The sequence below is a fragment of the Marinobacter sp. LQ44 genome (genome assembly GCF_001447155.2).
GTDB lineage: Bacteria > Pseudomonadota > Gammaproteobacteria > Pseudomonadales > Oleiphilaceae > Marinobacter.
In genome coordinates, this window is record NZ_CP014754.1 from 115344 (window position 1) to 173014 (window position 57671).

At 57.6% G+C, this 57671-nt stretch carries 48 protein-coding genes (2 of these 48 cut by a window edge); 38 read left to right on the forward strand and 10 right to left on the reverse strand.

Going from position 1 to position 57671, the window contains the following annotated elements; all coding sequences use genetic code 11:
- A protein-coding gene (locus ASQ50_RS00515) for a general secretion pathway protein GspB (RefSeq protein ID WP_058089685.1) crosses the window boundary here: on the forward strand, positions 1-564 show its 3' portion. It extends 150 nt beyond the left edge of the window; 564 of the gene's 714 nt are visible here — the last part of the coding sequence; its start codon lies off the left edge, out of view; its stop codon occupies positions 562-564.
- The gene (gene dinG / locus ASQ50_RS00520) at positions 564-2744 is read left to right on the forward strand and encodes an ATP-dependent DNA helicase DinG (RefSeq protein WP_058089686.1); all 2181 of its coding nucleotides are present in this window, start codon (positions 564-566) and stop codon (positions 2742-2744) included. The genes ASQ50_RS00515 and dinG overlap by 1 nt, the downstream gene beginning before the upstream one ends.
- A gap of 246 nt (positions 2745-2990) precedes the next feature.
- Here the strand turns inward: dinG and ASQ50_RS00525 are convergent, their stop codons facing one another.
- Positions 2991-5714 (reverse strand): LuxR C-terminal-related transcriptional regulator, encoded by a 2724-nt coding sequence (locus ASQ50_RS00525; RefSeq protein ID WP_058089687.1) that lies wholly within the window; start codon positions 5712-5714, stop codon positions 2991-2993.
- 214 nt (positions 5715-5928) lie between these two features.
- On the opposite strand from ASQ50_RS00525, the gene cysB reads away from it, so the two are divergent.
- The gene (gene cysB, locus ASQ50_RS00530; protein ID WP_058089688.1) at positions 5929-6906 is read left to right on the forward strand and encodes an HTH-type transcriptional regulator CysB; all 978 of its coding nucleotides are present in this window, start codon (positions 5929-5931) and stop codon (positions 6904-6906) included.
- A 69-nt stretch (positions 6907-6975) separates the two neighbouring features.
- On the opposite strand, the gene ASQ50_RS00535 is transcribed toward cysB, so the two are convergent.
- Entirely contained in the window at positions 6976-7701 is a 726-nt protein-coding gene (locus tag ASQ50_RS00535; protein ID WP_058089689.1) for a phosphoadenylyl-sulfate reductase, read from the reverse strand.
- Positions 7702-7948: 247 nt separating this feature from the next.
- On the opposite strand from ASQ50_RS00535, the gene thrH reads away from it, so the two are divergent.
- Positions 7949-8563: a bifunctional phosphoserine phosphatase/homoserine phosphotransferase ThrH gene (gene thrH, locus ASQ50_RS00540; RefSeq protein WP_058089690.1), complete on the forward strand. Its 615-nt coding sequence runs from the start codon at positions 7949-7951 to the stop codon at positions 8561-8563.
- A gap of 45 nt (positions 8564-8608) precedes the next feature.
- Here the strand turns inward: thrH and pabB are convergent, their stop codons facing one another.
- The gene (gene pabB / locus ASQ50_RS00545; protein ID WP_058089691.1) at positions 8609-9970 is read right to left on the reverse strand and encodes an aminodeoxychorismate synthase component I; all 1362 of its coding nucleotides are present in this window, start codon (positions 9968-9970) and stop codon (positions 8609-8611) included.
- Between the two features lie 173 nt (positions 9971-10143).
- On the opposite strand from pabB, the gene ASQ50_RS00550 reads away from it, so the two are divergent.
- Positions 10144-10722, forward strand: a complete 579-nt coding sequence (locus ASQ50_RS00550) for a hypothetical protein (protein ID WP_058089692.1) — start codon at positions 10144-10146, stop codon at positions 10720-10722.
- 170 nt (positions 10723-10892) lie between these two features.
- On the forward strand, positions 10893-11705 hold the full coding sequence (locus ASQ50_RS00555) for a DUF6160 family protein (RefSeq protein ID WP_058089693.1): 813 nt from the start codon (positions 10893-10895) through the stop codon (positions 11703-11705).
- Positions 11706-11842: 137 nt separating this feature from the next.
- Here the strand turns inward: ASQ50_RS00555 and ASQ50_RS00560 are convergent, their stop codons facing one another.
- The gene (locus ASQ50_RS00560; RefSeq protein ID WP_058089694.1) at positions 11843-12457 is read right to left on the reverse strand and encodes a hypothetical protein; all 615 of its coding nucleotides are present in this window, start codon (positions 12455-12457) and stop codon (positions 11843-11845) included.
- A 237-nt stretch (positions 12458-12694) separates the two neighbouring features.
- On the opposite strand from ASQ50_RS00560, the gene ASQ50_RS00565 reads away from it, so the two are divergent.
- From ASQ50_RS00565 to ASQ50_RS00610, 10 genes are all read left to right on the forward strand, one after another.
- The gene (locus tag ASQ50_RS00565) at positions 12695-13720 is read left to right on the forward strand and encodes a DUF58 domain-containing protein (RefSeq protein ID WP_058089883.1); all 1026 of its coding nucleotides are present in this window, start codon (positions 12695-12697) and stop codon (positions 13718-13720) included.
- Positions 13717-15807, forward strand: a complete 2091-nt coding sequence (locus ASQ50_RS00570) for a DUF3488 and DUF4129 domain-containing transglutaminase family protein (protein WP_058089695.1) — start codon at positions 13717-13719, stop codon at positions 15805-15807. The genes ASQ50_RS00565 and ASQ50_RS00570 overlap by 4 nt, the downstream gene beginning before the upstream one ends.
- Positions 15800-16831, forward strand: a complete 1032-nt coding sequence (gene holB, locus ASQ50_RS00575) for a DNA polymerase III subunit delta' (protein ID WP_058089696.1) — start codon at positions 15800-15802, stop codon at positions 16829-16831. The genes ASQ50_RS00570 and holB overlap by 8 nt, the downstream gene beginning before the upstream one ends.
- 106 nt (positions 16832-16937) lie before the next feature.
- Positions 16938-17288 carry a PilZ domain-containing protein gene (locus ASQ50_RS00580; protein WP_058089697.1) on the forward strand — a complete coding sequence of 117 codons (351 nt, stop codon included), beginning with the start codon at positions 16938-16940 and terminating at the stop codon, positions 17286-17288.
- A gap of 12 nt (positions 17289-17300) precedes the next feature.
- The gene (locus ASQ50_RS00585) at positions 17301-18221 is read left to right on the forward strand and encodes an alpha/beta fold hydrolase (RefSeq protein WP_058089698.1); all 921 of its coding nucleotides are present in this window, start codon (positions 17301-17303) and stop codon (positions 18219-18221) included.
- Positions 18214-19125 (forward strand): DUF4892 domain-containing protein, encoded by a 912-nt coding sequence (locus tag ASQ50_RS00590; RefSeq protein ID WP_058089699.1) that lies wholly within the window; start codon positions 18214-18216, stop codon positions 19123-19125. The genes ASQ50_RS00585 and ASQ50_RS00590 overlap by 8 nt, the downstream gene beginning before the upstream one ends.
- Positions 19126-19129: 4 nt before the next feature.
- Positions 19130-20356 (forward strand): patatin-like phospholipase family protein, encoded by a 1227-nt coding sequence (locus ASQ50_RS00595; protein WP_058089700.1) that lies wholly within the window; start codon positions 19130-19132, stop codon positions 20354-20356.
- Positions 20357-20434: 78 nt separating this feature from the next.
- Complete coding sequence (gene prmB / locus ASQ50_RS00600; protein WP_058089701.1) at positions 20435-21340, forward strand: 50S ribosomal protein L3 N(5)-glutamine methyltransferase; 906 nt, start codon at positions 20435-20437, stop codon at positions 21338-21340.
- A gap of 36 nt (positions 21341-21376) precedes the next feature.
- Positions 21377-22471, forward strand: a complete 1095-nt coding sequence (gene aroC / locus ASQ50_RS00605; protein ID WP_058089702.1) for a chorismate synthase — start codon at positions 21377-21379, stop codon at positions 22469-22471.
- Between the two features lie 30 nt (positions 22472-22501).
- A complete protein-coding gene (locus ASQ50_RS00610; RefSeq protein ID WP_227513305.1) occupies positions 22502-23647 on the forward strand; it encodes an MFS transporter in 1146 nt (381 codons plus the stop codon).
- On the opposite strand, the gene ASQ50_RS00615 is transcribed toward ASQ50_RS00610, so the two are convergent.
- On the reverse strand, positions 23648-24523 hold the full coding sequence (locus ASQ50_RS00615) for a LysR family transcriptional regulator (protein ID WP_058089704.1): 876 nt from the start codon (positions 24521-24523) through the stop codon (positions 23648-23650).
- A gap of 517 nt (positions 24524-25040) precedes the next feature.
- Between ASQ50_RS00615 and leuC the strand changes: the two genes are divergently transcribed.
- The 20 genes from leuC (at position 25041) to cobA (ending at position 49839) form a co-directional block, all read left to right on the forward strand.
- Positions 25041-26459, forward strand: a complete 1419-nt coding sequence (gene leuC / locus ASQ50_RS00625; RefSeq protein WP_058089706.1) for a 3-isopropylmalate dehydratase large subunit — start codon at positions 25041-25043, stop codon at positions 26457-26459.
- 17 nt (positions 26460-26476) lie between these two features.
- On the forward strand, positions 26477-27124 hold the full coding sequence (leuD, locus tag ASQ50_RS00630; RefSeq protein ID WP_058089707.1) for a 3-isopropylmalate dehydratase small subunit: 648 nt from the start codon (positions 26477-26479) through the stop codon (positions 27122-27124).
- Between the two features lie 17 nt (positions 27125-27141).
- Complete coding sequence (gene leuB / locus ASQ50_RS00635; protein ID WP_058089708.1) at positions 27142-28215, forward strand: 3-isopropylmalate dehydrogenase; 1074 nt, start codon at positions 27142-27144, stop codon at positions 28213-28215.
- A gap of 126 nt (positions 28216-28341) precedes the next feature.
- Entirely contained in the window at positions 28342-29457 is a 1116-nt protein-coding gene (asd, locus tag ASQ50_RS00640) for an aspartate-semialdehyde dehydrogenase (RefSeq protein ID WP_058089709.1), read from the forward strand.
- A 313-nt stretch (positions 29458-29770) separates the two neighbouring features.
- Positions 29771-32839 carry a FimV/HubP family polar landmark protein gene (locus ASQ50_RS00645; protein ID WP_058089710.1) on the forward strand — a complete coding sequence of 1023 codons (3069 nt, stop codon included), beginning with the start codon at positions 29771-29773 and terminating at the stop codon, positions 32837-32839.
- Between the two features lie 88 nt (positions 32840-32927).
- Positions 32928-33836, forward strand: coding sequence for a tRNA pseudouridine(38-40) synthase TruA (truA, locus tag ASQ50_RS00650; protein WP_058089711.1), 909 nt, complete (start codon positions 32928-32930; stop codon positions 33834-33836).
- On the forward strand, positions 33833-34462 hold the full coding sequence (locus ASQ50_RS00655; protein ID WP_058089712.1) for a phosphoribosylanthranilate isomerase: 630 nt from the start codon (positions 33833-33835) through the stop codon (positions 34460-34462). Before truA ends, ASQ50_RS00655 begins: the two co-directional genes overlap by 4 nt.
- Positions 34455-35663 carry a tryptophan synthase subunit beta gene (trpB, locus tag ASQ50_RS00660; protein WP_197463805.1) on the forward strand — a complete coding sequence of 403 codons (1209 nt, stop codon included), beginning with the start codon at positions 34455-34457 and terminating at the stop codon, positions 35661-35663. The genes ASQ50_RS00655 and trpB overlap by 8 nt, the downstream gene beginning before the upstream one ends.
- Before the next feature lie 17 nt (positions 35664-35680).
- Positions 35681-36493: a tryptophan synthase subunit alpha gene (trpA, locus tag ASQ50_RS00665; RefSeq protein ID WP_058089714.1), complete on the forward strand. Its 813-nt coding sequence runs from the start codon at positions 35681-35683 to the stop codon at positions 36491-36493.
- A 38-nt stretch (positions 36494-36531) separates the two neighbouring features.
- Complete coding sequence (accD, locus tag ASQ50_RS00670; protein WP_058089715.1) at positions 36532-37461, forward strand: acetyl-CoA carboxylase, carboxyltransferase subunit beta; 930 nt, start codon at positions 36532-36534, stop codon at positions 37459-37461.
- Complete coding sequence (gene folC, locus ASQ50_RS00675; protein WP_058089716.1) at positions 37442-38740, forward strand: bifunctional tetrahydrofolate synthase/dihydrofolate synthase; 1299 nt, start codon at positions 37442-37444, stop codon at positions 38738-38740. The genes accD and folC overlap by 20 nt, the downstream gene beginning before the upstream one ends.
- 92 nt (positions 38741-38832) lie before the next feature.
- The gene (locus tag ASQ50_RS00680) at positions 38833-39513 is read left to right on the forward strand and encodes an SPOR domain-containing protein (RefSeq protein WP_058089717.1); all 681 of its coding nucleotides are present in this window, start codon (positions 38833-38835) and stop codon (positions 39511-39513) included.
- 92 nt (positions 39514-39605) lie between these two features.
- Complete coding sequence (locus tag ASQ50_RS00685; RefSeq protein ID WP_058089718.1) at positions 39606-40175, forward strand: CvpA family protein; 570 nt, start codon at positions 39606-39608, stop codon at positions 40173-40175.
- 34 nt (positions 40176-40209) lie between these two features.
- On the forward strand, positions 40210-41733 hold the full coding sequence (purF, locus tag ASQ50_RS00690) for an amidophosphoribosyltransferase (protein ID WP_058089719.1): 1524 nt from the start codon (positions 40210-40212) through the stop codon (positions 41731-41733).
- 29 nt (positions 41734-41762) lie between these two features.
- The gene (locus tag ASQ50_RS00695; RefSeq protein WP_058089720.1) at positions 41763-42986 is read left to right on the forward strand and encodes an O-succinylhomoserine sulfhydrylase; all 1224 of its coding nucleotides are present in this window, start codon (positions 41763-41765) and stop codon (positions 42984-42986) included.
- 23 nt (positions 42987-43009) lie between these two features.
- A complete protein-coding gene (locus tag ASQ50_RS00700) occupies positions 43010-45595 on the forward strand; it encodes a DNA translocase FtsK (protein WP_058089721.1) in 2586 nt (861 codons plus the stop codon).
- Positions 45596-45647: 52 nt separating this feature from the next.
- A complete protein-coding gene (gene lolA / locus ASQ50_RS00705; RefSeq protein ID WP_264754038.1) occupies positions 45648-46262 on the forward strand; it encodes an outer membrane lipoprotein chaperone LolA in 615 nt (204 codons plus the stop codon).
- Complete coding sequence (locus ASQ50_RS00710) at positions 46262-47596, forward strand: replication-associated recombination protein A (protein ID WP_058089723.1); 1335 nt, start codon at positions 46262-46264, stop codon at positions 47594-47596. The genes lolA and ASQ50_RS00710 overlap by 1 nt, the downstream gene beginning before the upstream one ends.
- A gap of 120 nt (positions 47597-47716) precedes the next feature.
- A complete protein-coding gene (gene serS / locus ASQ50_RS00715; protein WP_058089724.1) occupies positions 47717-48991 on the forward strand; it encodes a serine--tRNA ligase in 1275 nt (424 codons plus the stop codon).
- Positions 48988-49839 carry a uroporphyrinogen-III C-methyltransferase gene (gene cobA, locus ASQ50_RS00720; RefSeq protein WP_058089725.1) on the forward strand — a complete coding sequence of 284 codons (852 nt, stop codon included), beginning with the start codon at positions 48988-48990 and terminating at the stop codon, positions 49837-49839. Before serS ends, cobA begins: the two co-directional genes overlap by 4 nt.
- An 84-nt stretch (positions 49840-49923) precedes the next feature.
- Here cobA and ASQ50_RS00725 read toward each other — a convergent pair whose 3' ends face one another.
- Positions 49924-50997: a 3-deoxy-7-phosphoheptulonate synthase gene (locus ASQ50_RS00725; protein WP_058089726.1), complete on the reverse strand. Its 1074-nt coding sequence runs from the start codon at positions 50995-50997 to the stop codon at positions 49924-49926.
- Positions 50998-51264: 267 nt separating this feature from the next.
- Between ASQ50_RS00725 and ASQ50_RS00730 the strand changes: the two genes are divergently transcribed.
- Both ASQ50_RS00730 and ASQ50_RS00735 read left to right on the forward strand, forming a co-directional pair.
- Positions 51265-53001, forward strand: a complete 1737-nt coding sequence (locus ASQ50_RS00730) for a DUF1631 family protein (protein ID WP_227513232.1) — start codon at positions 51265-51267, stop codon at positions 52999-53001.
- A 9-nt stretch (positions 53002-53010) separates the two neighbouring features.
- Complete coding sequence (locus ASQ50_RS00735) at positions 53011-53415, forward strand: PilZ domain-containing protein (RefSeq protein WP_058089728.1); 405 nt, start codon at positions 53011-53013, stop codon at positions 53413-53415.
- A gap of 54 nt (positions 53416-53469) precedes the next feature.
- Here the strand turns inward: ASQ50_RS00735 and ASQ50_RS00740 are convergent, their stop codons facing one another.
- The 4 genes from ASQ50_RS00740 to ASQ50_RS00755 all read right to left on the reverse strand — a co-directional run.
- A complete protein-coding gene (locus tag ASQ50_RS00740) occupies positions 53470-54255 on the reverse strand; it encodes an enoyl-ACP reductase (protein WP_058089729.1) in 786 nt (261 codons plus the stop codon).
- A gap of 68 nt (positions 54256-54323) precedes the next feature.
- Positions 54324-55922: an ABC transporter ATP-binding protein gene (locus ASQ50_RS00745; RefSeq protein WP_058089730.1), complete on the reverse strand. Its 1599-nt coding sequence runs from the start codon at positions 55920-55922 to the stop codon at positions 54324-54326.
- Position 55923: 1 nt separating this feature from the next.
- A complete protein-coding gene (locus ASQ50_RS00750; RefSeq protein WP_058089731.1) occupies positions 55924-56946 on the reverse strand; it encodes an ABC transporter permease in 1023 nt (340 codons plus the stop codon).
- A gap of 2 nt (positions 56947-56948) precedes the next feature.
- On the reverse strand, positions 56949-57671 hold the 3' portion of the coding sequence (locus tag ASQ50_RS00755) for a microcin C ABC transporter permease YejB (protein ID WP_058089732.1). The gene runs 363 nt beyond the window's last position; 723 of the gene's 1086 nt are visible here — the last part of the coding sequence; its start codon lies off the right edge, out of view; it ends in the stop codon at positions 56949-56951.

Below are 57671 nucleotides of genomic sequence, written 5' to 3' on the forward strand. Positions count from 1 at the left end.
AATGCTGCGCTGATGGCCTACCTGTTCTGGCCAGCGCAGCCTTCGGTGGAGCCGCCAGCGGCAGACACACTGACAGGGGCTCGGGGAACACCACCACCCGCAGAACCGGATGCTGTGGTAACCCAGCAGCACGAGGTGGCCCCGGAAACTGTGCAGGTGGAGGCTACGCCGGAGGTTGAGCCAGCCCGGGGAGCGGTTACAGCGCTTGAGACGGCAGACGAGCCGCTGGTTGAATCCGGCAACGAAGCTCCGCTGGTGATCGTTCCAGATCAGTCCGTTCGGGAAAGGGTGTTGACGCCAGCGGACTCTCAGGGCAGAGTGCCGCACCTGGTAGAACTACCGCTGTCGTTTCAAAAGAGCGTTCCTGATTTGACCTTCAATAGCCATATCTATTCGTCCGACCCCATGGCCAGCCGGGTAATGATCAATAACCAGTATCTTCGCCCCGGAGACACCTTTGCCAGCCTGGTGGTTGAACGTATTACCGAAGATGGCGTGATTCTCAGCAAATCTGGCCAGCGTTTTCGGGTGGGCACGGTACGAGACTGGGTGAGCCCCCGATAATGGCGCTGACCGACGACGTCAAACACCAGATCCAGCAGGCCTATCGTGATGTGTTGGCCGGCAAGGACATACGTGCCCGGTATGGCCAGCGGCTGATGATCGCGGAGATTGCCCGTTACATGGGTGAAATCACCGACAACGACGGCCAGCGCACCTCACCGCCGGCGGCTTGCGTAGTGGAAGCAGGAACCGGTACCGGCAAAACCCTGGCGTACCTGATTTCGGCGATACCCGTGGCCAAGGCCCTGGGTAAGACGCTGGTGATCTCCACGGCAACCGTGGCCCTGCAGGATCAGATTGTCCTGAAAGACCTGCCGGATCTTCGTAAACACAGCAAGCTGGATTTCAGCTGGACCCTTGCCAAGGGGCGGGGCCGCTATCTGTGCATGTCCCGCCTGGAAGCCCGGTTACACGACGAAGGGCACGGCGACAGCGATACCATGCCGCTGTTCCTTCTTGATCAGCCTATGGACGACGAGGCAGCAAGCCGAATCACCTTTGAGAAGATGCTTGCCACCTACGGTTCCCGTGAATGGGACGGCGACCGTGACCACTGGCCCGAGCAAATTCCTGATGACATCTGGCGCCAGGTGACCACCGACCACCGCCAGTGCACCAATCGCCATTGTGCCTACTTCGACAGTTGCGCGTTTTTCGATGCCCGCAAAGACCTGGATGACGCCGATGTGGTGGTGGCCAACCACGACCTGGTGCTGGCCGATCTTGCCCTCGGCGGCGGAGCCATCTTGCCGGAACCGGAGAACGCCCTGTTCATTTTTGACGAGGCGCATCACCTTCCGGATAAAGCACTGAACCATTTTGCCGCGTCGGTGCCGTTAAACTCCACACGGCAATGGCTGAAACAGTTGTCCCAGGCTCTGGTAAAGATGCAGCCCTGGTTGCCAGGCGGCTCCCAGGCGGCCAAGGCGGTTGAGAGAATCAGCACTTCTGGCCGTGATCTGGATCTTGCCCTTGGCAGGGTTTACGAAGAGGTTGAACAGAACACCGGTTGGGAATTCAACGATGAACGGCGCAGCGCCCAGTGGCGTTACCCGGATGGTGAACTGCCGGAGGCGGTTGCAGAGTTGGCGGCGGAGACCCGGATTGTTACCGCCGGCCTGGTTCGGCACCTGGGTAACCTGGTGGATGAACTGCAAAGTGCCTTCGATGAGCGAAAAGACCCGGAGCTGGACCGGGACACCGCCGATTCCTGGTATCCGGTGATTGGCGCTTTCCATAGCCGGGCTGAGGAACAGTTACGCCTGTGGGCGGCCTGGTGTGAATCCGGGCCAGCTGTTCCGCAAAACGAAGAGCAGGCGGAAGCCGCGCCGGTGGTGCGCAAAGGTCCACCGTCTGCCCGCTGGGCCGTGCGCCAACGTTGGGACCATGCGGAAGATATTACCCTGTTCAGCTCACCGGTGCTGGCGGACAACCTGTTGTATTCCCGCCTGTGGTCGCGGGTCTATGGCGCCGTTCTGACCAGTGCCACACTGACGGCCCTGGGCCGTTTCGACCGTTTGCGTTCCCGGGCGGGATTGCCAGAGGCCAGCCGTTATCTGGTGGTGCCCAGTTCCTTCCGTTATGGCGAGATGGCCACGGTGGAAGTGCCGGCTATGGCTGCCATGCCAACCGATGATGGCTTTGCCGAGGCGCTGATCAAGCGGCTACCAGATCTCTGGGCCGGTGAGAAGGCCACCCTGGTTCTGTTTACATCCCGCCGGCAAATGCAGCAGGTGAGGGATGCCCTGGCACCGGATTATCCCGAGTTGATTCTTACTCAGGATGACATGGCCAAGAACGAGGTGTTGAAAACGCACTGCTCTCGTGTTGATGAAGGGCGGCCCAGTGTGCTGTTCGGAGTGGCCAGCTTTGCCGAGGGTATCGACCTGCCCGGAAAGTACCTGCACCACGTGGTGATCACCCGCCTGCCGTTCTCAGTGCCGGACGACCCGATCGAGGCGAGTCTGGCGGAGTGGGTAACCCAGCGCGGTGGCAACCCGTTTATGGAAATCACCGTGCCGGATGCCTCCGTCAAGCTGGTTCAGGCGGTGGGGCGGCTGTTGCGCACCGAGCAGGATACCGGGAGGGTAACCATTCTGGACCGGCGTATAGTGGCACGCCGATACGGACAGTTGCTGCTGGACGCACTGCCGCCGTTCCGGCGAATCATCGAGCATTAATTCGGGTCTTGCCCATAAAAAAAGAGCCAGCCCGAAAGGGGATGGCTCTTATCGAAAGGGGTTCAAACGAACCCGGGCGTCGAAACAACGCGGAACAAGAAGTCTGAAGGCCTGAAGTTCAGAATTCTCGGTAAGGCGTTAACCTCACCATGGTTGAATAATAGGGCTTAACGGGGCGTAAATGGATCGTCCAAAGGGCGTAGTGAAGAGGCTTAATTCTCGAAAAGTGTGACGCACATCACACGTTTATTCGCGGAGCACTTTCAGTTCCCGTGCCCGGGCCAGGGCTTCGGTGCGCCGGCTAACGCCGAGCTTGCCGTACAGGTTCCGGATATGGGCTTTGACGGTGGCGGGCGCCACCGCCATCCTGGTGGCGATGTCCTTGTTGGCCAGCCCCTGATTTATCAGCAGCAGTACTTCCTGTTCTCTCTGGCTCAGGGGTTCGGCCAGCCCGTCAGTTGTTTCAGAGGGCTGGTCCGATTGGGGCTTGGATAGGGCAATGTCGGCGTTTCCGGATAGCTGGTCTTTCAGCATGGTCAGCAGTTCACGGTTCCAGCGCCCGGGCGTTCGTAGTCGGGGGCAGTCCAGCAGCATGGCCCGGATGCTGGGGCTTTCTTCCGCAAACAGCTTCAAAAAAACCGCGTTTTCGGCCCGATCCAGCGCCCGCTCCAGCATGACGGCGGCTTCCTCAGTGCGATCTTCCTGCGCAAGGGCATCGGCATACACTAACAGGATCTCCACCAGATGTCGGTTATGGGCGTTGCGTTCTGCCACCGGAACCAGTGCCGATAAGGTTTCCTGCGCTTTCTGGTAATCCTTGAGGGCTACCTGCACCCGGGCCAGCGCGATCTGGTTCTGTTCCCGGTTCAGGGGGTTGGTGGCTGGTGTTTCCAGGGCCGCCTTCAGGGTGGTCATGGCTTTATCAGCGAGGCCCAGCGCAAGGTAACAACGGGCCAGAAGGGCCGAAGCGGCAGGTGGATCAAACAGGATGTGGTCACGGCGCTTGCTGCCAACGGCGACAGCGTCTCCCAGCAATTCGATGGCTTCTTCGAGTTCACCTTGGCTGAACGCAAGGTGGCCGCGTACGTACTGGATGACAACATGTTGTCCGGGCTCCGTACCTTTCTCCACATGTTCGAGCAGCGGAGACAGGTAACTGGCGGCCAACTCCGGCTCATTGCGTTCACGGTAGATTTCGGTCAGCGCGCTGTTCTGCCAGCAGGATATCAGCCGTGGCTGGCTTGGGTCTGCAAAATGTTCATCTACCCAGTTGCGTACGCGGGTGGTGGTTTTCAGGGCCAGTTCCGTGTCACCTCGGTTGTACTGTATCCAAGCTAACAGGCCGCCGGAGGATAAAGCCGTGCTGGCTTTTCGTTCTATCTGGCCGTAATGCACGGCAGACTCCAGCGCTTCCTCGGCGTCGTTAAGCTCACCCTTCCCGAAGTAATCGAGACCGAGACCGTAATAGGTGACGGATTTCAGTGGTATCTGGATCTGGTCGATGTCCTTGAGTACCTGGCGGGTGAGGTCTGACGCATTCTTTTCGTCATTCCTGCTACGGGCAAGGTAAGAACGCACCAGAGATATTTCGCTATGGATGGCCAGTGCGCCCTCGGCATCCGGGTGGGAATCGGCAACCCGTCGGTCGAGCAGGTCTTCAACTTCTGTCAGCAGGGGTTCCAGGCCCTCAACACGGTTGGCGAAGAACAACCCCCAGATCCTGAGCATCTGCAGTTGTGGGCTGTCAGCCAGTTGCCTTGGCGGTATGGTGTCCAGCCAGGCCAGTACCGGCAGGTGATAACCACCGTGAATCAGGTTGTTACCATGCTCGGCGAGCACTCGTGCCAGGCGGTCGGTGTCATTCTGGCTGACGATCTGGGCAATACCTTCCTGCACCTGGCCGTGGCTGAGCAACCAGTCAATGGTGCGTGACTGCAGTTCTATCGCCCGTTGTGGATCAATCGATTCTATCCGTTGGAGCAGGGCCTCGCGAAACAGGTCGTGGTAGCGGAACCACTGGTTGTGTTTGTCCAGGGGGATCAAGAACAGGTTTAGGGAAAGCAGGCGAGCAAGGATGTCCTGGCTGTCATCCCGCTGGCGAACGGCATTGCACAGGGAGCTGGACAGGCGCGGGCAGTAGGCGGTGTCGAGCAGAAATTCGGTTAGCTCGTCCGGGAGTTGGTGCAGCACTTCGGTAAGAACATAATCACTGATCAGCGCACCATCTGGTGTGCCAATACGCTTTTGGCCGGAGTGGCTGGATTCCAGGGCTTCGGTCTTACCCGCCAGGGCAGAGAGCTGCATGGCGGCAACCCAGCCCTCGGTGCGCCGGCAAATGGTGCGGATCTCCTGTTCAGACAGGTTCATTGCCATGGTGTCCTGGAAGAAGGCTCTGCATTCGTCTTCCGAAAACGCCATCAGTCCCGGATGAATATCCTGAACCTGCCGCCTGACTCGCCATCGCGCCAAAGGCAGAGGGGGTTCTGTGCGGGAAGCAATGGTTACCAGGACCCCCGGGGGCAGGTAGTCCATGCACCAGGCCAACTGGCGGTGGATGCCGTCGTTGCTGATCACATGGTAATCGTCCAGGACCAGGTGCCAGGGATTGCGGTCTTCGGCCAGGGCATTGACCAGCCCGGTAATGGCGGCGGTCAGGTTGTCGCCCTGCTGCCGGGACAGCTGCTTTTCGCAATCTTCAAGCCCCATCAGCCCGGCGTGCTTGAAGGCGCCAATCACATACTGCCAGAACTGCACCGGCTGGTCGTCATGCTCGTCCAGTGACAGCCAGGCGGTACTGGCACTGTTGCGGGCGCACCATTGGCTGGCCAGGGTGGTCTTGCCAAAGCCGGCGGGCGCCACGATCAGGTTCAGCCTTTTACCTTGCTCCGGTTCCAACAGGGCGTCCAGCCGGTGCCTGCGCACAGCTCTGGAATCGGGTGTTGGCCTTAGAAATTTGGTGGTCAGTAGCATGGCTTCCCGGGGTCAGGGCATGGTCGTTACCGGATTGTGTGCTTTGTCGCACACAAGTCAAGAGCTGCGGTGACGCAAAGCGTTGGTGGGGCAGCGAATCCTGGTAATTGGTCTACACTGAATACAGATTAAATTGTATATCCAAAAAGAATGAAAAAATAAATTCTTATGCGTATTATCGAGTAAAAGACTCATCCAGGGAGCGACAGACTCAATGAAATTACAGCAGCTGCGTTATATCTGGGAAGTGGCGCACCACGATCTGAACGTCTCCGCCACCGCCCAGAGCCTTTTCACTTCCCAGCCGGGTATCTCAAAACAGATTCGGTTGCTGGAAGATGAGCTGGGGCTGGAGGTGTTTGCCCGCAGCGGTAAGCATCTGACCCGTATCACTCCCGGTGGCGAGATTATCATCCGGGAAGCCGGTGAGATACTGCGCCGGGTGGAGGGCATCAAAAAGATTGCCCAGGAGTTTAGCAATCAGCGCAAGGGCGACCTGAGCATTGCCACCACCCACACTCAGGCCCGCTACGCCTTGCCACCTGTGATCAGTGGTTTCATTGAAGAATATCCGGATGTTTCTCTGCACATGCATCAGGGCACGCCGATGCAGATTTCCGAGATGGCGGCCAATGGCGCCGTGGATTTTGCCATCGCCACTGAGGGCATGGATCTGTTCAATGATCTGATCATGATGCCTTGCTACAAATGGAATCGCTGCGTAATCGTGCCCAAGGATCATCCGCTGGCAAAAGGGCAGGAGCTGACCCTGGAAGAGCTGGCGGAGTATTCCCTGGTGACCTACGTCTTTGGTTTTACCGGCCGGTCCAAGTTGGATGAGGCCTTCCAGTCCCGTGGCCTGACACCAAAAGTGGTGTTTACCGCTGCCGATGCCGACGTGATAAAAACCTACGTAAGGCTGGGGCTCGGGGTCGGGATTATCGCCAGCATGGCGTTTGATCCAAAAGTGGATACCGATCTGGTATCGCTGGATGCCAGCAAACTGTTCCGGCCTTCCGTCACCCGAATCGGGTTTCGAAAAGGGACCTTCCTACGTGGTTACATGTACGATTTCATGCACAGGTTTGCGCCACACCTGACCAAAGACATGATCGATAACGTGGTTGCGCATCAGGGCAGTCGCACAGAAATCCAGGAATTGTTCAAGGATATTGAACTGCCGGTTTATTGAGGTTCTGAATAACAAAAAAGCCCGCCGTCCGTGATGACGTGCGGGCTTTTTTGCGAGTGTGAAATGAGGTTAGCCTGATTTGCCGATCAGGTTGCCCGCATGCAGGCCACATTCCTTATGGGTAGCCTCTTCCCACCACCAGCGGCCTTCCCGCTCGTGCTGGCCCGGCAGAACCGGCCTGGTGCACGGCTGGCAGCCGATGCTGACGAAGCCTTTTTCGTGCAGTGTGTTGTAGGGCGCCTCAGACATCCGGATGTAATCCCAGACCTCTTTCGAGCTCCAGTTCGCCAGCGGGTTGAATTTCACCAGAGTCTTGTTGTCGCTGGAGAAAGCTGAATCAACCTGAACGACCGGTACGTCGTTTCGGGTACCGGGGCTCTGATCCCTGCGTTGCCCGGTAATCCAGGCATCAACGGTCGCCAGTTTCTTGCGCAGAGGATTGACCTTGCGAATGCCGCAACATTCGGAATGGCCATCTTCGTAGAAGCTGAACAGTCCTTTGCGGTTCACCATGTCCTGAACTTCACCGGCATCCGGGAACAGCACTTCAATTTCGATGCCGTAATGGGTTCGCACCCGTTCGATGAAGTCGTAGGTTTCCGGGTGCAGGCGCCCAGTGTCCAGGGTAAACACTTGCAGGTTATCGGTTAGCTTGTGGGCCATTTCGATCAGCACCACATCTTCGGCGCCGCTGAATGAAATGGCGATGTTGTCATAGCGTGCCAGCGCCGCCTTGAGGATAGCCCGGGGGCTTTGGCCTTCGAGCTCGGCGCGGAGAGATTCAATATCAGTCATGTTGCTCCAGGGGGCTTTTTCCACTGTGCGATCAACGGGGTGATCAAACGCGTGATCCAATTTATATTAAAGGCTACCACCAAATGCCTCATAGCCTGAAGGAATGAGCATCTATATCTTTATACCTTGCTAACAGCGACGAAGTGGGGGATTCACGATGCATTCCTGCCAGGATTTTCATATCATACGCCCCAGGCAGCCCGGTCCTTAGTGGTCCGGCCCATTATCACTTTTTCAGGAGACCGTTGTGGAACTCGCATGTCTTGACCTTGAGGGCGTACTGATCCCGGAAATCTGGATCGCATTTGCAGAAAAAACCGGCATAGAGGAGCTCAAGGCAACCACTCGGGATATTCCTGACTACGATGTGCTGATGAAGCAGCGCCTGCGCATCCTGGATGAGCACGGCTATGGGCTGCCGGAGATTCAGGAAGTGATCAGCACTCTGGACCCACTGCCCGGCGCCCGTGAATTCCTCGATTGGCTGCGTGAGCGGTTTCAGGTGGTGATCCTGTCGGATACCTTCTATGAATTCGCCATGCCCCTGATGAAAAAGCTGGGATATCCGGCACTGCTGTGCCACAAGCTCGAAGTGGCGGAGAATGGTCAAATCACCAACTACCTGCTGCGCCAGCGTGATCCCAAACGCCAGTCAGTTCGCGCTTTCCAGTTGCTGAATTATCGGGTGATCGCTGCTGGTGATTCCTACAATGACACCACCATGCTAGGCCAGGCAGAAGCCGGCATTCTGTTCCATGCACCGCAGAATGTCATTGACGAGTTCCCGCAGTTCCCTGCAGTGCACAATTTCGATGATCTGCGGCAGGAATTCCTGAAGGCCAGCGCTGTTCATACGGCCTGATTTTTAGACGCTCTGACCCGCGCTACCGTTAGCTGGTAACTCGGGTCAGGGTTTCAGTTCCTCCAAGAAGTGCATCAACGGTTGTACTTTGGCCAGGGTTTCCTGGTATTCAGCTTCCGCCTCAGAGTCGGCCACGATGCCACCTCCGCCCCAGCACCTCACGGTTCCATCGGGTTCGCAGAGCAGGGTGCGAATTGCAATACTGCTGTCCAGATGGCCATCAAGACCGTAATAGAACACTGAGCCGCAGTAGGGGCCTCGCCAGTGCGGCTCCAGTTCGGCAATGATTTCCATGGCCCGGATTTTAGGAGCGCCGGTAATGGAACCTCCCGGGAACGCATCAAATAATGCCTGTAACGGGCTGATGCCAGGTTTCAGTGTGGCTCGAATGTGGCTAACCAGGTGATGCACGTTGCGGTAGGACTCAAGGGCAAACAGCTCATCAACACTGACCGAGCCGGGCAGGGCATGAACGCTAAGGTCGTTACGAAGCAAGTCCACAATCATCAGATTCTCGGCCCGGTCTTTCTCGGAGGCCAGTAGCTCCCTGGCCAGGGCTTCATCCTGTTCAGGGTTCTCGCCCCTGGCACGGGTGCCCTTGATGGGGCTGGTTTCGATGACGCCATCGCGGATAGCGAGGAATCGTTCCGGTGATACCGAAACCACGGTATGACCCCGGAAGCGCAGAAAAGCCGCATAAGGCGTCGGGTTGGCGTGGCTGAGCGCGCTGAAGGCGGCCCAGGGGCTGCCCTGATATTGTCCCTCAAACGATTGGGACAGATTGGCCTGGTAGCAGTCACCGGACTGAATATAGTGCCTTACCCGATTAACCCTCTGCCGAAAATGTTCAGGTGTTTGCGTTGGGCTGAAATGGCCGGTTATCAACCAGGGCTGAGGATCTTCGGTTACAGGCTGTTCAAGCCAATCGGCCAGCTTTTTTTCCACAGAAGCGGGCAGTTGGGGATGGACCCATAGATAGCACTCGCCGCTTTCCAGGTTTTCACTGGCCATCCACAGGTAAAGCCCGGCGAAAAACAACGGGTAGCGGAGGTCACTGGCCAGTCTGTTTAGCCTTGGCTCCCTGGCGTAGCCGAACTCGTAGGCAACGCTGCCAATCCAGCCGCCCGCGAGCGGGCAGGGTACCTCGGCATCGGTGATTCCGGGTTGCCGGTAGGTGTCTGCCAGTGCCTCCAGTTCACCGGCCAGGGCGGGCGTGTTGACTCGTTTGTTTGGGGTGCTGTCGATGACGGCCTGCTCCACGGCAAGACAGCTGAAACCCCGGGCGTCACCTCGGCCCCCCGATGACGCCTGGCTGCCGAGAAAAACAAAGTCCGGTTGCTGCGAGGCATGGGCGCAGAGCTGATTGTACTGTTGCCGGGTTACGGGCTGGCAGAGAGGAAAGGCCAAGATACCTCCGTTAAAAATTGGAAGAATGATACACGATGCACAAAACGGCCGTTGTCGGATCAGGACAGGCGCTGATCTAATGGTTATACGGAGCCGATTAGCCCGGAGCGTATTTTACCGGGTTTTGCCGCCCGTGAACTGAAAATCCATAAAACAAGAACGGAAGTTGTCCTATGTCTCGCTTCAGAAAGCACGCACTTGCCGCCACGATCAGTCTTTTTGCCCTGGGTGCGACCTACTCGCTGGCGGAGGGGTTGCCGCAAGGTGGTCCCTTGTCTGACGGAAAAATTTCGGAGGATGAGTTGGGTGTGGTTATTCTCAGCGCGCAGCAGCAGCTGATTCGGTTGTCAGAGGCGGCGACAGAAGAATACCAGTCAGCCATATTGGAACCTGGTGCAAATACGCCGAAAGCCTGGATGTTGATGAAGGATGGTGAAACCGTAAAACGGATCAATATTGATGCCCACGCGGCTGGCATGCCTGCGGCCGCTCAAGTAAAGATGTATCGGGCCGCCATCAAGTCGATCGCTCAGAGAGGACAGATAAACGCAGCAGCCATCCTCTACACGGGTAGGGTTAGTGAAGAGAACGATACCGAAGTTCTTGTCATAGAGCATGAGCACCGTTTAGGAGTGTCATCAAACAAGGTAATTGGTTACGAAATTCGCAACGGAGCGATTTCCTGGGCCGAGCCAGTTTCCCAGGAGAAGCCGTTTGAGTGGTTCTACCAAAGTAAAGGTGGGCAGTCCTGAGCAAAATGCGAACTCATCGATACTTGTTTCTAAATGTAATTGTAACGTAAAGGACTGTGAATGGAGTCACGGACTAGGACTGTAAAACAATCTTAAATGGACCTGTGGAGTAAAGGACTTCACTTAAAAAACTCACACAAGAATAAAATGAGTTTCACAAGGAGATAATAATGAAAGGCCTGAAGAAAATTGCTCTGGCAACTGCCGTTGCCGCTATGCCGTTCGCTGCTCACGCTGACCTGAAAGCCCTTGACGATACCGCAATGGGTAACGTTACTGGCCAGGCTGGTGTGACCATTGAACTGGAAACCAAAGTCAGCATCGGTCAGTTCGTGTATACCGATGAAGGTAGCTTCACTGTGAACGATATCGTTCTGGGTGGTTCTGGTGTTGCTGGCGGTCCTGGCTCCGATCTGTTGGACGATCTGTACATTGACATCGATGTAGAGGCTGATGGTGATGCAGTCATCTCTGTTCACTCCATCTCCGGTGCCCCGATCGACTGGGGTATGACTGCCAGCTCCATGGAACTGGTAGCCGCTGATGGCAGCGAGAGTACTACACTGGTTTCTAATCTGAGTGGCTACGGTGCGCTGGGTCAGCTGGACATCCGTGTTGATACCGCGACCGATACCCTGAATCTGGACGTTGCATTCAACGTGCAGCAGATGGACTTCGATGTTGAATTCCTCGGTGTTGGTATCCGTGACATGGCTATCATGGGTGGCAACTTCTTTGAAGAAGTTGCGGCTAATGGCCAGCCAGTCAGCGCAGCCGGCCTTTTCGCCGTTGCTAACGTAGATGTTTACAAAGGCGATGGTCTTGGTGCATCCACTATGACTGACGTCTTGCGTATCGACATCAACGACATCACCATGGACATGTCCATCGGTGCGATCGAGATTGGTGGCGCGTCCATCGGTTCCATCGCCATGGATAACCTGACCATCTCCGACACTCGTCTGGCTGTTTACGGTCACTAATCCGACCTGAACACCTGAGTAGGTGATGAGCGCCCCGCATTGCGGGGCGTTTTTAGTTAGTCAGAAAAAATCTGGCCAAAATAAAGCGGCGACCCGAAGACGGTCGCCGTTTTATTTTTAAAGATGAGGGCTCTGAATCAGCGGTCTGGCACCTGAATGGACAGATCGAATCCGCCGCCGGGTCTTGGGGTTAGCTGGATTGGCCCCTCGTTGATGCCGTGGGGAATATCAATGCGATCAATGCCCGGAGGATTGCCGATGCTGAAGTTCAGGTTCTGCCCGTCAAAACCAATTCCCAGCTGGTCGTTAAGAAACGTCTGGGTGAAAGGTTCATCCGGTATTTGTGGCTGCTGACCGAAAATCAGCTGTGGAATCGTCTCGGCAAAATTGGCCGGGGGTTGTGCACGGGCCAATTCCTCGGTTGGCAGCAGGAGAGCTCTGCGCAGGAACTCCTCCTCGGCGCTGCTCAATGCGTCTGATTTACCATCTTCCATATAGCGCTGGAGCGCTTCGCGGTAGGCTTCTTCCTCGGCTTCACTCAATACCGGTTCGCCGGGTGAGATGGTCAGCGCTCTGATGATGCGCTGGCGATCCGCTTCGGTCTTTTGCTGGTCTCTGGGCACGACAATGACAGCGGAGTCCTGAACATAGGTTTCCACCATTTCATCCGATGTCATCGTCTGAACGCCGGCCATGGCCGGAGCGGAGAGCGAGACAGCGATGGCCGTTGCAAGCAGTGTTGGGCGTGTCATGGCATAGCCTCTTGCGTTACCGGATCAGTTCAGAGGCGCGGCTGAGACTACAATATTCAGTCAATACGCTTCCTTATCGGAGTATTCGGTTTGTCTGACAGTTTTTCAACCGAAAAGTGCCTGGTCTGTGATCAGAATCCGCAGTTGGACAGTAAAGCTTTATGGGTGGCCGGATAATGTGGTTTGATGCGTGCCGGTAACGGGTGAACTTTTGAGGAAGAATGCGGCCTGATGGGCATGATAACGCGAAAACTCCGGCAACGATGGCAGCACTGGATTAACCGCAGGGTTCCCCGTGCAGACAGCCAGACATTCAGTCAGAAAAACATTTTCATCCTGCCAACCGGTGCCGGGGTGGTCTTTGGTGTTCTGCTGCTGATCATGCTGATCACCGGTATCAATTACCAGAACAGCCTCATTTACCTGTTGACGTTCATTCTCGGGGCCCTGTTCGTGGGCGCCATGCATCAGACCCATCGCAATCTCTCGGGGCTGACGCTCGCGCTTATTCAGCCCGGTGAAGGCGAGGCCGGGGATGATATTCCGTTTCGATTCCGGGTTACCGCTGGCAAGGATAGCGGACTTGCCATTGCGTTGTCGGTTGTGGATTCGAAGCTCGAAGGTGTCCATGTGCCGGCCGGCCAGGCCCGGGACGTTATGTTGCCCATTCCGTCGGCTCACCGTGGTTACCTGCGGCCAGACAAGGTTCGGATTGAAACCCGTTTTCCATTCGGATTGCTCAAGGCCTGGTCCTGGTTGCGCCCAAGCTCAGCCGGTATTGCCTATCCTCGACCATTGACGGCTCCGGAAGTGGTCAGCCAGGTAGATGACGGCAGCGAGGCCCGTTCCTCGGCGCCAGTGGCTGGTCAGGACAATGCCGACCTTCGGCCCTGGCGTGAGGGCGATCTCAGCCAACGGGTCATGTGGAAACGGTTTGCCCGCTCCGGCCAGATGGTGGTTGCCGATTGGGAAGGGGAGCAAGGTAGCCCCCACTGGCTGGATTTCAACGCTTTCCCGGGCGCGGATACGGAACTCCGGCTCAGCTACCTGGCCTGGCTGGTGGCCGACCGGCTACAGAAAGGCGCAAAGTTTGGATTGAACCTGCCTGGGGAGGTGATTGAACCGGACACCGGACCCATCCACGCAGACCGGTGCCTGCGGGCGCTGGCGGTATGGGGCGAGAAACCGCCCAGAGAGCAGGATTCACTGCCATTTGGCACTCGCAAGAGGTTGGACGGTGCGGCGGCAGGAGGTGCCGTATGAGGCGCCTGGCTAATGCGCTCCTCGGCAGAAACCGCAACTCTGAGGTGCCTGCGGATGCCATTCCTGGCACGGCATTGCTCTGGCTGATTGGCAGTTTCGCGTTGTTATTGTTGCCCCAGTGGAACCGATTACCCTGGTGGCTGATTGCCGCCTGCGTGGTGCTGGCCGGTTGGCGCTGGCTGGCCCAGAGCGGCCGGGTGCGATTGCCAGGGCGCTGGTTGCGGACGGGTATTATGCTGGTGTTGATCGGCGTGTATATGGGGACTGTTCAGGGCCGCTTTACCGTTGACACTGCTGCGTCGTTCTTCGTGTTGGCTGTGGGGCTCAAATGGCTGGAAACCCGCTCTGCCCGGGATTTCTATGTGCTGTTTTTTATTCTGGTGTACCTGGCGGCGGTAAATTTCCTGTTCCAGCAGGACATCCTGTGGGCTCTGCTGACATTTGCAGCCATTGCCTGCCTGCTGGTGGGCTTGCAGATTCTCAACGCTCCGGATTTACCCGGTTCATTGAAGGCGGGTTGGAAGCGGCTGGGCCTGTTGATGCTCAAGACTCTGCCGGTGGTTGTCCTGTTGTTTGTCTTCTTTCCCCGTATGGCTCCGCTGTGGAGCGTGCCTCTGGTTTCCGGTGAGGCTCGCAGCGGTATCTCTGACACCATGCGCCCCGGCGATATTTCCAATCTGGCCCAGAGCAGTGAGCGAGCATTCCGCGTAAGTTTTGGTGGTTCAATACCGGAGTACAGGGATCGCTATTGGCGAGGACTGATTCTCGATTACCTGGATCGCGAGACATGGCGGCAGCGGGACCGGGAGCCATTCCAACGCCCGGGCAGGGTCGCCGTGGATGGCGGCGTGGGGCCACTGGCCAGCAACCAATATGATGTGCTGATGGAGCCGACAGACCAACGATGGGCCTTCTCTCTCGAGAATTCCATAGCGGTTTCCGACAACGTATTTGATGCAGGGGAAGAGCTGTTCAGGTTCCGGCGCCCCGCAGACAGTCCCGTGCGCTATCGGTTGGCGATTTCCCCCGGGCAAATCCGGCCAGACAGTGAGCTTTCCCAGGCAGCGCGTGATCGCTACCTGCAATTGCCGGGTAACGGGAACCCGCGGGCACGGGCATTGGCCCGTGAATTGGCGGGGCAGTATTCCCCGGCTCAGGTGGTTAACGAACTCATGCAGCGGTTCCGTAACGAGGAATACTATTACACCCTGCGGCCACCGGCGATGCCCAACGATGGCGTGGATACCTTGCTATTTGAGGAACAGCGGGGGTTCTGTGCCCATTACGCGGGCGCTGCCACCTTCGTATTCCGGGCGGCTGGTATTCCGTCCCGTGTGGTTGTGGGCTACCAGGGCGGGGATGCCGGCGCCGGGGGCGACTACCTGATTGTTCGCCAGTATGACGCCCATGCCTGGGTTGAGGTATGGCTGGAAGGCCAGGGTTGGGTTCGGGTTGATCCAACGGCTGCAATTGCTCCGGATCGCATTGAGTTCGGGCTGCGGGAGGCGATGGCTGAGGAGGGCTCCTTCCTGGAAAACAATCTGACTTCGCCTCATCGGTACGGGGATTTGGCGGTTCTGCAATGGGCATCGCTGCAACTCGACAGAATTAATTACCATTGGCAACGCTGGGTTGTGGGCTATCAGGGTCAAAGCCAGATGAATCTGATGTCCCGGTTGCCAGGCGGCATTGGCATGAAGGAGCTTGGCTACATTACCGCCGGGCTGGTTGGCTTTGCACTTCTTGTGGCTGGGCTGGTGTCAGCACTTTCAATGACACGGGGAACTCGGCAGGATGGCTTCAGGCGTGTTGTCGGATCATGGCACCGGCTGTGTGAACAGGCCGGTGTGCCTGTGCGCAGTGGCGAAACCCCGGTGGTGCTGGCGGAACGCATGGCCGAGGCCCGGCCATCGGTGGCGGAGTCTGCCCGGATCTTTGCCCGGACAGTGAACAGCCATTACTATAGCTCTGCCTCAACCCGTCAGGCTGATGACGATACACGGCGGCTGAGGCGGCTACTGAAAACCATGAAGCGTCAACTCAAACGCAATCAGGAAACCGCATCCCGGATGCCGAAACATGACTGACATCGCACAGGAAATGCCCTGGCTGGCCCGCGCCTGGTCGGCAGTGCAAAGCCGACTGGCACAGGATCGTTTGCCCCACGCATTGCTGGTAGTGGGTGAATGTGGCGTAGGAAAGCGCGCCTGGGCCCAGGCAGTGGCTGGTTTGCTGTTGTGTGAAGCACCGGCCAAATCAGAATCCGGTGCGGCGGTGGCGTGTGGCCATTGCAAGCAGTGTGAGCTGATGGCTGCAGGCAGTCATCCGGATCTGCGGGTTTATACCCCAGAGAAATCGCGCATGGTGAAGGTTGACCAGATACGGGCACTCTCCACGTTTGCTGTTGCTTCGCCCCAGGTTGGTCATCACAAGGTCGCGATTGTTGACCGGGCAGATCAGTTAAACATCAATGCCGCCAATGCGTTGCTGAAAACCCTGGAAGAGCCGCTGCCGGACGTGACACTGCTGCTGTTGCAGGAGAGCGGTCGGCCGGTCCTGCCGACCATTCGCTCCCGTTGTCAGGCGCTGACCATACCCTTGCCGACAGCAGAGCAGGGCGGGCAATGGCTGGCTGCCCGGGTGGCCGAGCTGGACGAGGCAAGCCGGCCGGGCGCCGAGGTCTTGGCCAAAAGCCTGATGCTGGCGGGCAATGCACCCCGATTAGCGTTGGACTACGCAGTAGGTGATTTTCTGCTCCTTCGGGACAAGGCCTTTGAAGCATTCCGCCAGTTTATGAAAGGGCAGATCCCGGTTGGTGAGGCGGCGAAAGCTTTCAAGGCCCTTGGCCTGGACGATTCGCTCTGGCTATTTGAAAGCTGGGCCGCGGATCTGGCGCGTGCCAGTGTGGGAGGCACAGTATCGGACCCGGAAGCGGCGGATATGCTCGGATATCTCGCCAGCAACAATCCACCCTGGAGGGCCCATCAGCTCCTGGACATGGTCAAGGAAAGTCGTAGTGCGGCAGTATACAATGCCAGCCCGGAACTGGAGGCCAGCCAGCTTCTGATTGCCTGGCGGGATCTGATGCCAAGGAAGCGTAAAGCAAGCTGAGCTTTCTTCAATTTCAGCTGCTATGATTGTGAATTGTCAGGAGATTCCTGAAGTATTATGGCAATGTATAACGACACAAGAACTTCCAGCGTAAAAGGTATGTGATATGGGCCCAGGATTTGGCGCGCGCAGCGGCATTCTCACCCTGACCATCAAGGACAAAGCGGTTCTGTACGCCGCTTATATGCCCTACATTCGGCAAGGTGGTCTGTTCATTCCTACCCAGAAGCAATATCAGCTCGGAGACGAGGTGTTCTTGCTGCTCAACCTGATGGACGAGCCGGAAAAGATACCTGTGGCGGGTAAAGTGGTGTGGATTACACCCAAAGGCGCGCAAGGTAACCGTGCGGCAGGTATCGGTGTCCAGTTTAACGGTGACGATGAATCCGCAAGGACCAAGATCGAGTCTTACCTGGCAGGCTCGCTGAGCTCTGATCGCCCAACGCACACCATGTAGGACCCGCTTTGCATGACTGACACTGTGTTACCCGGCAGTGGGCACGACATTCCGGCCGGCTGCCGGGAGGCACACTGGCCGCTCGATAACCTGACCCTTGCCGGCCTGACCTGGCATACTGACCCCTCGCACGAAGTTCGCTCCCCCATACTTATGGTGCACGGCTGGCTTGATAACGCCATGACATTCGCCCGGTTGGCACCAGCGTTGGCCACCGATGCCAGTGTTCACGCAATCGACATGGCCGGTCATGGCCATTCGGGGCATCGACCACCGGGCTATGGTTACTGGCTGATGGACTATGTGGCAGACCTCAGTGAATTGATTGACCATCATTTTCCGGAAAGCGATCGGTACCCCCTTGATCTGGTGGGCCATTCGCTGGGTGGTATCGTTTGTGCCCTGTATGCGGCGGCTTTCCCTGAGAGGGTGAGGCGGCTGGTGATGATTGACAGCCTGGGTGCCTTGAGCCGCCCCGCCAAGGAAACCATCCCTCAGTTGCGTCGGGCCTTACAGAAAAAGCGGAACGGATCGGCACCTCCGGCGGTCTATCCCGATGTGGCGACGGCGGCGAGGATCCGTGAGGGTGGGCTCAGCCCATTGAGCGCCGAGGCTGCAGCATTGCTGGTGCCCAGAAACATGCGGGCTGAAGGAGATGGCTTTGTCTGGCGCACCGATGCACGGCTAAGACACCCCACGCCATTAATGATGACCGAAGAGCAGGTTCATGCCTCACTGGCCGCCATCCGGACGCCAACCCTGTTCGTAAGAGCGTCTGAAGGGTTGTTGGCCAGCCGTGGCGGATTGGACAAGCGTGCAGAGCTGATACCCGATCTGACGACAGTGGACGTTCCCGGGGGGCACCATTGTCACCTGGATGGTGACACCACGCCGGTTGCACATGCTATAAAAAGGTTTCTATTTAATGAATAATCGTGCTGTTGTAATGAAACTCCGAAGCCTGTTGGCGGCTGCTTTGCTAGCTTGCGGTTCAGTGGCGTCAGCATCGGAGCTTGGCGAACCATTGGATGCGTTCGCCCAGTCGAGCCTTCAGTCGGCGCTGGACATTCAGTCGTCCGGGCACCTCGTGCTTATGAGCCCGGTTCGCGAAATACGCGGAGAGATCCGCTCGGATGTCATGGCCAGGCTGCCGGTGAACGGCAAGGGCCAGTTATTCGAAATCAACCGGGATGCGAGCCGTAGGGCCGCACAGGAACACTATCGGGGCGAGCTTCAGGCGCGAGGCGGCCAGATCCTTTTTGAATGTTCCGGAGTGGCCTGTGGTCGAAGCAACGTCTGGGCAAACCAGATTTTTGAGCAACCCAGGCTCCTCGGCCGGGATCAGGACCAGGACTACTTCGTCGGTGCCGTGGCAGATGTTGATGGCAACCGATGGTTGACCCTGGTGTACACCGTCACCCGTGGCAATCAGCGTGAATATGTTTGGGTTGAACACCTCCAGGTAGCTGCCGGGGCGGACATTCCCGGCTTTCAGGCGTCTGCTGCACGACTGCTGGGCCCCATTATTGTGCCCTGGCAGGGCGGTGTTACCCATCGGTTTGATCTGTCGACTACGGATCGCCGGCGGCTGGGAGAGTGGGCGGCAGAGGAGGGCGCCGAGGTGGTGCTTGCCGCGTTTTCTTCGCTGGAAAATGATGAAACCCTGAATGATTCGATCGCAAGGGCGGAAAGGGCTGCGGGCGCCCTGGCCGACGTGCTGGCGAAATCCGGAGTTTCCCGGGAGCAGGTCCGCATCCTGACCATCGGGCCGGGGGTGCAGGTAGCGGACCCTAATCGCACGGGTGACCGCATCGAAATCCTGGTAATCAAGAGGTAAGGGAATGTCCGGGGACAACAAGCCAGACAACCAACATGTCGGCAGTGAGCAAGTGCCTGCAGAGGATGGTGTCAGCAAAGTATTGGCAAGTTCTGACGTATCGCCGGCCGAAGCTCCGGCCAATGCTGCACGCAAGCCCTCGCAAACCGGAAACGGCAAAACGGTCGCCTTGACCCTGGGTAGTGGCGGTGCCCGGGGTTATGCCCACATTGGCGCCATTGAGGTACTGCAGGAACGGGGTTACAACATTATCGCGATCTCCGGCTGTTCCATGGGCGCCCTTATCGGCGGTATGTACGCGGCTGGCAAGATGAAGGAATACAAGGACTGGGTGACCGGGCTGGGCCAGTTCGATGTCCTGAAACTGCTGGACGTTACCTTCACCTCGGTCGGCGCTATTCGGGGAGAGAAGGTCTTCTCGGTGGTCCGTGACATTCTGGGCGATACTCGGATCGAAGACTTGCCCATTGCGTTTACTGCGGTTGCCACCGATCTCCTTGCCCACAAGGAAATCTGGTTTCAGGAAGGGCCGCTGGATCGCGCCATCCGTGCATCCGTTGCCATCCCGAGTGTTGTGACGCCTCTGGTGCTGGACGGCAGGGTGTTGGTAGACGGTGCATTGCTGAATCCCCTGCCGATTATCCCGACGATCTCTGCCCACGCCGATTTGATCATGGCCGTCAACCTGAGTGGCGAGGATGAACAGCCAAGGCGAATTCCCGGTGCGGCATTTGCCGATGAAGACTCCGGCAGCGATATGGATGAATGGGTCGACGCCATCCGGGATAAAGCCTCCCGGTTGTTTGACTGGGATGCCATTAAATCCCTGACCTCCCGGAAACTCGATACCGGGGAATCTCCCGAAGAAAAGATCACCCGGGAGATGGCGAAAAAGCATAAAAAGAAGGATTTGAAAGCCCGGCATGAGGAGCCGGAGAAGGCCGCTCATCACCAGAAACGAGATGACCACGAGACCATTGACTGGGACAAGCTGGGCATTGGCAAATTTGATGTGATGAACCTGACCATCGAAACCATGCAGAGTGCCCTGGTTCAATACAAGATTGCCGGGTATCCGCCTGATCTCCTGGTTAATATCCCGAAGAATGCCAGCCGAAGTTACGATTATCACAAGGCACCGGAACTGATTCAGCTGGGCCGGGAGCGTATGGCTGCCGCACTGGACCGGTTTGAGCAAAGCCGCAGCAGTTCCGGTCCGTTGGCCCTTTAATCTGTATGCGGGCTGCAGGCCTGTGCTTAATAGGCGTATAATGCCGCGCTACATTAGCCTGACCAGGAAGACGTTTTTGTGACCAGTCCAGTTGACGATCTACACACCATCCGGGACTTTCTGCGCTATGCCGCGTCACGGTTTGCGGCATCGCCGTTGTATTTCGGGCATGGTACCGACAACGTGTGGGATGAAGCCGTGCAGCTGGTGTTACGCAGTGTCCACCTGCCATTGGAGAACAACAATGTGTTTCTGGATGCGCGCCTGGTGCGCACAGAGCGCGAACTGATTGTTGAGCGCATTGAGCGCCGCATTAATGAACGCGTACCAATCGCCTATCTTCTGGGCGAAGGCTGGTTTATGGGTATGCCGTTCAATATTGATGAGCGGGTGCTGGTTCCCCGGTCGCCGATTGGCGAGCTGCTGGAGAATGGCCTGCAGCCCTGGTTGGGCAGCCAGCCCGTTCAGCGGATACTGGATTTGTGCACGGGTAGCGGTTGTATCGGTATCGGCGCGGCCACTGTCTTTGATGAAGCCGAGGTTGATCTGTCTGATATTTCCGAGGCCGCCCTCGAAGTGGCGGACTCAAATATCGAGTTGCACGGCCTGGAAGGTCGGGTTCAGACCATCCGTTCGGACGTGTTTGAGAGCATCGAAGGCCGTTACGACGTGATACTCAGCAATCCGCCCTACGTGGATGCTGAAGACATGGCGGACATGCCGGAAGAGTACCGTCACGAACCGGAGTTGGGTCTGGCTGCAGGCGACGATGGTCTTGATATTGCCCACCGTATTATCGCCGGGGCGGCAAAGCATCTTACCGAGAACGGTCTGTTAATCGTGGAAGTGGGTAACTCCTGGGGCGCCATGGACGACGCCTATCCGGACCTGCCGCTTACCTGGCTGGAATTTGATAGCGGCGGCGATGGCGTGTTCCTGGTAACGGCTGCCGACCTGCGCGAGTGGCAGGCCAGAAACAGTTAAAAAATATTTTATAAAACCTTTATAAAGTGCTGAATTATGTCGGGAAATACGTTTGGTAAACTGTTCGCCGTAACCACATTCGGTGAGAGCCACGGGGCCGCTCTGGGGTGCATTATCGATGGCTGCCCTCCGGGCCTGGAGCTGTCAGAAGCCGATATGCAGAAGGATCTGGACCGCCGTAAGCCCGGTACTTCCCGCCATACCACGCAGCGGCGAGAGGCGGATGAAGTGCGCATTCTCTCCGGCGTGTTCGAGGGCAAAACCACCGGAACGCCGATCGGCCTGATCATCGAGAACACCGACCAGCGCTCCAAGGATTACTCCAAGATTTCCGAGCAGTTCCGGCCGGCGCACGCTGACTACACCTACAGGCACAAGTATGGTGTCCGGGATTATCGGGGTGGTGGCCGGTCATCGGCCCGTGAAACGGCCATGCGCGTTGCTGCCGGCGCGGTTGCCCGCAAGTTTCTTGAGCAGCGTCTGGGTATTCGCATTCGCGGTTATCTCTCTCAGCTAGGGCCGATCAAAGCGGAAAAACACGATTGGGATCAGGTGCATCAGAACCCGTTCTTCTGTCCGGACGCCGATAAGGTGCCGGAAATGGAAGCCTACATGGACGCCCTGCGCAAAGAAGGGGATTCCATCGGTGCCCGCATCAACGTGGTCGCTGACGGTGTGCCGCCGGGACTGGGTGAGCCGATCTTTGATCGGTTGGATGCAGACTTGGCCCACGCACTGATGAGCATCAACGCGGTAAAGGGTGTGGAAATCGGCGCCGGGTTTGGCTGCATTGATCAGAAAGGCACTGAACACCGGGATGAAATGACGCCGGAAGGTTTCTTGTCCAATCATGCGGGCGGTGTGCTTGGCGGGATTTCCTCCGGCCAGCCGATTGTTGCCAGTATTGCGCTGAAGCCCACATCCAGCCTGCGTTTGCCGGGCCGGAGCATTGACGTCCATGGCAACCCGGTTGAAGTGATTACCACCGGTCGCCACGATCCCTGTGTTGGCATTCGCGCCACGCCTATCGCCGAGGCCATGATGGCCATCGTGCTGATGGACCATTATCTGCGCCACCGGGGGCAGAATGGCGACGTGGAAGTGAGCACCCCGGTCATCGGCCAGCTTTGATCAGAGGGAGGCGACACCATCTACTGGCGGCTGTCTAACCTCTACTTCTGGTTCTTCGCCCTCCTTGGAGGGCTTTTGCCTTATTGGTCCCTCTACCTGGAAGGGCAGGGGTTTTCCTACCTGCAAATCGCCACTTTGATGGCGACCATTCAGCTCACCAAAATTGTCGCGCCAAGTGTCTGGGGCTGGCTGGGGGATCGTTCTGGCCAGCGGGTGCGATTGGTCCGTTTTGGCGCCATTACCGGGTCGCTGTTCTTTGCCGGCGTGTTCATGGAACCCGGGTTCTATGGCCTGCTTCTGGTGATGCTGGCTTTTACCTTCTTCTGGAATGCGATCCTGCCGCTTTACGAAGTGATTACCCTACGGGCACTTGGCACGAGGAAAGACAAGTACGGCAAGGTTCGGCTCTGGGGCTCGGTGGGTTTTATCGGTGCCGTGGCTGTCGTGGGTGCCATTCTGGAGTGGGTTCCGGTCAGTTATCTACCCTGGCTGCTGTTGCCCGTTTTTGCGGGCATCGCGGTATCGGCGTTTCTGGTGCCTGCAGAGCGGGGCGAGCGTAAACCGCCGGCTCCCAAAGGCAGCCTGAAAGCCATCGTCACCCATCCTGCTGTGATTGCCTTCTTCCTGATGAATTTCCTGCTGCAGGTATCTCACGGTGCCTACTACACCTTCTTCAGTATTCATCTGGAACAACATGGCTACGGCAAACTGTCGATTGGCTTGCTCTGGTCGCTGGGTGTGCTGGCGGAAATCGGACTGTTTCTGGTGATGCACCGGTTGTCGCATCGGTTCAGTGTGCGCCAGATTGTCATCGGGGCTCTGTTCCTGACCATGATTCGCTGGATACTCATTGCCGAACTGACCATGGTCGTGCCCATTCTCATCTTCGCCCAGCTGCTTCACGCAGCGTCCTATGGTGCGTTGCATGCGATTTCTGTGCAATACATTCAGGGGTTCTTTGGCAAGCATCACCATGGCCAGGGGCAGGCCTTGTACAGCGGTCTGACCTTTGGTGCCGGCGGCGCCCTCGGCGCCTGGATGTCCGGTTTTCTGGTGGAAGGAATCAGTACCTCCGCGGCATTCTGGGGCGGTGCGTTCGCCATGGCCATCGCCATTGTCGTGACCTGGCGCGGTTTACAGCCAATGCCCATGCCTGACGACCACTCTGGTCATTGATTAGCAGTCGATCTCTTCAGCCTCAACAATCTCAAGCAGTGCCCGGGCACCATTACTCAGTTGCCGGCCACTCAGGGCCACCGCGCCAAGTACCCGGGAAACCGGGTGTCCAACGTCAAGTACCCGAAGACTGTTGTCCAGCATGCTCACCGGCAGCACACTCCAGCCCAGGCCGACACTGGTCATCATTTTGATGGTTTCCAGGTAGTTCGTGGGCATCAAGGGTTTCAGTGGCTGGTTCGCTTCCAGAAACAATCGGCTGACCACCCGGTAGGTCGCAGTACTGGTGTCCGGCAACAGGGCCGGGTGTTGGGCAAGGTCTTCAAGCCGTGGGTGTTTCAGTTGTGCCAGCGGATGCTCGGCGCCAATGACAAAGGCCATCGGATCTGGCCATTGCACCAGAATGCGGAACTCCGGGTTCATGCTGTCGCTGAGGGTAACGAACGCGATCTCGGCGTTACGCTTGTTCATCTGGTGGTAGGCGGCGTCGGATTCCATGAACTGAAGGTCCAGCGTTACCTGTGGGTATTCGCGGCGATAGCGCCTTAGCCAGTTTGGCAGGTGGTGCAGGCCGATGTGGTGGCTGGCGATAAGCTGAAGTTCGCCTTCTATGGTGTCGGCGTTCGGGCTGAGGGCGAGGCGGGCGTTGTGTATTTCGTCGAGGATCTTGCGGGCGTGGGGCAGGAGTCTGGCGCCGGCCTCGGTGACGCGGATTTCGCGGTTGCTTCGGTCGATGAGTTTGGTGCCAAGCTGGGTTTCGAGGGCGGCGAGGCGTTTGCTGATGGCCGGTTGTGTCAGGTGCAGGGTTTCGGCGGCTTCTGAGAAGGAGCCCTGGTCGACTATGGTCAGGAAGGCTTTCAGGGAGTTTGCGTCCATTTTTGTTGTCCCGCCTCTGGTTGGGATAGGCCTTTGGTTTTGTGGCAGGTCCCGGCTTGCGGGGCACCTTTCCAAAAAACGCTACGAGCACATCCCTGTGCGCTTCGCTCCGGCCATCCATGGCCTACGAGATTTTTGGAAAGGTGCCCCGCAAGCCGGAACTCCAGCTTTGGGTTACAGCCGATCGATTCATTGGTTCTAAAGAAGCCCCGATTATTGTCCGGGGCGCGACTGGGCGGGAAGGCTTTTCAAAACCGTTGAGGGCCATGGACGGCCCGAAACGAGCCCACATGGACGTGCTTGTAGGCGTGTTTTGAAAAGCCTTCCCGCCCAGTTGCGCCTGACACCAAACTTGGGGAATTCGTTCGAGCCAAGAACCGTCCATGCGTAATCTTAATAGTATGCCTTTCGGGAATGCAAAGAATGAAAAACATGAATTGAGGTTATTCGGGCGCAAAGAGTAAGATAGGCGAACTGAGAGCATAAACAGAAACCCCCAGAGAGTGAGAGAGCAACCATGGCGGGCAAGACTTTATACGACAAGTTGTGGGACGACCATTTGGTCAAACAGCGGGACGACGGCTCCGCGTTGATCTACATCGACCGGCAGTTGCTGCACGAAGTGACGTCGCCGCAGGCGTTTGAAGGTCTGCGCCTGGCCAACCGCAAGCCGTGGCGGATTGATGCCAACATCGCGACGCCGGATCATAACGTGCCGACCACCGATCGTGACAAAGGCATCGACGGCATCGTTGATCCGGTTTCCCGCACCCAGGTGGAGACTCTGGACAAGAACTGCGACGAGTTCGGGATTCTGGAATTCAAGATCAAAGACCAGCGCCAGGGCATCGTGCACGTGATTGGGCCGGAGCAGGGTGCAACCTTGCCGGGTATGAGCATTGTCTGTGGTGATTCCCACACCTCTACCCACGGCGCCTTTGGTTGCCTGGCTCATGGTATCGGTACGTCTGAAGTTGAGCACGTGCTGGCGACGCAGTGCCTGGTTCAGAAGAAGATGAAGAACATGCTGGTGAAGGTGAACGGCAAGCTTGGCGCGGGTGTGACCGGCAAGGATGTGGTTCTGGCGATCATCGGCAAGATCGGCACCGCCGGTGGTACCGGTTACGCCATCGAGTTCGGTGGTGAGGCGATCCGTGGTTTGAGCATGGAAGGCCGGATGACCATCTGCAACATGGCCATCGAAGGCGGTGCCCGTGTGGGGATGGTGGCGGTGGATGACATCACTATTGACTACGTGAAAGGCCGGCCGTTCTCGCCAAAAGGCGAAACCTGGGACAAGGCGGTTGAGTACTGGCGTACCCTGCACAGCGATGACGATGCGGTATTCGATAAGGTAGTTGAGCTGGACGGTTCCGCTATCAAGCCGCAAGTAAGCTGGGGTACGTCTCCGGAGATGGTGACCGGTGTTGATGGCAGCGTGCCGGACCCGGCGAAGGAAGAAGACCCGATCAAGCGTGAAGGCATTGTTCGTGCGCTTAAATACATGGGGCTGCAGCCGAACCAGAAGATTACCGACATCCAGCTGGACCGGGTGTTTATCGGTTCCTGTACCAACAGCCGCATTGAAGACTTGCGCGAAGCTGCGGCCGTAGTGAAAGGCCGTAAGGTGGCCGCCAGTCTGAAGCAGGCGATGGTGGTGCCGGGTTCTGGTCTGGTGAAAGCCCAGGCAGAGCAGGAAGGTCTGGATAAGATCTTCATTGAGGCGGGCCTGGAATGGCGTGATCCCGGTTGTTCCATGTGTCTGGCCATGAACGCCGACAAATTGGGGCAGGGCGAGCATTGTGCGTCCACGTCCAATCGGAACTTTGAGGGCCGTCAGGGCTTTGGTGGGCGTACCCACCTGGTGAGCCCGGCGATGGCGGCGGCAGCAGCCGTGTCTGGCCATTTTGTTGATGTCCGTGAGTTGCTGAACTGATCCACAGGAGAGAGACCATGCGCGCATTTACGCAACACCAGGGTATTGTTGCCCCCATGGACCGGTCCAATGTGGATACGGACATGATCATTCCCAAGCAGTTTCTGAAGTCGATCAAGCGCACGGGCTTTGGCCCGAACCTGTTTGATGAGCTGCGGTATCTGGATGAAGGCAAGCCGGATCAGGACTGTTCCAATCGCCCCGTGAACCCGGATTTCGTTCTGAACCAGGATCGATACAAAAGCGCCAGTGTGCTGTTGGCTCGCAGGAACTTCGGTTGCGGTTCCAGTCGGGAGCATGCCCCGTGGGCGCTGGATGATTTCGGCTTCCGGGTGATTATTGCCCCGAGCTTTGCCGATATTTTCTACAATAACTGCTTTAAGAATGGCCTGTTACCCATTGTTCTGGATGAAGAAATAGTTGATAAGCTGTTTCAGGAGACCGAGGCTAACGAAGGTTATGAATTAACGGTGGACCTGGAAGCTCAGACAGTAACGACCCCCTCTGGTGAGTCTTACAGTTTTGATGTCGATAATTTTCGTCGTCACTGTCTGCTCAATGGGCTCGATGATATCGGTGTGACCCTTGAAGACGCCGATGCCATTCGCGCCTACGAAGATGCTCGCCGCCAGACTGCCCCCTGGTTGTTTAACGCTGGAAACTGATAAACAAGGATTCTGATATGTCCCGTAATGTGTTGCTTCTGCCGGGTGACGGCATTGGTCCGGAAATCGTCGCTGAAGCGGAGAAGGTTCTGAGCAAGGTTAATGACCAGTTCAATCTTGGCCTGACCTTTGACAAGGCCCTGGTGGGTGGTGCGGCTATCGATGCCACGGACTCACCGTTGCCGGACGAAACCCTGGAAAAAGCGCGCAATGCCGACGCCATTCTGCTGGGTGCTGTCGGTGGCCCCCAGTGGGACAGCCTGCCGACGGCCAAGCGCCCGGAGAAGGGGCTGCTGGGTCTGCGTTCGAACCTGCAGCTGTTTGCCAACCTGCGCCCAGCCATTCTGTACCCGCAACTGGCGTCTGCGTCTTCCCTGAAGCCGGAAGTGGTTTCTGGCCTGGATATCCTGATCGTGCGCGAGCTGACCGGCGGTATCTATTTTGGGCAGCCCCGCGGTGTGCGAGAGCTGGAGAATGGTGAGCGCCAGGGCTACAACACCTATCAGTACACTGAGTCTGAGATTCGCCGAATCGGCCGCGTCGCCTTTGAAGCGGCCCAGCAACGCGGCAAGAAGCTGTGCTCTGTCGACAAGGCAAACGTACTGGAAGTGACCGTGCTGTGGCGCGAGATCATGGAAGACCTGAAGCGTGAATACCCGGATGTCGAGTTGTCCCATATGTACGTGGACAACGCCGCCATGCAGCTGGTTCGGGCTCCCAAGCAATTCGATGTGATTGTGACTGGCAACATGTTTGGTGATATTCTTTCTGACGAAGCGGCTATGCTCACCGGCTCCATCGGCATGTTGCCGTCGGCGTCGCTGAACTCTGAAAAGCAGGGCATGTATGAGCCTTGCCACGGTTCGGCGCCGGATATTGCCGGGCAGGGCATTGCCAACCCGTTGGCCACCATCATCAGTGCAGCCATGATGCTGCGTTACAGCCTGAATGAGGAAAAAGCCGCAGAAGCGATTGAAGCGGCGGTCAGCAAGGTACTGGATCAGGGGCTGCGCACCGCAGACATCATGTCAGACGGTGGTAAGAAGGTTTCAACCCGGGAAATGGGTGAAGCTGTTCTCAATGCGCTTTGAGTCAGCCCTGATTCGCTAAACCGAGACCCGACAGTGGCGCGATGCTGCCACTGCGGGATCATCCATCCTGTCCCTGCCAGCGATAACGGTAGCGGGCGGGCATAATGTGAGGTTCAAAGGTCGCACATGAAGCGAGTTGGACTTGTAGGTTGGCGTGGCATGGTAGGCTCAGTCCTCATGCAGCGCATGCGTGAAGAAAACGATTTTGCCGACATCGATCCGGTGTTTTTTACCACTTCCCAGGCGGGCAAGCCGGCCCCGGACGTAGGCAAAGAAGGCGTTCCGCCACTCCAGGATGCCTTTGATATCGACATCCTGAAAGGCATGGACGTAATCCTGACCTGTCAGGGCGGTGATTACACCTCAGCGGTGTACCAGAAGCTGCGCGATGCAGATTGGAACGGCTACTGGATTGACGCGGCATCGTCCCTGCGGATGGTGGATCACTCCGTCATTGTGCTGGATCCGGTTAATCGCAACGTGATCGATGCCGCCCTGAATAAGGGTGTAAAAGATTATATTGGCGGTAACTGCACCGTGAGCCTGATGATGTTGGCCCTGGGTGGTCTGCTGGAGCAGGATCTTATTGAGTGGGTCTCTCCGATGACCTATCAGGCGGCTTCCGGTTCCGGCGCCCAGAACATGCGGGAACTGCTGAGCCAGATGGGTGCGTTGAACGACAGCGTCAAGTCGGAGCTTGCTGACCCCTCGTCGGCGATCCTGGAAATCGACCGCAAGGTAACCGATACCATGCGATCCGGTGATTTCCCCACCGAGCACTTCGGTGTGCCCCTGGCGGGCAGCCTGATTGCGTTTATCGACAAGCAGCTCGATAACGGCATGAGCAAGGAAGAGTGGAAGGCGGGCGTTGAGACCAACAAGATTCTTGGCCGCAGCGACAATCCGATTCCTATCGACGGCATTTGTGTTCGTATTGGCGCTATGCGCTCTCACAGCCAGGCGCTGACTATCAAGCTCAAGAAAGACCTGTCGGTCGCGGAAATCGAGGGTATTCTTGCCAAGGCCAACGACTGGGTGAAAGTCATCCCGAATGATCGCGATGCCACCATGCAGGAACTCACGCCGGCGAAAGTGACCGGCACCCTGAGTATCCCCATCGGGCGGATTCGCAAATTGTCCATGGGGCCGGAATACATTTCTGCGTTTACCGTGGGTGACCAGTTGCTGTGGGGGGCCGCTGAGCCTCTGCGCCGCATGCTGCGGATTCTGCAGGAACGTTAAATAGTGTTACACAGTGGTAATTAATGCCAACTGTGTCCGGTTTTTCGTATGCCGGAGTGGGGCGGAGGCTGATTTCAGCGTCCGCCCCTGTTATTTTCAGGGCTGTTAAGGAGTTCCGCCCGATTGGTAAAAAAACGGTGCAAGGATTGCGGCTGATTGATTGATAAAAGAGGCTTTATCAACAATACTTGCCAAACTGAACGGTATAATTGCGATATAACAACGAGAACTAAAAAGACGGAAGTCATCCAACCTCGTCCGATTCTGTTGAGATACAGCAGTAAAGAATAACGGAGACTGGAAAGGAAAAAGCATGAAGGTACGCAAGCTTGCGGTTGCCATGGCGCTGGCGGGAGGGCTCGGTTCCGGTATCGCTCAGGCGTTGGGGCTGGGGGAAATTGAACTGCAGTCCTGGCTGAATGAGCCCCTGGATGCGGAAATATCACTCCGTGAAAGTCGTGGGGTGGATCCCGGTGATGTATTTGTAAATGTTGCGCCGGAAGCCGCTTATCAGCGGATTGGCATTGATCGCCACCAGTTTCTGAGCAGGCTGAGGTTTGAGGTGGTTACCGCTTCCGACGGCAGTCTCGTTGTTAACGTCTCTTCCCGGGAGCCGCTCCGGGAACCTTACCTGAATTTTCTGTTGGAGCTGACCTGGCCTAATGGCCGACTGATGCGAGAATATTCGGTACTGGTAGATCCACCAGTGTATGCCGAAAATTCCGGTGTTCAGGAGCAGGTGAGTGCGCCTTCGGCGGCGCCAGCAAGTCCAAGGCAGGCAGCGCCCCGTAGCCAGGAGTCTGTGCGTCGCCAGGCCCAGGCCGAGAGTTCGCTTGCCCGGGGCTATCAGGCCGACACGTTCGGCCCGACCGGTCCATCAGACACGCTCTGGACTATCGCCCAGCGTGTTCGCCCGGACAGCTCTGTGTCTATGCAGCAGGTTATGCTGGCCCTTCAGGACCAGAACCCCAATGCCTTTATGGGCGGCAACATCAATCGGTTGAAGCGTGGTGAGGTGCTAAGAGTTCCAACCATGGAGCAGATCCGCAGCCGGAGCCAGGCAGAAGCTAACCGCGTTGTTGCACAGCAAAACGAGGCGTTCCAGTCTCGTACCGTCGATGCCACCCGTACCGCAGAGGCTGAATCCGCTCCGGCGCATACCCAGGCGGGCGCAGCCGGTGACGAATTGCGCTTGCTGGTAGCGGATGGCGAATCTCGCGATGTTACCGAGGGTGGCTCCGCTGGCGGTGATGGCGATTTGCCGGGCGGCAGCGACGTGGGCTCAGCGGTAGCGATGGAAGAGCTGGAAGCCACGCGTCGCGAAAACGAAGAATTGAACAGTCGCCTGGCTGATCTTCAGGATCAGGTTTCCACCCTGCAGCGTCTGTTAGAGCTCAAGAACAGCCAGCTTGCAGATTTGCAGGGTATGACGGCTGAAGAGGCAGCGGCGGCGGATCAACTCCCGGACGACGAGGCCGAAGAACTGGCGGCAGTTGACGGCGCTGACGAGGTCGCCGAGGACGATTCGGATGCGCTCGAAGAGATGCCCGGAGCTGAGGGTGGCGAGCAGGCCGCAATGGATGAGCTGACAGATGACAGTGGCGTTGATGGCGCCGGTGAGGACGTCGCTACTACCGAATCCGCGCAACCAGCCGACGAAGCGGCAGAGCAGGAAGCCGATGAGGCAGACGTGGCCGCCGCTCCGGCAGCGGAGCAGCCCCGCGAACAGCCTCGCCAGCCAGCGCCGGTTGCCCCTCCCGCCGTGGAGAAGGGTTTCCCCGGTAATGTGATTGACGCCATTTCAAACAATCCGATGTACCAGATTGCCCTGGGTGGCGGCCTGGTTCTGCTCTTGCTGTTGCTTCTGCTGGTTGCACGCCGGAACGCCAATCGTGAAAAGGCATTCTACGACCAGCTCAACAGCGAGGACGGTAGCGAAAGCGATTCGTTTGATCTGAGCCTGGAAGACGAAGCTGTTGATCAGCAGGAAGGCGCTGACGCCCTGGCCGAAGCCGACACCTACATTGCCTATGGTCGTCATGATCAGGCAGCACAGGTGCTTGAAACCGCCATTTCCCGGGAGCCGAGCCGCACTGATCTCCGGTTGAAGCTGCTTGGGGTATACGCGGACAGCCAGGATCGTGATTCGTTCGAGAAACAGTACGGGGAAATTGAGGCCCTGGAAGACGAAGCCGCTATTGAGCAGGCAACCGTTCTTCGCGAGCGTCTTGAAGAAGCCGAGTCTATGCCAAGCATCGACGACCTTGAGTCGCAACTGCGGTCTGATTCCTTCAGTACTTCGGTGGCGACAGAGGAAGAGCCTGGTCAGGAAGACGAGTTACCGTCTGATGATGATTGGCAGCTGTCTGATGACCTGAAAGCAGACGAGTTTGAGGCCAGTCCCGAGCCTGAGCAGGAGAACGAGTTCGGAGAGCTGGAATCGGACGTCGAGAAGGAGGGTGATTCTCCCGACGATCTGATTGAATACGACCTTTCCGGTCTTGAGGTATCTGAAAAAGACGAATCCGCCGTCGACACTTCCGACGAGCAGGATTTCTCTTCTCTCGAAATGGATCTTGAAGACTCGGGCGAGGCCAAAGCCGACGAAGAAGATCTGAGTTTCGATTTCGAGTCCGCACTTGAAGACGAAGCCACCGAAGAGCCGGCGGTTGAGACAGCGGAAGAGGATACTCTGGATTTCGGACTGGAAGAGGAGTCTGATAAAGCAGAACAGGTTGGAGATGCGGAAACCGTTGAGGATGAATTGTCGGGCGACGTGGATGCCCTGGATGAGTCCTTCCTGGACGAGCTTGATGCCGAACTGGACAAGGTTGCTGAGGAAGAAGGCGAGCCGGAAGGGCTGGACCTTGACGAGTCTACGCTGGACGACCTGGAACTTGATGTGTCTGACGAGGATCTCGCCCTGATGGAAGAGTTCTCTGAGTCTGACGAGCAGCCCGCAGGTCCGGAACAGGGAGCGGCATCCCTGGATGAAGAGCTTGGTCTGGAAGACGCGTTCAGCAGCGAAGAGCCGGCTGACTCAGAACCAACAAGTGAGCAGGCTCAGGAAGGTGAGCCTGAGGCCACTGAGCAGGAGGCTGATGCCATGGATGACGATCTGGTTCCGCTGGCGTCCGAATCGCTGGATGGCAAGCAGGAGCAGAGTTCCGCGCTTGATATCGATGAGGAGTCATTGGGCGAGGACGATGATTTCGATTTCCTTGCCGGGACTGACGAAGCGGCCACCAAACTCGATCTGGCCCGGGCCTACATCGAGATGGGGGACAGCGACGGAGCCCGTGATATCCTGGAAGAGGTCGCTCTGGAAGGAAACGACGAGCAGAAGGCGGAAGCGCAGGAGCTCCTTAAAAATCTTTCCTGATCCGTTATAATCTCGTGATATCGGTAACAGCGCCGGCCATAAGGCCGGCGCTTTGTTTTTCAGTGAACTCTTTTCGACGGACCAATCCTTGTTTCTCAATTCTCAGCCTTTGACCACAGATAATGCGATCGGAAACGGTCGGGTAGCCATTGCGTTTGAATACGATGGTCGCGGGTTTCATGGCTGGCAACTCCAGAAAAGCGGTGTCCGGTCAGTGGAGAGCGAGCTGGCCAGGGCCGTGTCCAGAGTTGCTGATCACCCGGTTGACCTGGTGTGCGCGGGGCGTACGGATGCCCGCGTTCATGCCAGCTTTCAGGTGGCTCATTTTGATACTCCCTCGGTGAGGAATCTCCGCTCCTGGGTCATGGGTATGAATACCGCCTTGCCGGATGATATTTCCGTGCACTGGGCGGGCAATGGTGTGGCAGATTTTCATGCACGGTTCTCGGCGGTTTATCGGCGCTACCGGTATGTTATTCTGAATCGTCCAGTAAGGCCCGGGATTCAGCGGGGGCAGGTGAGCTGGACCTTTCGGCCGCTTGACGTTGCCAGTATGCACAGGGCGGCTCAGGTGCTTGTCGGTGAACACGACTTCAGTTCGTTCCGGGCAGCCGGTTGTCAGTCCAGAACGCCGGTTCGCTATCTGGAGCGGATTTCGGTAACCCGAAAGGGCGACTATGTCGTAATAGATGTTCAGGCCAACGCTTTTCTGCACCATATGGTGCGCAACATTGCTGGCGCCTTGATGGCCGTGGGGGCAGGCAAACAGCCTGAACCATGGGTTGGTGAGGTGTTGGCCAGCAAAGATCGCAAGTTGGCGGGTGTGACCGCACCACCGGACGGACTCTATCTTGTGGATGTTGGCTACCCGGATCAGTACGGAATACCGAGGGCTCTGTGCGGCCCCGGTTTCGTAAGTCCCTGGTTCACCGACGGTGAGAACGGACCCATTGAGCCAACGCACATTCACCCCAAACAACCGGTGTCAGAAACATGACCACCCGTGTGAAAGTTTGCGGCTTGACCCGGCCGGAAGATATTGACGTCGCGGTAAGGTGCGGCGCAGACGCCATCGGTCTGGTTTTCTATGAGCCGAGCCCACGCTCGGTTACGGTTGAGCACGCCAGGGCGCTGGCGGATCGAATACCTGCCTTCGTCACGCTGACCGGTTTGTTTGTGAATCCGGAAGCCCGGTTTGTCGAGAGTGTGCTGGATCAGGTCCCGCTTGATCTGTTGCAGTTCCACGGCGATGAATCCCCGGACTTCTGTGACAGCTTCGGACGCCGCTGGATCAAAGCGGTCAGGGTTCGCGAAGAGGGTCAGATAGAGAAGGCCTTTGATGACTATCGCAAGGCCTCCGGCCTTCTGGTCGATGCCTGGGATCCGAATCGTTATGGGGGAACCGGGCAGTCCTTCAACTGGGCATTGATTCCTGAACACCGGCCGTTACCCCTGATATTGGCCGGTGGGTTGTCTTCTGCTAACGTAGCCCGCGCCATTGAAGAAGTCAGGCCCTGGGCTGTCGACGTAAGCGGAGGGGTGGAGCAGAGCAAGGGCAAGAAAGACGCCACCAAACTATCCGATTTTATGAAAGAGGTTCACCGTGTCTGTAAAACTGACTGAAGAGATGTTGAAGGCGCTTCCGGATGCGAAAGGTCACTTCGGTGCCTTCGGTGGCCGGTTTGTTTCCGAAACCCTGATGGACTCGTTGATGACGCTGGAGAAAGAGTATCTCCGGCTGAAAGATGATGCCGAATTCCAGGCCACTTTCGATAAAGACCTGGCGGACTATGTGGGGCGTCCCAGCCCGTTGTATTTTGCCGAGCGACTGACGCGGGAAACCGGTGGTGCCCAGATCTGGCTGAAGCGTGAAGACCTCAACCATACCGGTGCTCATAAGGTGAACAACACCATTGGCCAGGCGCTTCTGGCCAGTTTCCTGGGCAAGAAACGAATTATTGCTGAAACCGGGGCCGGACAGCATGGTGTGGCAACCGCAACGGTGTGCGCGCGGCTTGGGCTTGAGTGCCATGTGTTCATGGGGGCGGAAGACGTCAAACGCCAGTCCCTCAACGTCTACCGGATGAAGCTACTCGGGGCCACCGTGCATGCGGTCCAGAGCGGCACCAAAACCCTGAAAGATGCCATGAACGACGCCATGCGTGACTGGGTGGCCAATGTTGATGAAACCTTCTATATCATCGGTACCGTGGCTGGCCCGCATCCCTATCCGCTGCTGGTTCGCGATTTCCAGTCGGTGATTGGTCGGGAAACCCGTCGCCAGGCCCTTGAGCAGGCCGGTAAACTGCCGGATGCGCTGGTAGCCTGTGTCGGTGGCGGCTCCAATGCCATCGGCATGTTCTATCCGTTCCTGTCTGATGAGAATGTTGAGCTTTACGGTGTTGAAGCAGGCGGCCTGGGTATCGAAACCGGTCAGCATGCCGCACCTTTGTGTGCCGGGCGCCCGGGGGTTCTTCACGGAAACCGAACGTACCTGATGGAAGACGAAAACGGCCAGATCGCAGCAACCCATTCGGTCAGCGCTGGCCTGGATTATCCGGGAGTAGGCCCAGAGCACTCCTGGTTGAAAGACATCGGTCGCGCCAATTATGTCTCGGTCACCGATGACGAAGCGCTGGACGGTTTCCGTAAGCTGACCCGTGTTGAAGGTATTATGCCGGCGCTGGAAACCGCCCATGCGGTTGCCTACGCGCTTAAGCTGGCAGCAACCATGGACAAGGACAAGATGATCGTGATCAATGTCTCCGGTCGTGGCGACAAGGATATTCACACCATTGCCCAGTTGGATGGCATTGAGATCTGAAGGTATCAGGAGCAGGCATGAGCCGAATTGAAGGCGTACTGAAATCATTGAAAGAGCAGGGTCGAAAGGCGCTGATCCCGTACATCACCGCCGGTGACCCAGAGCCGGGGCAGACGGTCAGCCTGATGCACACCCTGGTGGATGCTGGCTCAGACATCATTGAGTTGGGCGTGCCGTTTTCCGATCCCATGGCGGACGGGCCTGTTATCCAGCTTGCCTGTGAGCGAGCCCTTGTGCATGGCACGTCCCTGCGCCAGGTCATCGGAATGGTCAAGGAATTCCGGAAGGCCAACACCACCACACCGGTGGTACTGATGGGGTATCTGAACCCGATGGAAGCCATGGGTTACGAGGCGTTTGCGGATGCTGCGGCCGATGCGGGTGTAGACGGTATCCTCACCGTTGACCTGCCGCCGGAAGAGGCCGAAGACGTCGCTCCATTGTTTTCCGCCCGTAACATGGACCCAATCTTCCTGCTGGCGCCCACTACCACGGATGAGCGCATCAAGGCAATCAGCGAACACTCATCCGGTTATGTGTACTATGTTTCAATCAAGGGCGTGACTGGGTCGGCAACCATCAATGTTGATGAAGTGGCGAAAAAAGTGGCCCATGTGCACGAACTGACGGCGCTGCCGGTCGGTGTCGGATTCGGAATCCGGGATGCGGAGACAGCGGCTGCCGTTGGCAAAGTATCCGATGGTGTAATTGTCGGAAGCGTGCTGGTCGATACAATAGCCCGACACCAGACAGATCCCGAAGCCCTGGCCAAGGCGCTGACGGATCTGTTGCACCCGATGCGTGAAGCCCTGGATAGTCTGGCATCCTGAGGGGCCGGCTTCCAGGCATCAAAGGACAGGATGAAAGCATGAGTAACTGGCTGGATAAGATCATGCCGAGCAAGATTCGCTCGGAATCGCGGCAACGTACCGGGGTGCCGGAAGGGCTGTGGAAGAAGTGCCCCAAGTGCGGGGCGTTTTTATACAAGCCTGAACTCGAGAAAAACCTGGACGTTTGCCCGAAGTGTAACCACCACCTGCGTGTGTCTGCCCGGCGCCGGCTGGACATCTTCCTCGACAAGGACGGCCGCGAAGAAATAGCCGCAGAACTGGAGCCTTCTGATCGGCTCAAGTTCAAGGACAGCAAGCGCTACAAGGACCGGCTTTCCGCAGCCCAGAAAGCAACCGGCGAAAAAGACGCCCTGGTCGCTATGAAGGGTTCAACGATGGGCGTTCCCCTGGTGGCTTGTGCTTTCGAGTTCAACTTCCTGGGCGGTTCCATGGGCCAGGTGGTTGGTGAGAAATTCGTACAGGCGGCCAATGTTTCCCTTGAGCACCGTATTCCCCTGGTCTGCTTTTCTGCCAGCGGTGGCGCCCGTATGCAGGAGGCCATTCTGTCGTTGATGCAGATGGCAAAGACCGCTGCAGTGCTGGAGAAGCTCAAGCAGGAAGGCATTCCCTACATTTCGATCATGACCGATCCGGTGTTCGGCGGTGTGTCTGCCAGCCTCGCGATGCTGGGCGACCTCAATATAGCCGAGCCTTATGCGCTGATCGGTTTTGCGGGCCCCCGGGTGATCGAGCAGACCGTCCGCGAGAAACTGCCGGAAGGTTTCCAGCGCAGTGAATTCCTGCTGGAACACGGTGCTATCGATATGATTCTGCACCGGCACCAGATGCGCGAGCGGGTAGCCCACGTTCTTGCCAAGTTCACCGGCCAGGAAAAGCCAGGCACGGAAGATCCCATCGAGTTCGAGATCACGGAAAAACCTGACACAGATGAACACTCCCAGCACTGACGCAAGGCCCGTAACGGTCCCTCCCGGGGCCGGTGCGTCTGTTGAAAAGTGGCTTCAGTATCTGGAAGCCATTCATCCCACCGAAATTGACCTTGGTCTGGATCGGGTTCTGGTGGTTTTGCGCCGCCTGTTTCCGCGAAAGCCAGCAGCGCGAATCATCACTGTAGCGGGCACCAACGGCAAAGGCACGACCGTGACGGCCCTGGAGTCGCTTTTGCGGGCCGCGGGGCGAACCACCGGAGCTTATACTTCGCCCCACCTTCAGCGTTATAACGAGCGGGTTCGGATTAACGGTCAGGATATCAGCGATGCGGCGTTGATATCCGCCTTCGAACAAGTGGAGGCGGCACGGGGTAAGGTTTCCCTGACCTACTTTGAATTCGGAACCCTGGCAGCCTTCGTGGCGCTCGCCGACGCGGGTGTCGAAGACTGGATTCTGGAGGTCGGCCTTGGTGGACGCCTGGATGCCGTTAATGTGCTGGACGCTGACTTCGCGGTGATCACCTCTATTGATATCGACCATATCGGATTTCTGGGCGATAACCGGGAAGTGATCGGCTTCGAAAAGGCCGGTGTTCTGCGGCCCGGGATTACTGCGGTCTGTGCAGATCCAGAGCCTCCCGCTTCTGTGCTTCAGCAGGCCGCCGCGCAGAAGGTCAATCTTAAGGTGACCGGGCGTGATTACCGGCTCAGGCCGGTTGGCGATTCCGTTGAGCTGACGATCGAGGGGCTCAGTATAACCCTGCCGGCCGGCCCGCTACCTGTCGAAAGTGTTGCGGCAGCGGTGGTGTTGGCGCGGGTGTTGGCGCCAACCATGACTGTCAGCCTGTTAGCGGATACCGCCAGGTCTGTAACGGTGCCGGGGCGTTTTGAGCGGTTGAGAACAAGGCCGGATGTGATCGTGGATGTTGGTCACAATCCCCATGCCGCACGCTGGTTGGCTCAGCGGCTTGGGTTGCAGTGGTCAGGGCAGGGCAAGGTGTTCGGTGTTTATGCCGCTCTGGCGGATAAAGACGTGGAGGGGGTAATGCGGGCCGTGGCGCCAGTTGTCGAACGCTGGTGGTTCGCCGGTCTCGATGTGCCGCGCGGGCTGAAGGTGCAGACTCTGGTGGAGCGGGCGCGGGCTTGCGGAATTGCCGGTTGCACGGCGTCTGAGTCTGTGGCTGATGCCATCTCTTCGGCACTGGCGGAGGCCGGCGAGAACGACACCATTGTGGTATTCGGTTCGTTCTACACCGTTGCGGAGGCCCGGGCCCGACTTGCCGGCGAAGTCTCTTAAAATTTGTCCATGGCAGGCGCCGGAGCTTTGTGTTAACGGCACTCGGCGGTTAGTATCAGTACCAAACTGTTAGGTTAAGGGAGCCCTTTCTCGTGAACGGATTGAAACAAAGAATCATTGGTGCGCTGGTTCTGGTCTCCCTGGCTGTGATTTTTGTGCCGATGATATTTGACGAGCCCCATTCCGAGCGCCAGTCCCGGTCTGTCACCATCCCCGAGGAGCCGCCGTTCCCTGAAGTGGACGTTCCCCCGGAGCCGGCCCTTGGCGGCAGCGACTACGGCATGAATTCAGCGCCTCAGGACACTCCCGCTACGGAATCAGCTCCCGGTTTCCGACTGATTGAAGGCGTTGAGGAGCCTGCGCCAGAATCGTCCAGCGCCCGCGAGCCCGCGGCTGAGGTAGCAGAGCCGGTTACCCGCACGACGGATAGCCGTGCAGCCAGCTCAGAACCTCAGCCACAGGTTTCGCAATCCTCTGAGCCTGCAACTTCAGCCGGCTCGGCGGAGGAATCCGCTGAGTTCACCCGGTCACTTGAAGGTGCCTGGGTTGTCCAGCTTGGCAGCTTTGGTAATGCCGACAATGCCCGCCGGCTGCGCGACAATGTTCGTGATATGGGGTACGGCGCCCACCTGCAGCAAGTGGAGCGCGGCGACACCACGTTGACCCGGGTGTTCAGCGGGCCGTTTGTCAACAAGTCCGAGGCCGAGGCCGCCAAGAAAGCTCTGGATGATGCCTTCTCACTGAACAGCCTGGTTACCTCCGGCGGAAAGTGACCCGATGACTTGCAATTTATGAGCCTCAGGCGGTTTGGTGACGCCCGGTTTCCTGTTAAAATTCGCGCTTCCTTTTCTCCATCGGGTTTTTCATGGACGCGCTGATCTGGATTGACTGGGTCATCATTGCTCTGATTGCTGTTTCCACGCTGATCAGTCTGAAGCGGGGCTTTGTTCGCGAAGCCCTGTCGCTGGTGACCTGGGTTGCGGCATTCATCATTGCCCGCACGTTCCATCCTCAGATGCAGTCATTGCTTGAATCCACCGTGGAAACACCACTGGTGCGTCTGATTGCGGCCTTTGCGATTCTGTTTTTCGGCACCCTGATTGTGGGCGCTATTATCAATAATATGATTGGTCATCTGGTGCGGGCGACCGGATTGTCAGCCACCGACCGCGTTCTCGGCATGGGGTTCGGGTTGCTGCGGGGTGTGGTGGTGGTCATTGTCGGTATCGCGTTCACCCGCTACACACCGCTTGCCGAAGATACCTGGTGGAGAACGTCCGTGATGATCGACCGCCTGGCGGTGGTCGAAGACTGGTCCCGCCGAACCCTGGGTGATGAATTTGCCCGGTTCCTGGGCCCTGAAGCAGGGGCCGGGTACAGCACCGAATCCTCAACAGAACAGGAAGGCGTGGAACCCGCGCCAGCATCCCGTTAACATTCAGATTTAACACTCGGAGAGTTCCCCAGCCATGTGCGGCATTGTCGGTATTGTCAGTACTTCAAACGTCAACCAGCTTCTTTACGATGCACTGACTGTTCTTCAGCACCGTGGCCAGGATGCGGCGGGTATTGTGACTTTTCAGGATAACCGGTTTTTTCTGCGCAAGGACAATGGCCTGGTCCGGGACGTATTCCATACCCGGCATATGCGCAGACTGGTAGGCAATGTGGGGATCGGTCACGTCCGTTACCCCACCGCTGGCAGTTCAAGCTCTGCCGAGGCCCAGCCGTTTTACGTGAACAGCCCCTATGGCATTACTCTGGCACACAACGGCAACCTGACCAATGCCGATGACCTGAGCAGCGATTTGTTCCGCACCGATCTGCGCCACATCAATACCAATTCCGATTCCGAAGTGTTGCTCAACGTATTTGCCCATGAGCTGCAGAAGCTTGGGAAACTGAACCCGACCAAAGACGAGATCTTTGCCGCCGTCCGCGCCGTGCACAAGCGGTGCCGGGGTGCCTATGCCGTTATCGCGATGATTACCGGCTACGGCATTGTCGGTTTCCGCGACCCCAATGGCATTCGCCCGGCCTGTTACGGTGTGCGGGAAAGCGACGATGGCCAGAAAGAATATATGATCGCCTCGGAGAGCGTGGCTCTGAACGCCGCCGGCTTCGAGATCGTTCGGGATATCGCACCGGGTGAAGCGGTATACATCGAAACAGACGGTACCCTCTACACCGAGCAATGTGCGGAATCCCCCAAGCTGTATCCATGCATCTTCGAGCACGTCTATTTTGCTCGCCCCGACTCCATCATGGACCGGGTGTCGGTTTACAAGGCACGCCTGCGCATGGGCGAAACCCTGGCAGACAAGGTGCTCAGGGAGCGGCCGGACCATGACATTGATGTGGTGATCCCGATTCCGGACACCAGCCGGACCTCGGCCATGCAGATGGCCTATCAGTTGGGCGTCAAATACCGGGAAGGCTTTATCAAGAACCGCTATATCGGGCGGACATTCATCATGCCCGGCCAGAAAATGCGGAAGAAGTCGGTGCGCCAGAAGCTCAATCCCATAGACCTGGAGTTCCGGGGCAAGAACGTCATGCTGGTTGATGATTCCATCGTCCGGGGAACCACCTGTAAGGAGATCGTTCAGATGGCCCGTGACGCCGGTGCCCGGAACGTCTACTTCGCCTCGGCAGCGCCGCCTGTGCGTTATCCCAACGTGTACGGCATTGATATGCCCTCGGCCAGTGAGCTGATTGCCCACGACCGTTCGGTGGAGGAGGTTCGGGAGCAGATTGGTGCTGACTGGCTGGTATATCAGGACCTGGAAGACCTGATTACCTGTGTCAACGATGTCAACGACGATATCGATGGTTGGGAGTGCTCGGTGTTTACCGGTGATTACGTAACCGGTGACGTAGACGAGGCCTACCTGCGCCGTCTCGAGGACCTGCGTAAAGACGAGAAGCGTCCCGGTGGGCAGATCATCGACGGTGATAATGCCATTATCGACCTCCATAATGACGAAGACTGAACCCCTAACGCCCATGCCAGGAGAACACTATGACCATCGGCCGTGAAGAACACCTCTGGATTCCTGAATCGGATCTGGACGGTATGTCAGTGGATACCCTGGCCGTGAGGGCAGGGCAGGTCCGCACCGGTCAGCTGGAGCACAGCGACGCCATCTTTCCGACCTCCAGTTTCGTCTATGGCAGTGCCGCCCAGGCGGCAGCCCGTTTTGGTGGTGAGGAGCCCGGCAACATCTATTCCCGCTTTACCAATCCAACCGTTCAGGGTTTTGAGGCCCGCATCGCTGCCATGGAAGGTGGAGAAAAGGCCGTTGCCACTGCCTCGGGCATGGCGGCCATCCTGAGTACCTGTATGGCGCTGCTGCAGTCCGGGGATCACGTTATCTGTTCCCGTGGCGTGTTTGGCACCACCAACGTGTTGTTCCAGAAGTATATGGCGCGTTTCGGGGTTGAGACCACGTTCGTTAGCCTGACGGATGCAGACGGCTGGGAGGCAGCAGTCCGGCCGGAAACCCGGATGCTGTTTATTGAAACACCATCCAACCCGCTTTGTGAAATCGCCGATATGGACGCATTGTCGGCGCTGGCGAGGGCCAACGATGCCCTGTTTGTGGTGGATAACTGTTTCTGCACGCCGGTATTGCAGCGACCCCTTGAGCAAGGGGCGGATCTGGTGATCCATTCAGCCACAAAATACCTGGATGGGCAGGGCCGCTGTGTTGGCGGAGTGGTGGTAGGGCCTGCCAGGTACCTGGACGAGATCTACGGGTTCCTGCGATCTGCCGGGCCCACCATGAGCCCGTTCAATGCCTGGGTGTTCCAGAAGGGGCTGGAAACCTTACCGATTCGTATGCGAGCCCACTGCAACAATGCGTTAGAGTTGGCGAACTGGCTCGAACGCCAGCCAAACGTGGAGAGAGTGTTCTACGCGGGTCTTGAAAGCCATCCCCAGCATCAGCTGGCGAAGAAGCAACAGGACGGGTTTGGCGGAATTGTGTCGTTTCTGGTCAAAGGGGGCAGAGAAGAAGCCTGGCGCTTTATTGATGCCACCCGAATGATTTCAATCACAGCGAATCTGGGTGATGTGAAAACCACCATTACCCACCCGGCGACGACAACCCATGGCCGGTTATCTCCCGAGGATAAAGACAAGGCGGGCATCACCGAGAATCTGATCCGGTTGTCTGTTGGCATTGAAGCCATTGATGACCTGAAAACCGATCTGACACGGGGTTTTCAGGCGCTGAAAGACTAAACTCACTGATGGTTTGAGTATTCATGGCGGAATCCGCTAAAGCGAAACAAGCAGCATCGACGGAACTGACAGAAAAACAACAGCGCTTTCGCCGCCTGATGGCCCAAGGGGCCAGAGAGGGTGCGGTTATCGGCATGATTGTGCTGTGCATCTATCTGGCGATGGCGCTGTTTACCTTCAGTGCGTCTGACCCCGGGTGGGCGAGTATCGGCCACGATACTCGCGTGGATAACGCCGCCGGGCGCTCCGGCGCCTGGCTCGCAAGCCTGCTGGTGGACTTCTTCGGGCAGGTTTCCTGGCTGTTCCCGGTGATGATTGCCGGTTATGCCGTCATGCTGATCCGTCGCAGGCATGAGTCACTGGACCTCCATTGGCCACTGTTCATGGTTCGCTTTGGCGGGTTTCTGCTGATTCTGTTGTCGGCCACCAGCCTGCTTTCCCTTTATTCGGTATTTGGCCTTGGGTCCTCCTCCGGCGGTGTACTGGGAACAGCGGTTTCAGAAGCCATGGTGCGCTTCTTCAATCTGCCAGCCACCACGCTGTTGCTGATCGCGATCTTCCTGTTTGCCCTGACCGTGACCGTCGGCCTGTCCTGGTTCCGCTTGATGGACCATGTTGGTGGGTTGACGCTCAAAACCGGGCGTTGGCTTCAGTCGCTGTTCAAGGGCAGCGAGCGCAAGGACAAAAGCTCTGGTGTGCCTCTTGCTGCCCGCCCTGAGCCAGAGCCTCCGGTTATCAAGGACCGGGTGGCGCAGGCCAATCCGGTAGCAGGGAAAGCACCTCAGAAAGACTCCTGGTGGCGCCGTTTATTCCGCCGCAAACCAAAAGCGGCCGATAAAGGTACGCAGAAGGAAAGAAGCAAAGCTCGTAAGGAACCGGCGATTGACGGGCTTCCTGAAATTGACCCAGAACCCGCAAGACTGGAAAGTTTCAGCTCGGGGGATCGGGATGAAACGCCTCGCAAGGCGGCCGCGCCCCAGCAGCCCAAGCCCGCGAACCGGGCACTGAAAATTGCCCCGTTCAAGAAGGATGATCAGGGGCCTGCCGACAAGAAAGCCAACAGCAAGCAGGGTTCTTTGCTGGAAGACATTGAGAGCCTGATCCCGCCCATTTCCTTGCTGGACCCGCCTGAGGAACATAAAGAAAAGGGTTACTCGGAAGAATCACTGGAGCACATGTCGCGCCTGCTCGAAGAGAAGCTGGCGGATTTCGGTGTCACGGTAGAGGTGGTCGAGGTCAATCCTGGCCCGGTTATCACCCGATTCGAGATCAAGCCCGCCGCCGGGGTGAAAGTCAGCAAGATTTCCAACCTGGCCAAGGATCTCGCCCGTTCATTGGCGGTGTTGAGTGTGCGGGTGGTGGAAGTCATACCCGGAAAGTCCGTGGTGGGCATCGAGATTCCCAATGAGGAGCGGGAAATCGTTCGTCTGAGCGAAGTTCTTGGAGCCCGGGTGTTTACCGAGTCGTCATCGCCGCTGACTCTGGCACTGGGCAACGATATTGGCGGTAATCCGATGGTGGCCAATCTGGCCAAGATGCCGCACCTGCTGGTGGCCGGTACGACCGGTTCGGGTAAATCGGTCGGGGTTAACGCCATGCTGCTGAGCATGCTGCTCAAAGCCAGTCCCGATGAAGTGCGCTTTATCATGGTGGACCCGAAGATGCTGGAACTGAGCATCTACGACGGCATCCCGCACCTGCTGGCACCGGTTGTGACGGACATGAAAGAAGCCGCCAATGCACTGCGCTGGTGTGTGGCGGAGATGGAGCGGCGCTACCGTTTGATGGCCAGCCTGGGCGTGCGCAACATCGCCGGCTATAACAAAAAGGTGAAGGACGCCAGGGCTGAGGGCGAGCCGTTACTGGACCCTCTCTGGAAACCGGATGAATACCTGGCGAACGACGAACAGGAGCGGCCAGAACTGGAAACCCTGCCGTTCATCGTTGTCGTAATCGACGAATTCGCTGACATGATGATGATTGTCGGCAAAAAGGTGGAAGAGCTGATCGCCCGCATTGCCCAGAAGGCCCGTGCCGCCGGTATCCATCTGATTCTTGCCACCCAGCGGCCATCCGTGGATGTGATCACAGGCCTGATCAAGGCCAATATCCCAACCCGGATGTCGTTCCAGGTGTCGTCCAAGATCGACTCCCGTACCGTGCTTGATCAGGGTGGCGCCGAACAGCTGCTGGGCCACGGCGACATGCTCTACCTGCCGCCGGGTTCTGGCCTGCCGGTTCGGGTACACGGAGCCTTCGTTGACGATGACGAAGTACACCGGGTGGTCAGCGCCTGGAAAGCCCGGGGTGAACCGGAATACGTGGATGATGTGCTTAACGGGGCAGAAGGTGAGCACCTGCCGGGCGTGCCAACCCTAAGCGAAGGCGGTGCCGGCGGTGGTGACGAAGGAGACGCGCTGTTCGATGAAGCGGTGGCCTTTGTAACCGAGAACCGACGGGTGTCGATCTCCTCCGTTCAACGTAAATTCAAGATCGGCTACAACCGTGCTGCGAACCTGGTAGACGCCATGGAAGCCTCGGGAGTGGTCAGTCCGGCGGGTCACAATGGTGCCAGGGAAGTTCTGGCGCCGCCGCCCCCAAGAGACTAGGAGCAGCATACTTATGATCAGATCTGTCTACACGATAATAGCGGCGCTGTGCATGATGGCCGTTGTGGCAACGGCCTCTGCGGAACAGGGCAACAGCTCTCGCGATGCCGCTGAAGAACTGGCCTCTATGTTGCGCAGTTACCAAACCTACCAGGCCGATTTCATCCAGATTGTGGTCAATGAAAATGGCAACCGGGTTCAGGAAACCCGTGGGTCTCTGAAGGCCAAGCGACCGGGTCTGTTCTACTGGGAAACCGGTGCGCCTTTGTCCCAGTTTATTGTCAGTGACGGCGACACGGTGGAGGTTTACGACCCGGATCTGGAACAGGTCACTATTCACACCTTGGATGACCGGGTACAGACGACACCGGCGCTGCTTCTGAGTGGCGAAGTGGATAATCTTGAGGAAACCTACGATGTGAGTGAGCGCCGGATGGGTGACAATACCCGCGAGTTCACCCTGGTTCCCAGGGGCGGCGATTCCCTGTTTACATCTTTACGCTTGAGCTTCTACAAGGGTGAGCTTCAGGAAATGAGAATGGAAGATTCGCTGTCTCAACTGAGTATTCTCAGCTTTGACCGGATAACCCTGAATCAGGAACTGGACAACAGTGCCTTCCGCCTGGAATACCCCGAGGAGGTGGATATTATTCGGGACGGTGCCTGATGCAGGACAACCTGTTTGAGCCCGAGGCCGGATTCCAGCCCCTGGCGGCCCGAATGCGGCCGGCCAACCTGGACGAATACGTTGGCCAGTCTCATCTGGTCGGCCCCAGAAAACCGCTCAGGCGCGCCGTAGAGCAGGGCCAACTGCATTCGATGATTCTCTGGGGGCCACCCGGAGTGGGTAAAACCACCTTTGCCCGGCTGTTGGCCAATGTGGGTGACTTGTCCTATGAAACGCTCTCTGCGGTGCTCAGCGGCGTCAAGGATATCCGGGATGTGGTCGAGCGGGCCCGCAACCGCAAGCAGTCCCAGGGCAGGGACACGTTGCTGTTCGTTGACGAGGTGCACCGGTTCAACAAAAGCCAGCAGGATGCCTTTCTCCCTCATATTGAAGATGGCACCTTCATTTTTGTGGGTGCCACCACGGAAAACCCCTCTTTCGAACTGAATAGCGCGCTCTTGTCGCGGACCCGCGTATATGTGCTCAAAAACCTGGACAAGCCGGACATCCTTGAGCTCCTGAATCGAGCATTGGTTTCGCCAGCGGGCTTCGGCGGCACCCTTCAGGTACCAGCCGGGGTGCTGGATAACATGGCCGAAGCCTCTGGAGGCGATGCCCGGCGTGCTCTGAACATTCTTGAGGTGGCCGCTGACCTGGCCGAGCCGGATGACAACGGGCAGAACGCCATCACCGCCCAGACACTGGAACAGGTACTGCAAACCAGCCTGCGCCGGTTCGACAAAGGCGGCGACGTGTTCTATGACCAGATCTCCGCGTTGCACAAATCCGTGCGGGGCTCCAGCCCCGATGGTTCCCTGTACTGGCTTTGCCGTATGCTGGACGGTGGCTGTGACCCCCTGTACGTGGCGCGGCGCCTGGTGCGGATCGCCAGCGAAGACATCGGCAACGCCGACCCCCGTGCCCTGCAAATTACCATGCAGGCCTGGGATGCCCAGGAGCGGCTGGGATCACCGGAAGGGGAGCTGGCGCTGGCCCAGGCTGTCACCTACCTGGCGCTGGCACCAAAGAGTAATGCCGTGTACAAGGCGTTCAACCAGTGCATGGCGGACATCCGAAAGGATCCTGATTACGAAGTGCCGGTGCACTTGCGTAATGCGCCTACCAAGCTGATGAAAAGCCTGGGCCACGGTGATGAATATCGCTACGCCCATGACTCTCCGGACGCTTACGCGGCCGGAGAGTCTTACCTGCCTGAAGCGATTCACCAACGCCGTTACTATCAGCCTGTCATGCGTGGGCTGGAGATCAAACTGGCTGAAAAGCGCCAGCGCCTGGATGATCTCGATGCCCGAAGCGGCAAAAAGCGTTATTGATGTAACGCTCATGCCGCAAAATACCTGGCCCTCGGCCTGGGGATGGTGGTCAGCAGAACCACGGCAGGTATAATGCCGTGATATCCATACTATTCGTTAACCGGAAAATTCAGGAAGATCATGCTCGATCCGAAACGTGTCCGTTCACAGACTGAAGAAATTGCCCGTCGGCTGGCTATCAAAAACTTCGAGTTTGACGTTGCCACCTTCGAACGCCTTGAGGAACGCCGTCGAGCCATTCAGGTTCGTGCGGAAACGCTGCAGAGCGAGCAGAACAAACGGTCGAAATCCATTGGTAAGGCCAAAGCGGCGGGTGAAGACATCAAACCGCTGCTGGAAGAGGTGGACAATCTCAAGCAGCAGAAGGCCGAGGCTGAGGAGGAGTTGCGCTCAGTACAGGAATCCCTGAACGCGTTTTTTGCCGGAATTCCCAATCTGCCGGATGAAGACGTACCGCCGGGAGCGAACGAAGACGACAACGTGGAGACCCGTGTATGGGGCACGCCGCGTCACTTTGATTTCGAGCCCAGGGACCACGTTGCCCTGGGCGAACAGCTCAAGGGTCTGGACTTCGAGAAGGCCACCCAGCTGGCCCATTCCCGCTTTGCCGTCATGCGTGGCCAACTGGCGAAGCTGCATCGGGCGCTCGCTCAGTTCATGCTCGACCTGCACACAGAAGAGCATGGCTATACCGAAGCCTATGTGCCGTACCTGGTCAATGCCAACGCGCTGTTCGGTACCGGCCAGCTACCCAAGTTTGAAGAGGATCTGTTCCGTACCGCCGGTGACAACCCGCTGTACCTGATCCCGACCGCGGAAGTACCGGCGACCAACCTGGTGGCGGACAGTATTCTGGAGGCCAGTGAAATGCCGCTGCGGATGGTGTGCCATACCCCCTGTTTCCGCAGCGAAGCGGGTTCCTACGGCCGGGATGTACGTGGCATGATCCGGCAGCATCAGTTCGACAAGGTTGAACTGGTACATGTTGTGCGCCCCGAGGACTCCACCGAGGCGCTTGAGCAGCTCACTGGCCATGCCGAGAAGGTGCTGCAGTTGCTGGAACTGCCGTATCGGGTGGTTACCCTGTGTGGCGGCGACATGGGCTTCTCCGCAGCGAAGACCTACGATCTGGAGGTGTGGCTGCCAGGGCAAGGTAAATACCGGGAAATTTCATCCTGCTCCAACACCCGCGATTTTCAGGCACGGCGTATGCAAGCACGTTGGCGAAACCCGGAAACCGGAAAGCCTGAGCCTGTTCATACCCTGAATGGATCGGGTCTGGCCGTTGGCCGTGCGATGATCGCGGTGATGGAGAACTACCAGCAGGAAGACGGCAGTATTCTGGTTCCGGACGTTCTCAAACCCTATATGAAAGGCATTGATCGGATCCAATGAGCCAACCATTCACGGATGCACCAGGAAGGGGCGTCAAGGCAGGGCCTGCACCAGTTCGGTACAGGCCCAACCCGGTAACCGAAAACCCGAATAATTCTGCGGGCGAGGTCGCCCTGGTGGGCGCCGGCCCCGGTGATCCTGAACTTCTGACCCTCAAGGCCTGGCGCCTGATCCAGTCGGCCGACGTTATTCTCTACGATCGGCTGGTTTCTCCGGAAATACTTTCCCTGATTCCCGATAACGTTGAGATGGTTCATGTTGGCAAGCAGCGCTCAAATCACACGTTGCCGCAGGATCAGATTAACCAGCGCTTGGTGGAGCTGGCCCGGGAGGGCCACAAAGTGGTGCGCCTCAAGGGTGGTGACCCGTTCATCTTCGGCCGCGGCGGCGAAGAGATTGAAACGCTGGCAGCGGCCGGTGTTCGCTTTCAGGTGGTTCCCGGCATAACCGCAGCGTCCGGCTGTGCGGCCTATGCGGGCATTCCGCTGACTCACCGGGACCACGCCCAGTCGGTGCGCTTTATTACTGGGCATTTGAAAAACGATACCTGCGATTTGCCCTGGTCAGACTTTGTGCAGAATAATCAGACACTGGTGTTCTACATGGGGTTGGTCGGTTTGCCGATTATTTGCCGGCAATTGATTGGCCATGGCATGACACCAGACATGCCGGTGGCGCTGGTGTCCAAGGGCACAACCGCCGACCAGAAAGTCGTGGTGGGTACGCTCAGTGATATTGTTGGAAAGGTCGAGAACAGTGGTGTTCAGGCGCCCACTCTGGTGATTATCGGTCACGTGGTCGGGCTCAGAAGTCGCCTGGACTGGCGGGGAGCTGTAGAGAGCGCCTGAGGGTGGAGAAGCAGGGCGGGCCCGCGTATCGGTCTCACGGGGCGCCGAAGTTGATCGGCTACCCCGTGAATCCTGTCAGCGCGCTCAGGCGTTACGCTTGGGCAGCACGTCTTTGAGCTTTTCGCGCATATCCCGAATGGCTTTCTCGGTGGTTTCCCAGTCAATACAGGCGTCGGTTACCGACACGCCGTATTTCAGGTCTGCCAGGTTTTCCGGAATGGACTGGTTACCCCAGTTGATGTGGCTTTCCACCATCAGGCTCTGGATAGACTGGTTGCCCTCCAGGATCTGATGGGTCACATCCTGCATGACCAGAGGCTGAATGGCCGGATCTTTGCTGGAATTGGCGTGGCTGCAATCCACCATGATCGACTTGCGCAGATTGGCTTTTTCCAGCGCCTGCTCGCACAGTGCAACACTCACGGAATCATAGTTCGGTTTGCCACCGCCGCCGCGCAACACCACGTGGCCATAGTTGTTGCCCTTGGTGCGGATGATGGCCACCTTGCCTTGCTGGTCGATGCCCAGGAAGCTGTGGGGGTGAGAAACCGATTTCATGGCGTTAACGGCTACGTCCAGGCTGCCATCAGTGCCATTCTTGAAGCCAATGGCCATGGACAGGCCGCTGCTCATTTCCCGGTGGGTTTGAGACTCGGTGGTGCGGGCGCCAATGGCAGACCAGGCAATGGTGTCTTGCAGGTACTGGGGGGAGATCGGGTCCAGGGCCTCGGTGGCGGTTGGCAGGCCCATCTCGTTAATATCCAGCAGCAAGCGACGGCCAATGTGCAGGCCTTGTTCAATATCGAAGGTATCGTTCAGGTGTGGGTCGTTGATCAGGCCTTTCCAGCCAACGGTGGTGCGCGGCTTCTCGAAATATACCCGCATCACCAGCAGCAGGGTATCGCTGACTTCGTCGGCGAGTTTTTTCAGCCGGGCAGCGTAATCGCGGGCTGCCTCCACATCGTGAATAGAGCAGGGGCCAACCACGATAAACAGGCGGTGGTCTTTGCCATCCATGATGTCGTAAATGGCCTGACGGCCAGAAGCTACGGTTTCGGCAGCTTCATCTGACAGCGGCATTTCATTTTTCAGCGCTTCAGGAGTGATCAGTGGTTCCTGGCTGGCCACGTTCAGGTTTTCCAGTTTCTTGCCCGACATCTTGTTGTGCTTCCCCGAATCAGATCGTTACATCACCGGGTAACGCTGTCATTATGGGCCCGGTGTTTAATGATTAACGCGAATGGTGCCGGTCTGCAGTTGCTGTAAACCCCGGCGAGTTGGTTATACTGCGTTATTTGAAGACCCTTTTCAACGCTTCCAGTGAACAGGTAACGGATGTCGCCGCCAGCCAGGAAACCACAATCAGACTCTTCCCCACGAAAGGTGGTTTCAGAGAGGATTACGCAGGTTCTTTCGGGTATCCGGGTGCCGGATTTACCCTATCCGGCGGGAAAAACGTCACCTGAGTCCAATGCCGATTGGCGCCCGCTGTTGTTTTCCTGTTGGACCGAACAACGGGACGAGCGGGTAACGGATGTTCTGCGGTCGGTGCAGATCGAATGGACCGTGCGCCAGGTCAATGCAGCCTATCTGTCTGATCGGATAATGGACGTGTTCCTGAAAACCAGTGGGTTGCATCGCGCCCTGGTCAGTCGTATTGCCAGATTGCGGTTCTGGCTGGCGTGGCAGCTCGATACCCGCGGAGCCAGTGTGTTCGGTAACGTTGTACTTGACTGGTTGGACAACCTGCAGGAATGGCGGGGTTGGAGTGATACCGGGGGGCGATCATCCAGGGTGTTGCTGGACCAATTGGACAGCCTGGTTATCGCGGTGTCCGGCAGCTTTGAAAGTGGCCAGCCCGAACTGGTGGAAAGCTATTGTAAACAATGGCTTGACGACCGGGAGAAAGGTGAGCAACAGGTCAGCCGGTTGCGTGAACGCCTGCTCGAGACCGAGCGTGGTGCTTCGCGGCAGCGGCTTGCCGACCAGGTTTCCCGCGCGCTGATCGGCAGGGCGCTGACCGGGCGGGAGTTACCGGTGGTCATCAGTCGATTCATCATCGAAGACTGGTACAAGGTTCTCAAACAGAGCGTCTGGTCCGAGGGCACAGGCAGTGAGCTGTATCGACATGCCAACAAACTGCTCGAGTGGTTGGTATGGCTCGGTGATCCTGCGCTGTCGGACAGAGACAGGAACCGGCTCTACCATGTAGGCGAGCAGATAGGAGACCGGATTCAGGATGTGTGGACCCGGGCCCTCGGCCAGGGATTGCCGGAGAACGCTTTGGTGGATATTCAGAAGGTTATCGTAGCGCGTATCCGCGGCGAGGTGCCGGAACTCAAGCGTGCCCTGGGTAGCGGCAGCAGCCTGACCTGGGACAGCCGGTGGCTATCGCTGGCTCCGGTAGACCCGCAACAGGCCGAGGGCTTTATCGGCCGCTGGTTTGTCGAAGGTGAGGGTGCTGCAGAGCAAAGGCGCTATCTGTTCGCGTTGCTCGAAGATAGTGGGGAAGTGCTTTGGACCAACGGCGCCGGGGTCAAACTCGGCCTGCAGGACTGGGCGTTGTTCCTGGCAGATCTTGAAGCCGAAACCCTGAGGCCCTTGCCGGCTCCGACACCGTTTGGTGAGGTGCTCTCGGAAACCGTGAACCTGTTGTTCAAAGTGTGCGAGAAACAACAGAAGCAACGTGAAGAGGCGGCTCGGGAAGCGAGGGCTCGGGCAGAGGCACTGCGAAAGGAGAAGGAAGCCGCCGAGCGCGCAAGAAAGGCCGAAGAAGAGGCAAAACAGGCAGCCCTGGAGCAACAGAGGGAAGAAGCGGAACGGCAGCGCCAGGAAGATGAGAAAGCGGAGCAGGAACGTCTCCAGAAAGAGCGTGAGCTGGCGGCGGCAAAACAGGTGGATGGTATCGCTCTGGGAGGCTGGATTGTACTGTCCGCCCAGAAGGATGATGGGGAACCGGCCAGGCTGAAACTGGCGGTCAAGATTTCTGCATCCCGGAAGTTCGTATTCGTGGACCGTCTGGGGCTTAATCGCCGTGAGTTTTTGCACGATGAACTGGTATCCGGGGTCGTATCAGGCCGTATCCGGGTATTGGGGAGTGCAGCAGAGTTCGACGACACCCTGAGCCGGGTTGTTGGCCGGATCCGGGTTGGCCGTAACTGAGGATGGCTTATGGTTGATGATAACTACGAGTTCGGAAGCTCCCAGGGTTTCCCCGGTGGGCAGGACAATCGCGAGGAATATCGTTTAACCGCCAGGGCTCGGGCATGGCTGTGGCTTGAGTCACCTGAACCGGATGTTGAGGTACAGGATGCCGCTCCTCTTGAGTGCCAGATTCGCGATATTTCGGCAAGAGGCCTGAGCCTTGTCTCGTCAGAGCCACCGGTGCTCAATTCGTTACTGATGGCAGAGATCAGTCTTGGGCACAAAACGCAGCGGTTTCGGTTAATGGTGGAGGTTGTCTGGTGCCGTGAAACGGGCCAGGAATACCTGGTGGGTGTCCAGATTCTGGAATCGGATGAGACGGATTATCTGGAATGGATGGATGCGGTTGCCACAGCGCTCACTGAATCCTGAATAGAAAAAAGCCGGCATGGAGCCGGCTTTTCAGATGAGGTCACCGGATGGCAATCAGGATTCCAGTTCGCTCATCCCGGTGATGTTAAAGCCGCCATCCACATAGAGAATCTCACCAGTAATACCAGAGGCAAGATCGGACGACATGAACGCCGCGGCGTTACCGACTTCTTCAGTGGTGACGTTGCGGCGCAGGGGAGCCTGCTTGGCGTTCGCGGCCAGCATTCGGCGGAAACTCTTGATGCCGGAAGCAGCCAGAGTCTTGATCGGGCCTGCAGAAATACCGTTTACCCGAATACCTTCCGGGCCAAGGCTGGCGGCCATGTAGCGGACGTTGGCTTCCAGTGATGCCTTGGCAAGCCCCATGACGTTGTAGTTCTGCAGAACCCTTTCCGCACCGAGATAGCTCAAGGTCAGCAGGCTGCTGCCCTCATGCATCATTTTGCGGGCGCCCTTGGCCAGTGCGACAAAGCTGTAGGAGCTGATGTCGTGGGCGATACGGAAACCGTCACGGGTGGTCACATCCACATAGTTACCGTCGAGTTCATGCGCTGGCGCGTAACCAACAGCGTGGATAATGATGTCGATGTTATCCCAGTGTTTGTTGAGCTCGGTGAACACAGCGTCAATCTGCTCGTCACTGGCCACATCGCAGGGGAACGTCAGCTGACTGCCCCACTGATCCGCGAATTTTTCAACCCGGGACTGAAGCTTTTCATTCTGGTAAGTGAAGGCCAGTTCAGCGCCTTCACGGGCGAATGCCTCGGCGATGCCGTAGGCGATGGAATGTTTGCTGGCTACACCAACAATCAGTGCTTTCTTGCCACTGAGGATTCCCATGGGTATCTGCTCCCTGTGTTCCTTGGTTTCAGCGCATTATCCCCGACATGTGTCGGCGGGGGTAACGGTCAATTGGTCGTAGGCTGATAAAAGAAAGCCGCGGTCAGCAATTCGCGGGTGTAGTCCTGTTTCGGCGCCCGGAAAATTGCCTCAGCGGCCCCGTACTCCACTATCTGGCCGTTCTTCAACACCAGCAATTTGTGGCTGAGTGCCCGAACGACAGCCAGATCATGACTGATAAAGATGTAGCTTAGCTTATATCTGGCCTGAATTTCCCGTAAAAGCTCAATCACTTGCTTCTGGACGGTTCGGTCCAGGGCGGAGGTAGGCTCATCGAGAATAATCAGTTCCGGCTGTAACACCAGTGCGCGGGCGATGGCAATGCGCTGTCGCTGCCCGCCGGAAAACTCGTGGGGATAACGGTGCCTGGCGTCTGGGTCCAGACCCACATCCTTCAGTGCCTGAATCACTCTGGCGTCGTGTTGCCCGGTATCGTTGGTGTCGTGTATCTCTAGCCCTTCGCGGACAATTTCAGCCACCGACATCCGGGGGCTCAAACTACCGAAGGGGTCCTGAAAGACAATCTGGACCCGCTTGCGCCAGGGGCGGAACTGTTTCTGGGACAGGGAGCCAAGCTCGGTTCCCGCCAACCGGATACTCCCGGTGCTGGCGGTTAACTTCAGTAGTGCATGTCCGATGGTGGTTTTGCCACTGCCGCTTTCACCGACAATACCCAGTGTCTCGCCTGGTTGCAGGGCAAAACTCACGTCCTGAACCGCGTGGAAACTCTCCTTGACCTTGCCCAGCAGGTTCTTGCGAATGGGGAACTTAACATTCAGCCCCGTGACTTCCATCAGCGTTTTACCACCATCAGTCGACGGGAGAGGGTTTTCTGGCGGTTCCGCATCAATGAGCTTCCGGGTATAGGGGTGCGCAGGCGCGGTAAACAGTTGCTCGGTGGCGGCTTCCTCAACGCACTTACCCTGTTCCATTACCACCACTCTATCCGCATAGCGGCGGACAATGCTCAGGTCATGGGTGATCATCAGAATGGCCATGCCGAGTTTCTGTTTCAGTGATTCCAGCAACTCCAGCACTTGCTTCTGTACGGTCACATCCAGTGCGGTGGTGGGTTCGTCTGCGATCAGCAGATCCGGTTGGTTGGCCAGGGCCATGGCGATCATGATCCTCTGTTTCTGGCCACCGGACAGCTGGTGTGGGTAGCTGTTCAGGCGCCGCTCCGGCTCGGGGATGCCCACCAGTTCGAGCAGTTCAATACAGCGCTTTCGGGCCTGGGGGCCGCGCATGCCCTTGTGTAGCTCCAGGGTTTCGGTGATCTGCTTTTCAACCGTATGTAAGGGGTTGAGTGAGGTCATGGGCTCCTGGAAGATCATGCTGATTTCCCGGCCGCGGATTTGTCGCAACCGGCTATCCGCAGCCGTCAGCAAATCTTCGCCACGATAGAGAATCTTGCCAGAGGGATAACGGGCGTGCCGGGCATCCAGTAACCTGAGAACAGACAGGGCCGACACCGATTTACCAGAGCCGCTTTCGCCCACCAGCGCCAGGGTTTCGCCGAGACCAACCCGCAGCGACAGGCTGTCGACGACCAACGGGCCGTTATCAAAGTGGATGGACAGGTCCGAGATGGTCAGGAGGTCGCTCATATCAGTTCTTTCTCGGGTCAAAGGCATCGCGCACCGCTTCGCCAACAAACACCAGCAGCGTCAGCATCACCGACAGGGACACAAAAGCCGAAATGCCCAGCCAGGGGGCATGAAGGTTGGCCTTGCCCTGGGCGATCAGCTCCCCCAGGGACGGAGAACCGGAGGGCAGGCCAAAGCCCAGGAAATCCAGCGAGGTTAACCCGGTAATCGCGCCAGTCAGGATAAACGGCAGAAAGGTGAGGGTGGCCACCATGGCGTTCGGCAGAATGTGCCGGAACATGATGTGCCGGTTACCCAACCCGAGCGCCCGAGCCGCTTTAACGTATTCGAAGTTTCTCGCCCGCAGGAATTCAGCACGAACGACATCCACCAGACCCATCCAGCTGAACAGCAACATAATGCCCAGCAACCACCAGAAGTTGGGCTGGACAATGGCAGAGAGGATAATCAGCAGATACAGCATTGGCAGGCCCGACCAGATCTCGATAAAGCGCTGCCCGAACAGGTCCACCTTGCCTCCGTAAAAGCCCTGAATGGCGCCGACGATCACGCCAACAATGCAGCTGGCGATGGTCAGGGTTAGACCAAAAACCACGGAAATCCGGAAGCCGTAGATGACCCGGGCAGCCACGTCCCGGCCCTGGTCGTCGGTCCCCAGCCAGTGTTCGGCGCTGGGTGGCGCGGGCGAGGGTACGCTCAGTTCATAGTTGATGGTGTTGTAGCTGAACTTGATCGGCGGCCAGAGTATCCAGCCGTTGGCCTCTATTTCGTCCCGGATGAAGCGATCCCGGTAGTCGGTTTCCGTGGGCAGAAAGCCGCCAAAGGTTTCCTCCGGCACCATCTGGACCACCGGGAAATAGACATCGCCCTGATAGGAGACCACCAGTGGCTTGTCGTTGGCGATCAGTTCTGCCACCAGGGAAAGACCGAACAGGGCCAGGAAAAGCCACAGTGACCAGAAACCACGGCGATTATTCCTGAAATTCCGCAGTCGGCGCTGTTGGATGGGAGTCAGTCGGGGCATGGTTATGCGCCCTCCCGGCTTTCAAAATCGATGCGCGGATCTACCAGCACATAGGTGATGTCGCTGATCAGCTTCAGAATCAAACCCATCAGCGTGAAGATGTAGAGCGTGCCGAAAATCACCGGGTAATCCCGGTTAAGGGCCGCCTCGAAGCCTAGCAGGCCAAGGCCGTCCAGGGAGAAAATCACTTCGATCAGCAAAGACCCGGTAAAGAACAGGGACACCAGAACACCCGGCATGCTGGCGATCACTATCAGCATGGCGTTGCGGAACACATGGCCATAGAGTACCTGTTTTTCTTCCAGTCCCTTGGCACGGGCCGTCACCACGTATTGTTTACCGATTTCATCCAGGAACGAGTTCTTGGTCAGCAGTGTGAGGGTGGCAAAGCCGCCAATCACATTGGCGGTAACCGGCAAGGCCAGGTGCCAGAAATAATCACCGATCTTCTGGTACCAGTTGAGTTCATCGAAATTCGGAGAGGTCAGGCCCCGGAGGGGGAACCAGTCGAAATAGCTGCCGCCGGCAAACAACACGATCAACAGAATAGCAAACAGGAAGCCGGGAATGGCATAGCCCACCACAATGGCAGAGCTTGTCCAGACATCGAATCGGGAGCCATCTGACACCGCTTTGCGAATGCCCAGCGGAATGGAAATCAGGTAGATGATCAGGGTGGACCAGAGCCCCAGGGAAATGGAAACCGGCATCTTGTCGATGATCAG

Coding starts and splice junctions, on each gene's coding strand:
- leuD (WP_058089707.1), top strand. CDS start 26,477: ATGCGCGCATTTACGCAACACCAGGGTATTGTTGCCCCCATGGACCGG.
- leuB (WP_058089708.1), top strand. CDS start 27,142: ATGTCCCGTAATGTGTTGCTTCTGCCGGGTGACGGCATTGGTCCGGAA.
- ASQ50_RS00735 (WP_058089728.1), top strand. CDS start 53,011: ATGGTTGATGATAACTACGAGTTCGGAAGCTCCCAGGGTTTCCCCGGT.
- cobA (WP_058089725.1), top strand. CDS start 48,988: ATGAGCCAACCATTCACGGATGCACCAGGAAGGGGCGTCAAGGCAGGG.
- aroC (WP_058089702.1), top strand. CDS start 21,377: ATGTCGGGAAATACGTTTGGTAAACTGTTCGCCGTAACCACATTCGGT.
- ASQ50_RS00750 (WP_058089731.1), bottom strand. CDS start 56,946: ATGCCCCGACTGACTCCCATCCAACAGCGCCGACTGCGGAATTTCAGG.
- ASQ50_RS00590 (WP_058089699.1), top strand. CDS start 18,214: ATGAATAATCGTGCTGTTGTAATGAAACTCCGAAGCCTGTTGGCGGCT.
- ASQ50_RS00550 (WP_058089692.1), top strand. CDS start 10,144: ATGTCTCGCTTCAGAAAGCACGCACTTGCCGCCACGATCAGTCTTTTT.
- ASQ50_RS00700 (WP_058089721.1), top strand. CDS start 43,010: ATGGCGGAATCCGCTAAAGCGAAACAAGCAGCATCGACGGAACTGACA.
- holB (WP_058089696.1), top strand. CDS start 15,800: ATGACTGACATCGCACAGGAAATGCCCTGGCTGGCCCGCGCCTGGTCG.
- lolA (WP_264754038.1), top strand. CDS start 45,648: ATGATGGCCGTTGTGGCAACGGCCTCTGCGGAACAGGGCAACAGCTCT.
- ASQ50_RS00525 (WP_058089687.1), bottom strand. CDS start 5,714: ATGCTACTGACCACCAAATTTCTAAGGCCAACACCCGATTCCAGAGCT.
- ASQ50_RS00595 (WP_058089700.1), top strand. CDS start 19,130: ATGTCCGGGGACAACAAGCCAGACAACCAACATGTCGGCAGTGAGCAA.
- ASQ50_RS00685 (WP_058089718.1), top strand. CDS start 39,606: ATGGACGCGCTGATCTGGATTGACTGGGTCATCATTGCTCTGATTGCT.
- ASQ50_RS00565 (WP_058089883.1), top strand. CDS start 12,695: ATGATAACGCGAAAACTCCGGCAACGATGGCAGCACTGGATTAACCGC.
- ASQ50_RS00585 (WP_058089698.1), top strand. CDS start 17,301: ATGACTGACACTGTGTTACCCGGCAGTGGGCACGACATTCCGGCCGGC.
- ASQ50_RS00695 (WP_058089720.1), top strand. CDS start 41,763: ATGACCATCGGCCGTGAAGAACACCTCTGGATTCCTGAATCGGATCTG.
- ASQ50_RS00555 (WP_058089693.1), top strand. CDS start 10,893: ATGAAAGGCCTGAAGAAAATTGCTCTGGCAACTGCCGTTGCCGCTATG.
- leuC (WP_058089706.1), top strand. CDS start 25,041: ATGGCGGGCAAGACTTTATACGACAAGTTGTGGGACGACCATTTGGTC.
- ASQ50_RS00535 (WP_058089689.1), bottom strand. CDS start 7,701: ATGACTGATATTGAATCTCTCCGCGCCGAGCTCGAAGGCCAAAGCCCC.
- purF (WP_058089719.1), top strand. CDS start 40,210: ATGTGCGGCATTGTCGGTATTGTCAGTACTTCAAACGTCAACCAGCTT.
- ASQ50_RS00740 (WP_058089729.1), bottom strand. CDS start 54,255: ATGGGAATCCTCAGTGGCAAGAAAGCACTGATTGTTGGTGTAGCCAGC.
- ASQ50_RS00615 (WP_058089704.1), bottom strand. CDS start 24,523: ATGGACGCAAACTCCCTGAAAGCCTTCCTGACCATAGTCGACCAGGGC.
- ASQ50_RS00655 (WP_058089712.1), top strand. CDS start 33,833: ATGACCACCCGTGTGAAAGTTTGCGGCTTGACCCGGCCGGAAGATATT.
- trpA (WP_058089714.1), top strand. CDS start 35,681: ATGAGCCGAATTGAAGGCGTACTGAAATCATTGAAAGAGCAGGGTCGA.
- ASQ50_RS00645 (WP_058089710.1), top strand. CDS start 29,771: ATGAAGGTACGCAAGCTTGCGGTTGCCATGGCGCTGGCGGGAGGGCTC.
- ASQ50_RS00560 (WP_058089694.1), bottom strand. CDS start 12,457: ATGACACGCCCAACACTGCTTGCAACGGCCATCGCTGTCTCGCTCTCC.
- asd (WP_058089709.1), top strand. CDS start 28,342: ATGAAGCGAGTTGGACTTGTAGGTTGGCGTGGCATGGTAGGCTCAGTC.
- ASQ50_RS00725 (WP_058089726.1), bottom strand. CDS start 50,997: ATGTCGGGCAAGAAACTGGAAAACCTGAACGTGGCCAGCCAGGAACCA.
- serS (WP_058089724.1), top strand. CDS start 47,717: ATGCTCGATCCGAAACGTGTCCGTTCACAGACTGAAGAAATTGCCCGT.
- ASQ50_RS00745 (WP_058089730.1), bottom strand. CDS start 55,922: ATGAGCGACCTCCTGACCATCTCGGACCTGTCCATCCACTTTGATAAC.
- accD (WP_058089715.1), top strand. CDS start 36,532: ATGAGTAACTGGCTGGATAAGATCATGCCGAGCAAGATTCGCTCGGAA.
- folC (WP_058089716.1), top strand. CDS start 37,442: ATGAACACTCCCAGCACTGACGCAAGGCCCGTAACGGTCCCTCCCGGG.
- dinG (WP_058089686.1), top strand. CDS start 564: ATGGCGCTGACCGACGACGTCAAACACCAGATCCAGCAGGCCTATCGT.
- ASQ50_RS00570 (WP_058089695.1), top strand. CDS start 13,717: ATGAGGCGCCTGGCTAATGCGCTCCTCGGCAGAAACCGCAACTCTGAG.
- ASQ50_RS00710 (WP_058089723.1), top strand. CDS start 46,262: ATGCAGGACAACCTGTTTGAGCCCGAGGCCGGATTCCAGCCCCTGGCG.
- ASQ50_RS00580 (WP_058089697.1), top strand. CDS start 16,938: ATGGGCCCAGGATTTGGCGCGCGCAGCGGCATTCTCACCCTGACCATC.
- cysB (WP_058089688.1), top strand. CDS start 5,929: ATGAAATTACAGCAGCTGCGTTATATCTGGGAAGTGGCGCACCACGAT.